The 57,671-nt window shown below is 46.1% G+C and carries 52 protein-coding genes (1 of these 52 running past the window's edge); 18 read left to right on the top strand and 34 right to left on the bottom strand.

Going from position 1 to position 57,671, the window contains the following annotated elements:
• Window positions 1-1,136, bottom strand: the 5' portion of a protein-coding gene (locus tag F0228_RS19210) for a YifB family Mg chelatase-like AAA ATPase (protein ID WP_061033961.1). Its footprint begins 388 nt before the window's first position; only the first 1,136 of its 1,524 coding nucleotides appear in the window; its start codon is at window positions 1,134-1,136; its stop codon lies off the left edge, out of view.
• A gap of 472 nt (window positions 1,137-1,608) precedes the next feature.
• Between F0228_RS19210 and ilvG the strand changes: the two genes are divergently transcribed.
• The 5 genes from ilvG to ilvA are packed head-to-tail and all read left to right on the top strand — an operon-like array spanning window position 1,609 to window position 7,930.
• Window positions 1,609-3,255, top strand: coding sequence for an acetolactate synthase 2 catalytic subunit (gene ilvG / locus F0228_RS19205; RefSeq protein WP_116869882.1), 1,647 nt, complete (start codon window positions 1,609-1,611; stop codon window positions 3,253-3,255).
• 1 nt (window position 3,256) lies between these two features.
• Window positions 3,257-3,541: an acetolactate synthase 2 small subunit gene (ilvM, locus tag F0228_RS19200; RefSeq protein WP_004739310.1), complete on the top strand. Its 285-nt coding sequence runs from the start codon at window positions 3,257-3,259 to the stop codon at window positions 3,539-3,541.
• 12 nt (window positions 3,542-3,553) lie between these two features.
• On the top strand, window positions 3,554-4,507 hold the full coding sequence (locus F0228_RS19195) for a branched-chain amino acid transaminase (RefSeq protein ID WP_061033959.1): 954 nt from the start codon (window positions 3,554-3,556) through the stop codon (window positions 4,505-4,507).
• A 33-nt stretch (window positions 4,508-4,540) separates the two neighbouring features.
• Entirely contained in the window at window positions 4,541-6,382 is a 1,842-nt protein-coding gene (gene ilvD / locus F0228_RS19190) for a dihydroxy-acid dehydratase (RefSeq protein WP_171731210.1), read from the top strand.
• A gap of 3 nt (window positions 6,383-6,385) precedes the next feature.
• Window positions 6,386-7,930, top strand: a complete 1,545-nt coding sequence (ilvA, locus tag F0228_RS19185) for a threonine ammonia-lyase, biosynthetic (protein ID WP_102426595.1) — start codon at window positions 6,386-6,388, stop codon at window positions 7,928-7,930.
• 71 nt (window positions 7,931-8,001) lie between these two features.
• Here ilvA and punR read toward each other — a convergent pair whose 3' ends face one another.
• On the bottom strand, window positions 8,002-8,916 hold the full coding sequence (gene punR / locus F0228_RS19180; protein WP_008221371.1) for a DNA-binding transcriptional activator PunR: 915 nt from the start codon (window positions 8,914-8,916) through the stop codon (window positions 8,002-8,004).
• A gap of 163 nt (window positions 8,917-9,079) precedes the next feature.
• Between punR and punC the strand changes: the two genes are divergently transcribed.
• Window positions 9,080-10,291, top strand: a complete 1,212-nt coding sequence (gene punC / locus F0228_RS19175) for a purine nucleoside transporter PunC (protein WP_171731209.1) — start codon at window positions 9,080-9,082, stop codon at window positions 10,289-10,291.
• 74 nt (window positions 10,292-10,365) lie between these two features.
• On the opposite strand, the gene F0228_RS19170 is transcribed toward punC, so the two are convergent.
• The 24 genes from F0228_RS19170 to F0228_RS19055 form a co-directional block, all read right to left on the bottom strand.
• Window positions 10,366-11,985 (bottom strand): sensor domain-containing diguanylate cyclase, encoded by a 1,620-nt coding sequence (locus F0228_RS19170; protein ID WP_171762653.1) that lies wholly within the window; start codon window positions 11,983-11,985, stop codon window positions 10,366-10,368.
• A 221-nt stretch (window positions 11,986-12,206) separates the two neighbouring features.
• Window positions 12,207-13,565, bottom strand: a complete 1,359-nt coding sequence (glmU, locus tag F0228_RS19165) for a bifunctional UDP-N-acetylglucosamine diphosphorylase/glucosamine-1-phosphate N-acetyltransferase GlmU (protein WP_008221377.1) — start codon at window positions 13,563-13,565, stop codon at window positions 12,207-12,209.
• A 182-nt stretch (window positions 13,566-13,747) separates the two neighbouring features.
• Window positions 13,748-14,170 (bottom strand): F0F1 ATP synthase subunit epsilon, encoded by a 423-nt coding sequence (locus F0228_RS19160; protein WP_004739296.1) that lies wholly within the window; start codon window positions 14,168-14,170, stop codon window positions 13,748-13,750.
• A gap of 18 nt (window positions 14,171-14,188) precedes the next feature.
• Window positions 14,189-15,592: a F0F1 ATP synthase subunit beta gene (gene atpD, locus F0228_RS19155; RefSeq protein WP_008221380.1), complete on the bottom strand. Its 1,404-nt coding sequence runs from the start codon at window positions 15,590-15,592 to the stop codon at window positions 14,189-14,191.
• A gap of 51 nt (window positions 15,593-15,643) precedes the next feature.
• The gene (gene atpG / locus F0228_RS19150; protein WP_008221382.1) at window positions 15,644-16,510 is read right to left on the bottom strand and encodes a F0F1 ATP synthase subunit gamma; all 867 of its coding nucleotides are present in this window, start codon (window positions 16,508-16,510) and stop codon (window positions 15,644-15,646) included.
• A gap of 48 nt (window positions 16,511-16,558) precedes the next feature.
• Window positions 16,559-18,100 (bottom strand): F0F1 ATP synthase subunit alpha, encoded by a 1,542-nt coding sequence (gene atpA, locus F0228_RS19145; protein ID WP_008221384.1) that lies wholly within the window; start codon window positions 18,098-18,100, stop codon window positions 16,559-16,561.
• A gap of 13 nt (window positions 18,101-18,113) precedes the next feature.
• The gene (atpH, locus tag F0228_RS19140) at window positions 18,114-18,647 is read right to left on the bottom strand and encodes a F0F1 ATP synthase subunit delta (RefSeq protein ID WP_004739291.1); all 534 of its coding nucleotides are present in this window, start codon (window positions 18,645-18,647) and stop codon (window positions 18,114-18,116) included.
• Window positions 18,648-18,662: 15 nt separating this feature from the next.
• Window positions 18,663-19,133 carry a F0F1 ATP synthase subunit B gene (gene atpF, locus F0228_RS19135; protein ID WP_032498590.1) on the bottom strand — a complete coding sequence of 157 codons (471 nt, stop codon included), beginning with the start codon at window positions 19,131-19,133 and terminating at the stop codon, window positions 18,663-18,665.
• 59 nt (window positions 19,134-19,192) lie between these two features.
• Window positions 19,193-19,450, bottom strand: a complete 258-nt coding sequence (atpE, locus tag F0228_RS19130; protein WP_004411110.1) for a F0F1 ATP synthase subunit C — start codon at window positions 19,448-19,450, stop codon at window positions 19,193-19,195.
• A 51-nt stretch (window positions 19,451-19,501) separates the two neighbouring features.
• Window positions 19,502-20,299 (bottom strand): F0F1 ATP synthase subunit A, encoded by a 798-nt coding sequence (gene atpB, locus F0228_RS19125; protein ID WP_004739289.1) that lies wholly within the window; start codon window positions 20,297-20,299, stop codon window positions 19,502-19,504.
• Window positions 20,300-20,307: 8 nt separating this feature from the next.
• Window positions 20,308-20,697, bottom strand: a complete 390-nt coding sequence (locus F0228_RS19120; protein WP_008221392.1) for a F0F1 ATP synthase subunit I — start codon at window positions 20,695-20,697, stop codon at window positions 20,308-20,310.
• Between the two features lie 191 nt (window positions 20,698-20,888).
• Window positions 20,889-21,770, bottom strand: coding sequence for a ParB/RepB/Spo0J family partition protein (locus tag F0228_RS19115; RefSeq protein ID WP_061033953.1), 882 nt, complete (start codon window positions 21,768-21,770; stop codon window positions 20,889-20,891).
• Between the two features lie 23 nt (window positions 21,771-21,793).
• Window positions 21,794-22,567 carry a ParA family protein gene (locus F0228_RS19110; protein ID WP_026084427.1) on the bottom strand — a complete coding sequence of 258 codons (774 nt, stop codon included), beginning with the start codon at window positions 22,565-22,567 and terminating at the stop codon, window positions 21,794-21,796.
• A 14-nt stretch (window positions 22,568-22,581) separates the two neighbouring features.
• Complete coding sequence (gene rsmG, locus F0228_RS19105) at window positions 22,582-23,214, bottom strand: 16S rRNA (guanine(527)-N(7))-methyltransferase RsmG (RefSeq protein ID WP_004739283.1); 633 nt, start codon at window positions 23,212-23,214, stop codon at window positions 22,582-22,584.
• A complete protein-coding gene (gene mnmG / locus F0228_RS19100) occupies window positions 23,214-25,109 on the bottom strand; it encodes a tRNA uridine-5-carboxymethylaminomethyl(34) synthesis enzyme MnmG (protein WP_171731208.1) in 1,896 nt (631 codons plus the stop codon). The genes rsmG and mnmG overlap by 1 nt, the downstream gene beginning before the upstream one ends.
• Before the next feature lie 482 nt (window positions 25,110-25,591).
• Window positions 25,592-26,026, bottom strand: coding sequence for an FMN-binding protein MioC (gene mioC, locus F0228_RS19095; protein WP_171731207.1), 435 nt, complete (start codon window positions 26,024-26,026; stop codon window positions 25,592-25,594).
• A 49-nt stretch (window positions 26,027-26,075) separates the two neighbouring features.
• On the bottom strand, window positions 26,076-27,437 hold the full coding sequence (gene mnmE, locus F0228_RS19090; RefSeq protein ID WP_061033980.1) for a tRNA uridine-5-carboxymethylaminomethyl(34) synthesis GTPase MnmE: 1,362 nt from the start codon (window positions 27,435-27,437) through the stop codon (window positions 26,076-26,078).
• 129 nt (window positions 27,438-27,566) lie between these two features.
• Window positions 27,567-29,189 (bottom strand): membrane protein insertase YidC, encoded by a 1,623-nt coding sequence (gene yidC, locus F0228_RS19085; RefSeq protein ID WP_171731206.1) that lies wholly within the window; start codon window positions 29,187-29,189, stop codon window positions 27,567-27,569.
• Window positions 29,190-29,191: 2 nt separating this feature from the next.
• Window positions 29,192-29,449, bottom strand: coding sequence for a membrane protein insertion efficiency factor YidD (gene yidD, locus F0228_RS19080; RefSeq protein WP_004735802.1), 258 nt, complete (start codon window positions 29,447-29,449; stop codon window positions 29,192-29,194).
• Window positions 29,416-29,739, bottom strand: coding sequence for a ribonuclease P protein component (gene rnpA / locus F0228_RS19075; protein WP_017055478.1), 324 nt, complete (start codon window positions 29,737-29,739; stop codon window positions 29,416-29,418). Before rnpA ends, yidD begins: the two co-directional genes overlap by 34 nt.
• Before the next feature lie 45 nt (window positions 29,740-29,784).
• Entirely contained in the window at window positions 29,785-29,919 is a 135-nt protein-coding gene (rpmH, locus tag F0228_RS19070) for a 50S ribosomal protein L34 (RefSeq protein WP_004735800.1), read from the bottom strand.
• 206 nt (window positions 29,920-30,125) lie between these two features.
• Window positions 30,126-30,863, bottom strand: coding sequence for an amino acid ABC transporter ATP-binding protein (locus F0228_RS19065; RefSeq protein ID WP_061033949.1), 738 nt, complete (start codon window positions 30,861-30,863; stop codon window positions 30,126-30,128).
• Window positions 30,860-31,531: an amino acid ABC transporter permease gene (locus F0228_RS19060; RefSeq protein WP_004739268.1), complete on the bottom strand. Its 672-nt coding sequence runs from the start codon at window positions 31,529-31,531 to the stop codon at window positions 30,860-30,862. The genes F0228_RS19065 and F0228_RS19060 overlap by 4 nt, the downstream gene beginning before the upstream one ends.
• A gap of 117 nt (window positions 31,532-31,648) precedes the next feature.
• Window positions 31,649-32,398, bottom strand: coding sequence for an amino acid ABC transporter substrate-binding protein (locus F0228_RS19055; protein ID WP_008224665.1), 750 nt, complete (start codon window positions 32,396-32,398; stop codon window positions 31,649-31,651).
• A gap of 310 nt (window positions 32,399-32,708) precedes the next feature.
• Between F0228_RS19055 and dnaA the strand changes: the two genes are divergently transcribed.
• The 5 genes from dnaA (at window position 32,709) to F0228_RS19030 (ending at window position 39,771) form a co-directional block, all read left to right on the top strand.
• The gene (gene dnaA / locus F0228_RS19050; protein WP_004739264.1) at window positions 32,709-34,136 is read left to right on the top strand and encodes a chromosomal replication initiator protein DnaA; all 1,428 of its coding nucleotides are present in this window, start codon (window positions 32,709-32,711) and stop codon (window positions 34,134-34,136) included.
• Window positions 34,137-34,217: 81 nt separating this feature from the next.
• Window positions 34,218-35,318: a DNA polymerase III subunit beta gene (dnaN, locus tag F0228_RS19045; RefSeq protein WP_116869869.1), complete on the top strand. Its 1,101-nt coding sequence runs from the start codon at window positions 34,218-34,220 to the stop codon at window positions 35,316-35,318.
• A gap of 37 nt (window positions 35,319-35,355) precedes the next feature.
• Window positions 35,356-36,435 (top strand): DNA replication/repair protein RecF, encoded by a 1,080-nt coding sequence (recF, locus tag F0228_RS19040; RefSeq protein ID WP_061033946.1) that lies wholly within the window; start codon window positions 35,356-35,358, stop codon window positions 36,433-36,435.
• Between the two features lie 17 nt (window positions 36,436-36,452).
• The gene (gene gyrB, locus F0228_RS19035) at window positions 36,453-38,870 is read left to right on the top strand and encodes a DNA topoisomerase (ATP-hydrolyzing) subunit B (RefSeq protein ID WP_061033945.1); all 2,418 of its coding nucleotides are present in this window, start codon (window positions 36,453-36,455) and stop codon (window positions 38,868-38,870) included.
• Between the two features lie 466 nt (window positions 38,871-39,336).
• Window positions 39,337-39,771: an Hsp20 family protein gene (locus F0228_RS19030; RefSeq protein WP_171731205.1), complete on the top strand. Its 435-nt coding sequence runs from the start codon at window positions 39,337-39,339 to the stop codon at window positions 39,769-39,771.
• A gap of 253 nt (window positions 39,772-40,024) precedes the next feature.
• Here the strand turns inward: F0228_RS19030 and F0228_RS19025 are convergent, their stop codons facing one another.
• The 4 genes from F0228_RS19025 to glyQ form a co-directional block, all read right to left on the bottom strand.
• On the bottom strand, window positions 40,025-41,278 hold the full coding sequence (locus F0228_RS19025) for a valine--pyruvate transaminase (protein ID WP_061033943.1): 1,254 nt from the start codon (window positions 41,276-41,278) through the stop codon (window positions 40,025-40,027).
• 254 nt (window positions 41,279-41,532) lie between these two features.
• Entirely contained in the window at window positions 41,533-43,620 is a 2,088-nt protein-coding gene (locus F0228_RS19020; RefSeq protein ID WP_171762651.1) for an alpha-amylase, read from the bottom strand.
• A 202-nt stretch (window positions 43,621-43,822) separates the two neighbouring features.
• Window positions 43,823-45,889 carry a glycine--tRNA ligase subunit beta gene (glyS, locus tag F0228_RS19015; RefSeq protein ID WP_171762650.1) on the bottom strand — a complete coding sequence of 689 codons (2,067 nt, stop codon included), beginning with the start codon at window positions 45,887-45,889 and terminating at the stop codon, window positions 43,823-43,825.
• A 2-nt stretch (window positions 45,890-45,891) separates the two neighbouring features.
• Complete coding sequence (gene glyQ / locus F0228_RS19010; protein ID WP_008223226.1) at window positions 45,892-46,812, bottom strand: glycine--tRNA ligase subunit alpha; 921 nt, start codon at window positions 46,810-46,812, stop codon at window positions 45,892-45,894.
• Window positions 46,813-47,232: 420 nt separating this feature from the next.
• Here glyQ and F0228_RS19005 point away from each other — a divergent pair, with 420 nt between their 5' ends.
• Both F0228_RS19005 and F0228_RS19000 read left to right on the top strand, forming a co-directional pair.
• On the top strand, window positions 47,233-47,790 hold the full coding sequence (locus tag F0228_RS19005; RefSeq protein WP_004739245.1) for a TMEM165/GDT1 family protein: 558 nt from the start codon (window positions 47,233-47,235) through the stop codon (window positions 47,788-47,790).
• A gap of 147 nt (window positions 47,791-47,937) precedes the next feature.
• Window positions 47,938-48,192 (top strand): hypothetical protein, encoded by a 255-nt coding sequence (locus tag F0228_RS19000; RefSeq protein WP_008223224.1) that lies wholly within the window; start codon window positions 47,938-47,940, stop codon window positions 48,190-48,192.
• Window positions 48,193-48,275: 83 nt separating this feature from the next.
• Here F0228_RS19000 and tusA read toward each other — a convergent pair whose 3' ends face one another.
• Window positions 48,276-48,527, bottom strand: coding sequence for a sulfurtransferase TusA (gene tusA / locus F0228_RS18995; RefSeq protein WP_004739242.1), 252 nt, complete (start codon window positions 48,525-48,527; stop codon window positions 48,276-48,278).
• Window positions 48,528-48,676: 149 nt separating this feature from the next.
• On the opposite strand from tusA, the gene F0228_RS18990 reads away from it, so the two are divergent.
• Together F0228_RS18990 and F0228_RS18985 are read left to right on the top strand one after the other, a co-directional pair.
• A complete protein-coding gene (locus F0228_RS18990) occupies window positions 48,677-48,862 on the top strand; it encodes a hypothetical protein (RefSeq protein WP_004739241.1) in 186 nt (61 codons plus the stop codon).
• A gap of 153 nt (window positions 48,863-49,015) precedes the next feature.
• Window positions 49,016-49,957 carry a LysR family transcriptional regulator gene (locus F0228_RS18985; RefSeq protein WP_061033940.1) on the top strand — a complete coding sequence of 314 codons (942 nt, stop codon included), beginning with the start codon at window positions 49,016-49,018 and terminating at the stop codon, window positions 49,955-49,957.
• An 82-nt stretch (window positions 49,958-50,039) separates the two neighbouring features.
• Here F0228_RS18985 and F0228_RS18980 read toward each other — a convergent pair whose 3' ends face one another.
• The 3 genes from F0228_RS18980 to fadB all read right to left on the bottom strand — a co-directional run bounded on the left by F0228_RS18980 (window position 50,040) and on the right by fadB (window position 54,625).
• Window positions 50,040-51,020, bottom strand: coding sequence for an MDR family oxidoreductase (locus tag F0228_RS18980; protein WP_061033939.1), 981 nt, complete (start codon window positions 51,018-51,020; stop codon window positions 50,040-50,042).
• 243 nt (window positions 51,021-51,263) lie between these two features.
• Window positions 51,264-52,427, bottom strand: a complete 1,164-nt coding sequence (gene fadA / locus F0228_RS18975) for an acetyl-CoA C-acyltransferase FadA (RefSeq protein WP_061033938.1) — start codon at window positions 52,425-52,427, stop codon at window positions 51,264-51,266.
• Between the two features lie 26 nt (window positions 52,428-52,453).
• Window positions 52,454-54,625 carry a fatty acid oxidation complex subunit alpha FadB gene (gene fadB, locus F0228_RS18970; RefSeq protein WP_061033937.1) on the bottom strand — a complete coding sequence of 724 codons (2,172 nt, stop codon included), beginning with the start codon at window positions 54,623-54,625 and terminating at the stop codon, window positions 52,454-52,456.
• A 227-nt stretch (window positions 54,626-54,852) separates the two neighbouring features.
• On the opposite strand from fadB, the gene F0228_RS18965 reads away from it, so the two are divergent.
• Genes F0228_RS18965 through hemG form a run of 3 tightly spaced genes read left to right on the top strand, consistent with a single transcriptional unit; the run spans window position 54,853 to window position 57,506 of the window.
• The gene (locus tag F0228_RS18965) at window positions 54,853-55,476 is read left to right on the top strand and encodes a YigZ family protein (protein ID WP_061033936.1); all 624 of its coding nucleotides are present in this window, start codon (window positions 54,853-54,855) and stop codon (window positions 55,474-55,476) included.
• A gap of 34 nt (window positions 55,477-55,510) precedes the next feature.
• Complete coding sequence (locus F0228_RS18960; protein ID WP_008223210.1) at window positions 55,511-56,968, top strand: TrkH family potassium uptake protein; 1,458 nt, start codon at window positions 55,511-55,513, stop codon at window positions 56,966-56,968.
• A gap of 10 nt (window positions 56,969-56,978) precedes the next feature.
• Window positions 56,979-57,506 (top strand): menaquinone-dependent protoporphyrinogen IX dehydrogenase, encoded by a 528-nt coding sequence (gene hemG / locus F0228_RS18955; protein ID WP_061033935.1) that lies wholly within the window; start codon window positions 56,979-56,981, stop codon window positions 57,504-57,506.
• The last annotated feature ends 165 nt before the right edge of the window (window positions 57,507-57,671 follow it).

Raw genomic sequence — 57,671 nt, 5'->3', positions numbered from 1 at the left:
CGATCAAGCAACGGACCTGATAGCCGATTGAGGTAGCGCAATATAATCTGCGGGTTAGCGCGTGCTTGATTACCCTCATAGTAACCAGTCGGGCTAGGGTTCAATGCTCCGATTAATTGGAAGCGCGCAGGAAAGCGAGTTTTGCCTGCCACCCGAGAGATAATGATTTCACCCGACTCCAGTGGTTCGCGCAATGAATCGAGAACCTTACGCTCAAACTCGGGCATCTCATCAAGAAACAGTAGGCCATTGTGCGCCAAAGAGATCTCGCCGGGCCGAGGTACAGAGCCACCACCTACCAGTGCCGCCATTGAACTCGAATGATGTGGAGCACGAAAAGGACGTTGCTTCCAGTTGTACTGATTAATCTCTTGTTGAGTCAAAGAAGCGACCGATGCCGTTTCCATCGCTTCGTCATCACTCATGTCAGGTAACAAATCACGCAGACGAGACGCCAACATGGTCTTGCCCGTTCCGGGAGGCCCGAGAAAAAGTAAGTTATGGTTACCCGCCGCTGCTATCTCCAATGCTCGCTTACCTTGTTGTTGACCAATGATGTCTTGCAAGTCGCGAAGCTCAGATACATCGACTTGATGTTGCTCAGTGCGATACAACCCCAATTGAGCCTGGCCACACATATCCGCACAAACTTCTAACAGGGTTTGAGCCGATTTATGCGCCCCTTTACCAACTAATGCTGCCTGATCACCATTGTGATGCGGTACCACCAAGCAACGCTCAACGCTGTCCGCAGCCAGTGTCGCTGGCAGAACCCCTTTCACTGAACGCAACTCTCCAGACAATGCCAACTCACCAATAAATTCATGCTGCGCTATTTTTGATGTGGGTAACTGATCAGAGGCGACCAAAATCCCAAGCGCGATTGGCAAATCAAAACGACCTCCCTCTTTGGGCAAGTCAGCAGGAGCAAGGTTGACCGTGATTCTTTTCGATGGAAACTCAAAGCGAGAATTGATGATGGCACTTCTGACTCTATCCTTGGACTCTTTAACCGTTGTCTCAGGTAAGCCCACCAGCGTGAAACCGGGCATTCCGTTACTAATATGCACCTCAACCGTCACTTCTGGCGCTTCTACCCCCACACTAGCCCGGCTATGAATTATCGCGAGTCCCATAAGTTTCCTTTCTCTTTGATTTAAAAGTATTCGCTCTGGATATTCGTTGCGCACCAAAGCAATAAGATTGTTATATAGCTTGGTGGAATGGTGTTTTAATGTGAAAAAAGAATGACATTTTCCTTGTCATGCGACAGATTTGTGTGATAACACTAGAGATGTAGACATTTACTGAACAGAATAAACAAGAAAACTCGAATTATATGAACTTCAACGCTCGCATTTACGCACTGATTAACCTGATTATCGTAGTCATTATTGAGACTGCGCGGGGGCGAGTGGGAAAAAAGTAACCACGAATTAGAAAAAACCCCCGCACTGACAAGTCCGGGGGTTTTTTCTAATTTACAGATTCGAATTTTATATTTTTGAACATTTTCGGCTTTGCCGATTTACAGGAAGAATGGGAGCACAAGATGTGCAGAGACAAAGGAAAAAGTTACCAAAATAAAGGTAATACGGGAGAATTCCGATGAAAGGCGCAGAACTAGTTGTATCCGCACTAAAGCAGCAAGGAATTGAGACCGTATTTGGCTACCCAGGCGGTGCCATCATGCCAATCTACGATGCACTTTATGACGGCGGAGTTGAGCACATCTTATGTCGCCATGAGCAAGGCGCGGCCATGGCTGCGATCGGTATGGCTCGTGCAACACAAGATGTGGCAGTATGTATGGCAACCTCAGGTCCAGGTGCTACTAACTTAGTAACAGGCCTAGCCGATGCCTTTATGGACTCTATTCCACTGGTCGCTATCACAGGTCAGGTAGCAAGTTCCCACATCGGTACCGATGCATTCCAAGAGATGGATGTGATTGGTATGTCTCTATCATGTACTAAACACAGCTACCTAGTTACCGACATTGAAGAGCTAGCTCCAACACTAGCCGAAGCATTTGTGGTAGCGAAATCTGGCCGACCTGGCCCAGTTATCGTTGATATCGCCAAAGATGTTCAACTGGCTGAAGCTCCGGTAAACACTCTTCCTGAATTTACTCCTCCTGCAATTCCGGTAGCAACGACTGATGCTATTGAGCAGGCGCAGCACTTCTTATCTCAAGCTACCCGCCCTGTTTTATACGTAGGTGGTGGCGTTCAATTAGCAAAAGCGACCGATGCCGTTCGCGAGTTTTTGCGCCTTAACCCAATGCCAGCAGTAAGCACATTGAAAGGCTTAGGCACTATTGAGCGTGACGACCCGCACTACCTTGGTATGCTTGGTATGCACGGCACGAAAGCCGCTAACCTAGTGGTTCAAGAGAGTGACTTACTGATCGTAGTTGGTGCTCGTTTTGATGACCGAGTAACCGGCAAGCTTGATACCTTTGCACCACACGCGAAAGTTATCCATATCGATATCGATGCGGCTGAGTTCAGTAAACTGCGTCTTGCCGATGCGCCAATTCGTGGCGACATCAACAAGATCATGCCTCAACTTGAATTGAGCCAAGACATCTCCTCTTGGGTTCATCACTCAGAAGGCCTACGTAGCTCATTCAAGTGGCGCTATGACCACCCAGGCGATCTGATCTTTGCTCCACTGCTGTTAAAGCAACTGTCAGACATGATGCCTGCAAGCTCTATCGTTTCAACCGATGTGGGCCAACACCAAATGTGGGCTGCACAGCATATTCAACCTCGCGATCCACAAAACTTCATCACCTCTGCTGGTCTAGGCACTATGGGCTTTGGTTTACCAGCCGCGATGGGTGCTTCGGTTGGCCGTCCTGATGACCAATCTATTCTTATCTCTGGTGATGGCTCGTTCATGATGAACGTGCAAGAGCTGGGTACGCTAAAACGCCGCCAAATCCCAGTGAAGATGGTACTGCTAAACAACTCTCGCTTGGGCATGGTTCGCCAATGGCAATCGCTGTTCTTTGATGGTCGCCACAGTGAAACCATCTTAGATGACAACCCTGACTTCGTGATGTTAGCGAAAGCCTTCGATATCCCGGGCAAGACCATTACTCGTAAAGAAGAAGTAGAGCCCGCTCTAAAAGAGATGCTAGAGAGCAAGACGGCTTACCTACTTCATGTTCTTATCGATGAAGAAGAGAACGTATGGCCACTAGTACCGCCAGGTGCTTCAAACAGTGATATGTTGGAGAACACATAACATGAAAAGATACCTATTAGACATCAAAGCCGATGATAAGCCAGTACTACTAGAGCGTGTTCTTCGTGTTATTCGTCACCGTGGCTTTATCGTTAAACAAGTAGCCGGCACTCAGAACCATGAAAGCAAGATCGCTAGCGTTGAAATCATTGTCGACAGTGAGCGTCCGATTTCCTTCTTGGTCAATCAAATCGAAAAACTGTGGGATGTACGTACCGTTGACGTTATCTCTATCAGTCGTAATGAATTGCCAAACAATAACTTACAACAAAAGATAAGTGCATAAGGAACCGCAAACATGACAGCAAAAACGGCAGACTATATTTGGTTTAACGGTGAAATGGTTCCTTGGGCAGAGGCGAACGTTCACGTCTTAACCCACGCTATGCACTACGGTACTTCAGTGTTTGAAGGTGTTCGTTGCTACAACACACCAAAAGGGCCGGTCATCTTCCGTCACCCAGAACACGCAAAGCGCCTAAAAGATTCAGCAAAAATCTACCGCTTCCCGATTCCTTACACTGAGGAAGAGATTATGGAAGCGACTCGCGAAACACTACGTCAAAACAAACTAGAGTCAGCCTACATCCGCCCTCTAGGCTTTGTTGGTAACGTAGGTTTGGGCGTATGTCCTCCAGAAAATACTGAGATGGACCTTATCATCGCCGCTTTCCCTTGGGGCTCTTACCTAGGTGAAGAAGCGCTAGAAAATGGCGTAGATGCGATGATCTCAAGCTGGAACCGTGCAGCTCCAAACACCATCCCAACGGCAGCAAAAGCGGGTGGTAACTACCTATCTTCTCTACTGGTTGGTGGTGAAGCACGTCGTCATGGTTACGATGAAGGTATCGCTCTCAGTGTCGATGGTTACCTTTCAGAAGGTGCAGGTGAGAACATCTTTGTAGTACGCAATGGCGTGCTATCCACACCACCAGCGACCAGTGCGATTCTACCGGGCATCACGCGTGATTCGATCATGACGCTAGCAAAGGACATGGGTTATGAAATCCGTGAAGAGAACATTGCTCGTGAAGCGCTATACCTTGCCGACGAAGTCTTCATGACAGGTACAGCAGCGGAAATTGTTCCGGTTCGCAGCGTAGACAAAATTACAGTAGGTGAAGGCAAACGCGGTCCTATCACTGAAAAAGTTCAAGCGGCTTACTTTGGTCTCTTCAATGGTACCACTGAAGATAAGTGGGGCTGGCTAGACTATGTTTACCCAGAAAACCAAACTTCAGACAATCAGTAAGCAACAGCCAAATATTTTATAAGGATTTAAGCAATGCCAATCTATCGTTCAGCAACGACTACCCACGGACGCAACATGGCTGGTGCGCGCGCTTTATGGCGTGCAACTGGCGTTAAAGATGATGATTTCGGTAAGCCAATCATCGCAGTTGTAAACTCTTTCACTCAATTCGTACCAGGCCACGTTCACCTTAAAGATATGGGTCAATTGGTTGCAGGTGAAATCGAGAAAGCGGGCGGTATCGCTAAAGAATTCAACACCATCGCAGTTGATGATGGTATCGCAATGGGTCACGGCGGCATGCTGTACTCACTGCCATCACGTGAGCTTATCGCAGACTCTGTAGAGTACATGGTTAACGCTCACTGTGCGGACGCGATGGTATGTATCTCGAACTGTGACAAAATCACTCCGGGAATGATGATGGCAGCTATGCGCCTAAACATCCCAGTGATCTTTGTATCAGGCGGCCCAATGGAAGCAGGTAAAACCAAGCTTTCCGATCAAATCATCAAGCTAGACCTTGTTGATGCAATGATCCAGGGTGCCGATCCAACAATTTCAGACGAGCAAAGTGAGCAAGTAGAGCGCTCTGCGTGTCCAACATGTGGTTCATGTTCAGGTATGTTCACAGCTAACTCAATGAACTGTCTAACTGAAGCACTTGGTCTATCTCAGCCTGGTAACGGCTCTATGCTAGCAACGCACGCTGACCGTGAAGAGCTGTTCATCAATGCCGGTAAGCGTATCGTTGACCTGACTAAGCGTTACTACGAGCAAGACGATGAATCAGCACTGCCTCGCAATATCGCGAACCGCGCAGCCTTTGAAAATGCAATGGCTCTAGATATTGCAATGGGTGGTTCGAGTAACACCGTTCTTCACCTATTGGCAGCAGCTCAAGAGGGTGAAGTCGACTTTGATATGGGTGATATCGACGAGATGTCTCGCCGTGTTCCACACCTATGTAAAGTAGCTCCTTCAACACCGAAATATCACATGGAAGACGTTCACCGCGCAGGTGGTGTAATGGCTATCCTTGGTGAACTAGACCGTGCAGGCCTACTGAACAACCAAACTCGCACTGTGCTTGGTCTAAGCATGCAAGAGCAGCTTGCTCAATACGACATCATGCAGACAGAAGACGAAGCGGTACTTAAATTCTTCCGTGCTGGCCCTGCGGGCATTCGCACGACTAAAGCCTTCTCGCAAGATTGTCGTTGGGATCGCCTTGATGACGACCGTAAAGAAGGTTGTATCCGTACTAAAGAGAATGCATTCAGCCAAGAAGGTGGCCTAGCGGTACTTTCAGGTAACATCGCCGTTGACGGTTGTATCGTTAAGACAGCTGGCGTTGATGAAGAGAACCTGAAATTCCAAGGCCCAGCGATCGTATTTGAAAGCCAAGACACCGCCGTAGAAGGTATCTTAGGTGGCAAAGTAAAAGCGGGTGAAGTGGTTGTTATCCGTTACGAAGGTCCTAAAGGTGGCCCGGGCATGCAAGAGATGCTTTACCCGACGACTTACCTAAAATCTATGGGCTTAGGTAAGTCTTGTGCACTACTAACCGATGGTCGCTTCTCTGGTGGTACATCGGGTCTGTCTATCGGTCACGCTTCTCCAGAAGCAGCAAGTGGCGGTGTGATTGGTCTAGTCAATACTGGCGACATCATCACTATCGATATCCCTAGTCGCTCGATCACACTTGACGTGCCTGAAGCTGAACTAGAAGCGCGTCGTGTTAAGCAAGACGCACTAGGCTGGAAACCAGCAGACCGTCAGCGTGAAGTGTCGTTCGCACTGAAAGCTTACGCAAGCATGGCAACCAGTGCCGACAAAGGCGCGGTGCGTGATAAGTCGAAGCTTGAGGGCTAATCTATGAGTGATGACACGGTCAGTCCCCAAAAACAAACTGGCGCAGATTATCTGCGTCAGATCCTGAGAGCGCCAGTTTACGAAGCCGCAATCGTGACACCTCTTCAAGAGATGCCTCGCTTAAGTGCTCGCATTGGTAATCAGGTTCAGCTAAAGCGTGAAGACCGTCAGCCGGTCCACTCGTTCAAGCTACGTGGTGCCTACAACATGGTATCAAGCCTTTCAGAGCAACAGAAAGCCGCAGGTGTGATTGCAGCATCGGCAGGTAACCATGCTCAAGGTATGGCGCTGTCCGGTTCTAAGCTTGGTATTCAAACCACGATTGTGATGCCAAAAACCACACCAGACATCAAGGTTGATGCGGTACGTGGCTTTGGCGGTAACGTAGTTCTACACGGCAGCAACTTTGATGAAGCTAAAGCTGAAGCAGAACGCCTTTCCGCTGAACATGGCTACACCTTTGTGCCTCCTTTCGATCACCCATTAGTGATCGCCGGACAGGGCACCATGGGTATGGAAATGCTTCAGCAAAATGGTCACATGGATTACATCTTTGTGCCTGTCGGTGGTGGTGGTTTGGCTGCGGGTGTTGCCGTGCTAGTTAAGCAATTGATGCCAGAAATAAAAGTCATCGCGGTTGAACCTGAAGATTCATCTTGCTTGAAAGCAGCACTGGATGCCGGTGAGCCAGTAGTACTGGATCAAGTCAGCATGTTTGCCGATGGCGTTGCGGTTAAGCGCATTGGTGAAGAGACATTCCGTCTGTGTCAGCAGTACATCGATGGTCACATAGCCGTATCTAGCGATGAGATCTGCTCTGCGGTCAAAGACATCTTTGAAGACACTCGTGCGATTGCCGAGCCTTCTGGTGCGCTTGCTCTGGCTGGTTTAAAGAAGTTTGCAGAGCAGAACCAACTGCAAGGCAAACAACTGGCAACGGTACTTTCTGGTGCTAATACCAACTTCCATGGTCTGCGTTATGTGTCTGAACGTTGCGAGCTGGGTGAGAAACGAGAAGGTCTACTTGCGGTTACTATTCCAGAGCGACAAGGTGCCTTCCTAGAGTTCTGTAATATCATTGGCGGCCGTGCTGTGACTGAGTTTAACTACCGTCATAACGATGACAGCCTAGCGAACATCTTCGTCGGTGTACGTCTCAATGGTGGACAAGAAGAACTCGATCACATCATCAACGACCTGCGTGAAGGTGGCTATCCAGTCGTCGATCTGTCTGATGATGAGATGGCAAAACTGCACATTCGTTACATGATTGGTGGCAAACCATCAAAACCATTGAAAGAGCGCTTGTACAGCTTTGAGTTTCCAGAATATCCAGGTGCATTGATTAAGTTCCTTGATACATTGGGCACCCATTGGAATATCAGCCTGTTCAACTACCGTAACCACGGCGCTGATTACGGCCGTGTATTGTGTGGATTCGAACTGGATGATGATGATTTGGCTCAGTTCTCTACTCACCTCAGAGAGCTTGGTTACCAGTGTAAAGATGAAACCGATAACCCTTCTTACAAGTTCTTCTTGTCATAAGAGAGAGTTACCGAAACAAAAGAGCGAGTTTTCACTCGCTCTTTTTGATCTTACCAACAAAGATCTTTCAACTAGATCGCTTTGCGATGATCCAGCCAATCACGGTGAAGTTGTTCACTGGATCCTAAATAATTGACCATCCACTCGATCAACTTATGGTTATCGTCTTTTCGCCACACCAAGCAACACTGACTCAACGGGCTTGGTTCTGGCAAGATTTTCTCCACCAGCAAACCTTGTTCGATAATCGGCGCGGCAATATGCCTCGGCATGTACCCCACTCCAACGCCGTTCTTGAGGCATTCAATAGCGCTATACCAGTTAGGTAACAGCAAACGCCTTTGATTGGTGTAGTGTCCAGTATGACGCTTAGGCAGCACGCTTGAGGTATCATCCAAGCAGATGGCTGGATATTGGCTCACGAACTCTTCATTAAGGTTCTGTTCGCGCACACACGGGTGGCTTGGCGACATCACAAACGCCCAATCTAATTGCCCCATGTCTTTGACTTCAAAATCGCCACCAACTGGCACAGCTGACGTGGCGCCAATCACGATATCCGCCCTGCCCTGTGCAATCGCTTCCCATGAACCGTTGAATACCTCCATGTTGATCTGAAGTTCGGCAAATTCAAAGGTTTGATAGAACTCTTCAATCATCGGCTTCATCTTGTCGAGCTTCACCACATTGTCGAGCGTGAGACGCAAAGTTTTCTTCCAACCACGGGCTGCTCGACGAGTCTGGGCACTGACCTCTTCCATTTGCCTCAGTAGTGCACGCGCCTCTTCAATGAACAATTCACCTGCCGGAGTGAGCTCGACCTTTCTAGGTAAACGCCTGAAAAGTAGTACATCTAGTTCTTGTTCGACCTGTCTAACACCATAGCTGATCGCCGAGGGCACTTTGTGCAACTGCTCCGCCGCAGCAGTAAAGCTACCTAAACGCGCTACCGTGTCGAGCATTTCTAAAGAGGATTTAGAGAACATAAGCCTTCAAATTTTTTGATTGATAACCACATATTTTAGCGTTTTATTTTATCAGATCCGAAAAATAGAATGTCAGCATAAATAAACAGGGACTTTCACCTCTGTATATCAAACAATTTTTTTGATGATAAAAACATCACTACTTTTAGCGTAATGGCATCTTATGAATATTTCTAAATTTCAATTGGTCTACCTTGCAGTACTTTCAATGCTAGGTTTTATCGCGACTGATATGTACCTTCCTGCATTTAAGGCGATGGAGATCGATTTCGCAACCGGTCCTGAACAGATCGCCCTATCTCTTACTGTATTCCTTGGTGGTATGGCTATGGGTCAACTGCTTTGGGGATTAGCGAGCGATAAATACGGTCACCGTAACACGCTGGCGGTTGGTCTTTTGATTTTCACTGCCGCTTCGTTCGGTTTGGCATTCAGTACTGAAGTTTGGCACCTACTGACGCTGCGCTTCATTCAAGCGATTGGCGTATGTGCACCAGCGGTAATCTGGCAAGCGATGGTTATCAAGCGCTACTCTGAGAGCAGCAGCCAACAAATTTTTGCAACCATCATGCCTTTGGTGGCACTGTCTCCAGCGCTGGCACCTCAACTTGGTGTGTTGCTGGCAGATAACTTTGGCTGGCACAGCATCTTCGTAACATTAACCCTAATGGGTGCGCTGCTAGTGGCAACCACTATGGCTCAGCCAAAAGAAGCACCAGAAGTAAAACAAACATCAGTGAAAACTGATATCAAAATGCTGCTTAAATCGAAGCCTTACGTGGGTAACGTATTGATGTTTGCATCGGCTTCTGCAGCGTTCTTTGCTTACCTAACGGGTATGCCTGAGATCATGGCGCAATTAGGCTACGAAGCAAAAGACATTGGTCTGAGCTTCATCCCACAGACGATCGCATTCATGGCAGGTGGTTACTTCGGTAAGCAAGCCGTGAAGAAATATGGCGATGGTGTGGTGCTAAGAAATCTGATCGGTTTGTTCAGCGTTGCTGCAATGCTTATCTTTATCGCATCACAGTGGGAACTGACATCAATCTGGCCTCTACTTGCACCCTTCTGTCTGATTGCAGTAGCAAATGGCGCACTTTACCCAATCGTAGTAAACCGTGCTCTATCAAGTGCAAAACAAAGCCCAGCAACAGCGGCTGGTCTACAGAATAGCTTACAAATCAGCATCAGCGGCCTTTCAAGCGCATTGGTAGCAGCAATGGCGAGCCAAGCATTAAGTGCGACAGGCATCGCGGTTGTGATTTGTTTGGGCGCATTGTGGATTGGTTACATCGTTTCAAACAAAGAGCTTTCAGAACACTTCGCTGCGCCGGATAACTCTCGCGTTGTAGCAGAAGAGAAACAAGACTAGTTTCTAGTTTAATAAAAACTAAAAAGAGCGAGGTAACTCGCTCTTTTTACATCTGAATTTTGTACTCACTAGAGTTAATGCGTAGCCGCTTCTCCATCAACAACTTCTAACGCAGGCGCCTTATGGCGGCTGTATTCATCATAATTAACCACTCGACTGCGTCCCATGTCTTTCGCCATGTACAGCGCGTTGTCCGCCATCTTCACCAGAGATTCGGTATCGGAGGCAGGCTTAGGATACGTAGCAACACCGATCGATACACCCAACTGACCTAAAGAAAGTCCTTTGTGTTCTAGGTGCATAGAACGAACTGCATCACACAAGGTTTGTCCGAACTCGGTCGCTTGCTGCATAGTGTAATGTGGAAGCAGCACCGCCAACTCTTCACCACCTAAGCGACAAGCTATCTCATCTTCACTGACACTTTGTTTGAGTAGCGCGCTAATCTCTTTCAACACGAAATCACCTGCATCATGACCAAAGTTATCATTGAAGCGTTTGAAGTGATCCAAATCGAGCATCAGCAAAGACAGTGGCTGCTCGCTGGTGGCTGAGTTCATTGAGTGCTCTTCCAACTTCTGCTCGAAGAAGCGACGGTTGAATAGTCCTGTCAGTGGATCGCTCAATGCTTGTGAGCGAAGCTTCTCTTGCAGGCTCAAGTTAGCCAGCGCCAAGCCTAGGTGTTCTGACACACTGAAAGCCAATTGCTCGGTGATGGGGTCAATCTCGATATGACCTTGACCGAAATAGAGGTGCATGATGCCTATGGTATTGCCATGCGCGGTCAATGGGATACAAAGGGTTTGATTGTTTTCCATCTCGTGCATGTGCCCACAAGTTAACGAATGGAAGTCATCATTTGATTGATGTGCTCGCCCCTTACGCAGTGACCAACACTCTTCAGGTGCAAAGCTCGTACTTCCGGGCCAAGCGTCTCCCCAATCTAGCTGGGTAATTAATTGATTTCGTGATGCTCGCATCAGTGAAACGCTGCCGTTCACCTTACCAAGAATTCGCGGCAAGATATCTGAAACGATCTGCTGAGCTTCCACCATGTTATTACACGCTGCAAGCATGTTGGCCAAACGGTGCATCAACTCAATCTCATGGGTTCTTTGGCGAATACGCTCATCTTGCTTCTTCTGCTCTTCTTCAACCTTGTGCACGATCTGACGGTTACTCACATACGAAGTGCCAATCAAAAAGCTCAAGCTCAATACAACCATCCCGATCAGAATACCCATTAGTTGGAAGTTCATCTGCTTAAGTTGATGCATTGGTGAAGAGATTACGATAACGAAACTGCTACCGTTCATCGACTCTTTATGCGAGTAATAGATACGATCAACGGAGGTAACGGTACTAAAGCGCACGTCACTACCAAGGCCGTTTTTTAAAGCTTGTTGAAACTCAGGACGATTGCTGTGGTTCTCAACACTCGCCAATGCATGATCAGAAAGGTCTGTATCACCAATCACCACACCATCAGGCGTAATAACCTGGATTCTCAATCGCGTACTGGCTTGAGTAAGATTGCCAATGTAATCATCCACATCCACTCCAGCAGTAAATAGGCTACTATCTTCACGGATCTCATAAACAACGTCAGACATCAATGAGACGAGATGGTTACGTTCGTTCTCTACCACTAACTTTTCCAAAGTGATGTAAAAACCATACAGGCCCACCAGCATTGAAAAAGATAAAATAATGATCGGCAAAGTTTGCCACTTTTTATCGACGAGCTTCATCTTGCGCACACTTTCAATTTACAGAACAACAACCCGATTATTAACAATCGTCCTACAAAATACAATTAGGAAATAGATTATTTTTTTGTCAGTCAGTGATGACAAAAAAGCCAGCAACGTAAGTTGCTGGCTTTCACAAGAATCAAACTTTAGGTGTTAGAAGATTACTTCTTCTTTGGGCGCTGCCAGTCCGCAATTTTGCGCTCTTTAGCACGGCTGATAACCAGTTCGTTCTCAGAAACGTCACGTGTTACCGTAGAACCAGCACCCACTGTCGCACCATTACCGATAGTAACAGGCGCGATTAATTGGCTATCAGAGCCAACGAATACGTCATCGCCAATGATGGTCTTAAACTTATTCGCACCATCGTAGTTACAAGTAATGGCACCTGCACCCACGTTAACACGCTGACCAATCTCTGCGTCACCTAAGTAAGTAAGGTGGTTCGCTTTAGAGCCTTCACCAAGACGAGTGTTCTTCACTTCAACAAAGTTACCAACATGCGAATCATTGCGCATGTCAGCGCCTGGACGTAGGCGAGTAAATGGACCAACTGTGCAGTCTTCACCAACAGTCGCACCTTCAATTACGCTGTATGGGCGAATAACGGTGTTGTCATCAATTTCGCAGTCTTTTAGTACACAGCCAGTACCGATAACCACGTTATCACCAATGCTTACACTGCCTTCAATAATAACGTTGGTGTCGATCTCAACGTCCATACCACATTGTAGTTCGCCACGTAGATCAAAGCGACTAGGGTCGCGTAGCATAACGCCCTGCTTCAATAGTTTGTCAGCTTGTTCTGCTTGGTAAGCACGCTCTAAACGAGCAAGTTGAGAGCGATCGTTCACGCCTTCAACTTCAATTGGGCTTACAGGGTGTACCGCTTCTACCGCACGACCTTCATCGTGAGCTGCAGCAATCACGTCAGTTAGATAGTATTCACCTTGCGCGTTGTCATTGCTTAGACCTGACAACCAACGCTTCAGATCGCCACCTGTCGCAACCATCACGCCGGTGTTGATCTCTTTGATAAGCTTCTGCTCATCCGTTGCATCTTTTTGTTCAACGATCGCCACTACTGGACCATTGCGACGAATGATACGGCCGTAACCCATTGGGTTATCCAGCACAACCGTGAGTAGTGCGATGCCACCATTTGGTTGAGCGTCTAATAGGTTTTCAATGGTTTCAGGCGAGATAAGCGGAACATCACCGTAAAGCACCAGGACTTTCTCATCATCAGCAAAGTGCGCTGATGCCTGATCAACCGCGTGGCCTGTACCTAACTGCTCTGCTTGCAGTGCCCAATTTACCGATTCCTCAGCCAAAGTAGCCTTCATCTGATCACCACCATGACCATAAACCAAGTGGATATTTTGAGCGCCTAGACCATTACAGGTATCGATCACATGCTTCACCATTGGTTTGCCCGCAAGAGTGTGCAGAACCTTTGGTGTGTTTGAGTACATGCGAGTACCTTTGCCCGCTGCAAGAATTACCGCGCTAAACTTCATTGTAAACCTATCCGACGTAATTTTTATTAAGCTGATATTGTAACCGTTTTGAGGCAAAAACTTAAATCGTAATAACCATTTAAACGTTAGGTATACGTATAGAGAGCGTTTATGAGAGCGCAAAAAACAAAAAGGCGACCCTTAGGTCGCCTTTAGCTCAGAACCAATAATCTTATAAAAGATTAGCGGCGCTGTTTTGTCAGTTCGATAACTCGTAACTGAGCAATGGCTTTAGCCAGTTCACCGGCCGCTTGTGCGAAGTCTATGTCGCCATGCTGATTTTGGATATTCTCCACAGCCTTGCGCTTAGCTTCTTCCGCCTTTGCTGCGTCTAGTTCTTCACCACGGATAGCTGTATCAGCCAGTACAGTCGCTGTACCAGGCTGAACTTCTACCATACCACCAGAAACATAAATGATTTCTTCGTGGCCGTGCTGCTTAACAATACGCACCATACCAGGCTTGATAGCGGTCAGCAGTGGAGTATGACCATGGAAAATACCAAGTTCACCCTCACTACCGGTCACCTGAAACGTCTCAACAAGACCAGAGAAAAGCTTTTTCTCTGCACTTACTACGTCTAGGTGAAAGGTTATTGCTGCCATATCGCCTCCTAGTTAGCCTTATAGCTTCTTAGCATTCTCAATAGCTTCGTCGATAGTACCGCAGTACATAAACGCTTGCTCTGGAATGTCATCGTATTCACCAGATAGTAGACCTTGGAAGCCACGTAGAGTCTCTTTTAGAGGTACGTAAACACCTGGGTCACCAGTAAATACTTCCGCTACGTGGTAAGGCTGAGTAAGGAACTTCTCAATCTTACGAGCACGAGATACTACCTGCTTATCTTCTTCAGATAGCTCGTCCATACCTAGGATAGCAATGATATCTTTCAGCTCTTTATAGCGCTGAAGTGTAGACTGAACGCCACGAGCGATGTCGTAGTGCTCTTGTCCAACTACCAATGGATCCAGTTGGCGAGATGTAGAATCTAGCGGGTCGATCGCTGGGTATAGACCCATAGCTGCGATGTTACGGTTAAGTACAACCGTTGCATCCAAGTGCGCGAACGTTGTTGCTGGAGACGGGTCAGTCAAGTCATCCGCAGGTACGTATACCGCCTGTACAGACGTGATAGAACCTTGCTTAGTTGACGTAATACGCTCTTGTAGAACACCCATTTCTTCTGCAAGAGTAGGTTGGTAACCTACCGCAGAAGGCATACGGCCTAGAAGTGCTGATACCTCAGTACCTGCAAGCGTGTAACGGTAGATGTTATCTACGAATAGTAGAACGTCACGACCTTCGTCACGGAAACGCTCAGCCATTGTTAGACCAGTCAGTGCAACACGTAGACGGTTACCTGGTGGCTCGTTCATCTGACCGTAAACCATCGCTACTTTAGATTCTTCAGGGTTTTCAACGTTTACAACGCCTGCTTCCTGCATTTCAAAGTAGAAATCGTTACCTTCACGAGTACGCTCACCTACACCTGCAAATACAGATAGGCCAGAGTGTTGAAGTGCGATGTTGTTGATAAGTTCCATCATGTTAACGGTCTTACCTACACCTGCACCACCGAATAGACCGATTTTACCACCCTTAGCGAATGGACAAACCAAGTCGATTACCTTAACACCCGTCTCTAGAAGAGCTGTCTCGTTAGACTGTTCTTCGTAGCTTGGAGCTTCACGGTGAATTGCGTAGTGCTCTTCTGCACCGATTTCACCACACTCATCAATCGCGTCACCTAGAACGTTCATGATACGACCTAAGGTCTTAGTACCTACTGGTACTGAGATTGGAGCGCCAGTATTTTCAACTGTCAAACCACGACGTAAACCATCAGAGCTACCCATTACGATTGCGCGAACTACGCCACCGCCAAGTTGTTGCTGAACTTCAAGAACTAGACGCTCTTTCACTTCATTAACATTCAGAGCATCGTATACACGAGGTACTTCGCCCTGTGGGAACTCTACGTCGACTACCGCACCGATGATCTGTACGATCTTACCTGTAGCCATCGTTAATCCTCTAACTATTTAGTTTTACCTAAGCTTAAAACGAATAAGCGATTAAACCGCTGCTGCGCCTGAAACGATTTCAGAAAGTTCTTGTGTAATAGCCGCTTGACGCGCCTTGTTGTACACAAGCTCTAAATCATCGATTAGGTCGCTAGCGTTGTCGGTTGCAGCTTTCATTGCAATCATTCGAGCCGCTTGCTCACAAGCAAGGTTCTCTACCACACCTTGGTACACTTGAGATTCGACGTAACGAACCAATAGTGCATCTAGTAGTGGTTTTGGCTCAGGCTCATAAATGTAGTCCCAAGCATGATCGCGCTGCATATCTTCGCTATCTGATTTAGGCAAAGGAAGTAATTGATCGATCGTTGGTTCTTGTACCATAGTGTTTTCAAACTTGTTGAACACTACGAACAGGCGATCCAATTCACCTTCATCATATTTCTTTAGCATTACGCTTACAGAGCCGATTAAGTCTTCAAGGCTTGGGCTATCGCCTAGGCCAGAAACTTGAGCTGCTACTTTCGCGCCGCTGTTGTTGAAAAATGCTGTTGCTTTTGAACCGATAATTGCCAGTTCAACGTCAGCACCTTTCTCAGACCAATCTTTCATGTCGTTCATGGCTTTCTTGAACAAGTTAATGTTCAAACCACCACAAAGACCACGGTCTGTAGAAACGATGATGTAACCAACACGTTTGGCTTCACGTTCCTCAAGATAAGGATGCTTATACTCAAGGCTACCGTTAGCCAAATGACCGATCACTTTACGCATTGTTTCTGCATATGGACGAGTAGCTTCCATTGCGTCTTGAGAACGACGCATTTTTGAAGCTGCTACCATTTCCATTGCTTTCGTAATCTTCTGTGTGCTTTTAACACTACCGATTTTATTACGTATCTCTTTTGCGCCGGCCATCGTTACTCTCCGTTAATGGTATGAGGTGACCCGAAGGCCACCCACCAATTACCAGGTCTGGGTTGCTTTGAAATCGTCAACAAGCTTCTTCAGCTCAGCTTCGATATCATTGTTGTAAGCACCCGTTGTGTCGATCTGTGTAGCTAGATCGCCATATTGACCGCGAGCAAACGATAGTAAAGCAGCTTCAAAGTCTAGAAGCTTAGCAAGCTCTACGTCTTGAAGGTAACCACGCTCTGCAGCGAAGATTACAAGTGCTTGGTCAAATACAGACATAGGAGCGTATTGCTTCTGCTTCATTAGCTCTGTAACTTTTTGACCATGGTCTAGCTGCTTCTTAGTCGCTTCATCAAGGTCAGACGAGAACTGTGCGAATGCCGCAAGTTCACGGTACTGTGCTAGAGCTGTACGGATACCGCCAGATAGCTTCTTGATGATTTTAGTCTGCGCTGAACCACCTACACGAGATACTGAGATACCTGGGTCAACAGCTGGACGTACGCCCGCGTTGAATAGCTCAGTTTGTAGGAAGATCTGACCATCGGTAATCGAGATTACGTTCGTCGGTACGAATGCAGATACGTCACCAGCTTGCGTTTCGATGATAGGAAGAGCAGTTAAAGAACCAGTCTTGCCTTTCACTTCACCGTTAGTGAATGTTTCTACGTAGTGTTCGCTTACACGAGCAGCACGCTCTAGTAGACGAGAGTGAAGGTAGAAAACATCACCTGGGAACGCTTCACGACCTGGTGGACGCTTAAGTAGTAGCGAGATCTGACGGTAAGCTACTGCTTGCTTAGATAGATCATCATAAACAATCAGTGCATCTTCACCGCGATCACGGAAGTATTCACCCATCGCACAACCTGCGTATGGCGCTAGGTATTGTAGCGCTGCAGATTCAGAAGCTGATGCAACAACAACGATAGTGTTAGCTAGCGCGCCGTGCTCTTCTAGTTTGCGAACTACGTTAGCGATAGTCGATGCTTTCTGACCGATTGCTACGTAGATAGAGAAAATACCTGAATCTTTTTGGTTAATAATCGCATCGATCGCCATCGCTGTTTTACCAGTTTGACGGTCACCGATTACTAGTTCACGTTGACCACGACCGATTGGGATCATTGAGTCAACAGACTTGTAACCAGTTTGTACAGGTTGATCTACCGATTTACGGTCGATTACACCTGGTGCAATTACTTCTACAGGCGAAGTCAGTTTCGCTTCGATAGGACCTTTGCCATCAATTGGCTCACCTAGTGTGTTTACAACACGACCAAGTAGTTCTGGACCTACTGGCACTTCAAGAATGCGGCCAGTACCTGTAACTTTCATGCCTTCCTGTAGGTCAGCATATGGGCCCATTACAACAGCACCAACCGAATCACGGTTCAAGTTAAGTGCTAGCGCGTAACGGCCACCCGGTAGTTCAATCATTTCACCTTGCATCACGTCCGCTAGGCCGTGAATGCTAAGGATGCCATCGCTTACCGAAACGATAGTACCTTCATTGCGAGCTTCACTAACAACGTCGAAAGATTCAATACGTTGTTTAATTAGATCGCTAATTTCAGTGGAATTAAGTTGCATGCTCCAATCCCCATTAAGACTGCAATGCATCGCTCAGGCGGTCTAGTCGACCACGCGCTGAGTTATCGATGACTAGGTCTCCGGCTCGAATAATAACTCCGCTAAGCAGAGTCTCATCTATACTGCAATTCAGCTGTACTTTGCGCGCTAGGCGCTGTTCCAATTTGCTGCTGATATCTGCGCGTTGTTCTTCAGAAAGTTCAACCGCTGAAGTTACTTCAACGTCGATCTCTTTCTCGTGCTCTTGTTTGAGCAATAAGAACTCTTTGCAAACATCAGGAAAAGCCATTAAGCGGCCATTCTCTGCCATCACTTTAATCAAGTTCTGGCCGAATTCATCAAATTGTTCGCCACAAACTGCAATGAATACTTCCGCTAATTTTTCAGCAGTTAGAGAACTGCTTAGTAGATTGTGGATATCATTGTTTTGTGCCACTTCGGCAGCAAAAGAGAGCATTTGACTCCATTGGTCAAGCTCACCTTTCTCTACCGCAAAGTCAAAAGCTGCTTTAGCATAGGGGCGTGCGATTGTTGTCAAATCAGACATATACAGCCCCTTGCTTTAAAGTTTTGCAGTAATGTTGTCAAGAAGGTCTTTGTGTACGTCTTTATCGATCGTACGCTCAAGGATCTTCTCAGCACCAGCTATAGCCAGAGTTGCGACTTGTTTGCGCAGGTCATCACGGGCACGTGTGCGCTCAGCTTCAAGTTCTGCTTCCGCTTGCGCTAAGATTTTCTGGCGTTCTGCCTGAGCTTCTTCGCGAGCTTCATCAATAATTTGAGCTTTACGTTTGTTTGCCTGTTCAATAACCTCAGTTGCAGTGCGCTTTGCTTCTTTCATTTGCTCAGAAGCGTTGGCTTGTGCCAGGTTCAAGTCTTTAGCAGCGCGCTCAGCGGCTACTAGACCGTCAGCAATTTTCTTCTGACGCTCTTCAATTGCTTGCATGATTGGTGGCCATACATATTTCATGCAGAACCAAACAAACAGTGAAAAAGCAATTGCTTGACCTAGCAGAGTTGCGTTCATATTCACAACAGCTACCCCTCGTTAAGAATCAACTACAAAAATTTAATTAACTATTGAAGAGTTAATTAGCCTGCTAGTTGACCAACAAATGGGTTAGCAAACGTGAATAGTAGTGCGATTACGATACCGATCATTGGAACAGCATCCAGTAGACCAGCGATGATGAACATCTTAACTTGTAGCATAGGAGCCATTTCAGGTTGACGCGCAGCGCCTTCTAGGAATTTACCACCAAGAATAGCAAAACCAATTGCAGTACCTACGGCACAAAGACCAACAATAATAGCAACAGCGATTGCTGAAAAACTTAGTACAGTTTCCATTTACGTTCTCCGATTAACATTAATAGTTAGAATAAAGCTTAAAAATTTTTTTTAGTGATCACTATCTTCATGAGCCATTGATAAGTAAACAATTGTCAACATCATGAAAACAAATGCTTGAATCAAAATAACCAAGATATGGAAGATAGCCCAAGGTAGTGCACCTACCCATTGTAAGTACCACGGTAGCATTGCCGCGATAAGAATAAACACCACCTCACCCGCAAACATATTACCAAATAAACGCATACCTAGAGATAGTGGCTTCGCCAGAAGCGAAATTACCTCAAGTACCAAGTTAAATGGAATCATGATTGGGTGATTAAATGGATGCAGTGCCAATTCTTTAGCAAATCCGCCCAAGCCTTTTACTTTGATGCTGTAGTAGATCATCAGAGCAAAAACACCTAGAGCCATTGCCATAGTTATATTTACATCAGCTGTAGGAACCACTTTCAAGTAAGGGATGCCTAACCAATGCTCTGCAGGATATGGTAAGAAATCGATTGGCACTAAGTCCATCAAGTTCATTAAAATAATCCAGCAGAATATAGTCAGTGCTAATGGGGCAATCAGCGGGTTGCGGCCATGGAAAGTTTCCTTAACGTTGTCGCCAACGAATTCCACTACCATTTCTACAAAACACTGAAGCTTACCAGGTACACCTACTGTTGCTTTCTTAGCGACTGAGCGAAAAACCCAAAGGAATAACATCCCTGTCAACACCGAAAAAAACAGACTGTCTATATGTACGTTCCAGAAACTTGTCTCCTCTACAAAACCTAACTTAGCTAAAGATAGATTCTGTAAGTGGTGTTCAATGTATCCGGATGCTGTTGCCGCAGCCATAACTCGTCCTATTTCTTATTGTTAATGAAAAGCACTGGCGCAAAGATATTAATACCAAGAACCAGTAAATAGGTCAGTTTGAGGGGGATTAACTCCACCTGCATATACATGTAGACAATAGAGAATAGTAGAACTGTGATTAGGATTTTTAGCGCTTCGCCAGCATAGAACGACGCCGCAACTAACTTAGTCGCACGAGCTCCACAAAATAGGAAAGCACACACACAAAAAACTACATTCGCGATGACAAAAATGCCGCCACCGATTAATGCAGCAAAACCCCAGTCAGGATTAACAGCTAAACCTAACCCTATCGCCACTAATATAACCGCGCTAAGCTCGATCAATAACATTTGCTTTGCAAGCACTCGTCCTGGTCTTGCTAACGCCGCTACCATGTATTCGTTCCTCTTTAAGCCCACTTTACCACTCGCTCAAAAGCGTGCTGAGAAATTGGCGAAAATTATACGTTCAGCCAAATTGATTGCAATAAGAACGCTGCAATCATTTACATTTTTGCATACAAACCGACAACTTTTGTACGAAATTACTTGTTTATTACATAATTGACCTAAATCAATTATCTCATTTAGTACTCTAATTTAGCAATAAGTTGCTCTAATTTGTGAGGCTCATCAAGAGTAATCGTCACTTTTGACTTACCGCTAACAGAACGAGTAACTGAAACGTTTGCTTGCAATTTTTCCGTGAGTCTTCGTGAAAGTTCGATAGCTTCTGTGTCTTCAGGCTTCGATTCTGGTTCAACGTCTGGTTTTAAACACTTTTTAACAAGTTGTTCAGTTTGACGCACGGTCATGTTTTTGGTCGCCGCAGTGTTCGCTGCCTCAACCTGGGTATCACCTTCAAGCGCAAGCAGTGCTCGAGCATGCCCCATTTCCAGTTGTTTGTTGGAAACTAAACCTTTTACTTCATTTTCGAGCTGATTTAGACGTAATAAGTTACTAACCGTTGCTCTCGATTTACCAATCACATCAGCAACTTGCTGATGCGTCAGTTCAAATTCATTCTGTAAGCGCTCTAGCGCTTGTGCTTCTTCGATAACATTCAGGTCTTCACGCTGAATATTCTCGATTAACGCCATCGCAATCGCGGCTTTGTCTTCCACTCGCTTGATAAGACATGGCACTTGCTTAAGGCCCGCTTGACGAGCCGCTCTCCAACGACGCTCACCCGCAATAATCTCATACTGATCTTGCGCTAATGGACGTACAACGATTGGCTGGATGATGCCTTGAGATTGAATTGAAGCCGCCAGCTCTTCTAGCGCTTCTGGCGCAATATCTTTACGCGGTTGATATACCCCTGGTTTCAAGCAACCAACAGCCAACTCAGTGAGCTCTCCATCAGCCGATAACGCCTGACTATGAGAAGCAACTTGCTGTTTTTCACGAGCCAACGAGCTAGTTGCAAGCAGTGCATCTAACCCTTTTCCTAAACCACGCTTAGACATTGAGCGAATTCCTTTGATTAGACCTATACTGGGACTTCTTCACGACGCAACATTTCGCCTGCGAGAGCAAGATATGCTTTGGCACCAGCGGAATATTTGTCGTAGTACATTGCAGGCTTGCCGTGACTCGGCGCTTCAGCTAAACGTACATTTCGAGGGATCACAGTTCGGTAAACCTTGCTACCGAAGTGCTTTTTGAGTTGATCAGATACTTCGTTCGATAAGCGGTTACGCGGATCATACATAGTACGCAGAAGACCTTCGATCTTCAGGTTCTCGTTAACGACCGCTGCGAGCTTACTGATGGTATCCATCAACGCAGTCAAACCTTCAAGTGCAAAGTATTCACATTGCATTGGAACTAACACGGAATCGGCTGCAGCCATCGCGTTAATTGTAAGAAGGTTTAGAGAAGGTGGGCAATCAATAAAGATGAAATCATAATTATCGCGAATGGATGCGAGTGCATTCTTAAGGCGAACTTCACGCGCAAACACTTCCATCAGCTTGATTTCTGCCGCAGTAACATCACCGTTAGCGGCGATGAGGTCATAATTGCCAGATGTACTTCGACAAACTACCTCATCAAATGGGGTGTCTTCAACCAACAAATCGTAAGCAGTTGCTTCAACCTGATATTTGTCGACACCGCTCGCCATAGTGGCATTACCTTGAGGATCGAGGTCAACAACCAATATCTTGCGCTTTGTCGCCGCCATTGATGCTGCTAAGTTAATGCAAGTTGTTGTTTTTCCTACGCCGCCCTTCTGGTTGGCAATTGCTACGATTCTACCCACTATGGCCTCGCTGATTATCCCTGACGCGATAAAGTTACTAGATGACGCTCTCCATCAAGCTCTGGTACTCGCAAAGCTTTGATGTCTGTCACTGAACACCATTCAGGTAACAGGTCGATTTCATCTCTAGGATGTTGTCCCTTAAGAGCCAAAAATACACCGGATTGCTCTTTAGGTAAATGGTGACACCACTCTACCATGTCTGTCATTGACGCAAATGCGCGACTGAGCACTGCATCAAACTTTTCTTCAGGTTGAAACTCTTCAACACGGCTTTGGACCGGCACGACGTTGTCGATTCCCAACTCGTGAACCACCTGCTTAATAAAACGAATACGCTTACCTAAGCTATCTAGCAAGTAAAACTCGCAGTCTGGATTCATGATTGAGAGCGGAATCCCAGGTAAGCCAGGTCCGGTTCCCACATCGATAAAGCGCTTACCCTGTAAGTGAGTGCTAACAATGATGCTATCTAAGATATGTTTCACCATCATTTCTAATGGGTCACGAACCGAAGTCAGATTGTAAGCCTTGTTCCATTTGTTGAGTAACTCAACATAGCCAACTAGCTGGCTACGTTGTTTTTCAGATACTTCTAGGTCAGTCTGGCCAATCAGGTGATCCAGTTTTTCGCGTAATACGCTCATTATGCTTCCTCACCCTTTTTCAACAGGCCGTGTTTTTTCAAGTAAACCAGTAGGATTGAAATTGCCGCAGGTGTAATACCCGAAATACGAGAAGCAATACCAATTGAATCCGGTTTAGCGTTAGTTAGTTTTAGAACTACTTCGTTAGAAAGCCCTTTTACCTGGCTGTAATCAATATCAGCAGGCAGTTTGGTGTTTTCATGACGCAGTGATTTTTCAATTTCGTCTTGTTGACGCTGAATGTAGCCTTCGTACTTCACTTGGATCTCAACTTGCTCAGCCGCTTGTTGATCTTCCAGTGCTGGAGAAAAACGATCCAGAGCCGTCAGCTGTGAATAAGTCATTTCTGGACGACGCAGAAGATCTTCGCCGCTCGCTTCACGAGACATTGGTGTTTTTAGGATCTGGTTCAGCGCGCCAATATCTTCAGATTTTGGATTAATCCAAGTCTCTTTCAGACGCTGACGCTCTTTCTCCATGTTGTCCATCTTCTCGTTGAATCGAGCCCAACGCGCATCATCAACCAAACCAAGTTCACGAGATTTTTCTGTCAGACGGATATCGGCGTTGTCTTCACGAAGCAACAGACGGTATTCCGCACGAGACGTAAACATACGGTACGGTTCTTTGGTGCCCATAGTTGATAGGTCATCGATAAGAACGCCCATGTAAGCTTGGTCACGACGTGGGCTCCAGCCCTCTTTGCCTTGAGTGAATAAGCTTGCGTTTAAGCCAGCCATGAGACCTTGTGCTGCCGCTTCTTCATAACCGGTAGTACCGTTAATTTGACCAGCAAAGAACAAGCCTTTAATAAACTTAGTTTCGTAAGTCAGTTTTAGGTCGCGAGGATCAAAGAAATCATACTCAATTGCGTAGCCAGGACGCACGATGTGAGCATTTTCGAACCCCTTCATTGAGCGAACTATTTGAACCTGTACATCAAAAGGCAGACTAGTAGAGATACCATTCGGGTATAACTCATGTGTCGTTAGGCCTTCAGGTTCAATAAAAATTTGGTGGCTGTTTTTATCAGCAAAACGCATCACTTTGTCTTCAATCGAAGGACAGTAGCGAGGACCAATACCCTCAATCACGCCAGCGTACATCGGGCTGCGGTCAAGGTTGGCACGAATCACATCGTGCGTATTTTCATTGGTATGCGTGATGTAACATGGGATTTGGCGCGGCTGTTGTGCTCGGCTGCCCATGAATGAGAAAACCGGTGTTGGGTTATCACCGTGCTGAACCTCAAGTTCAGAAAAATCAACACTGCGCGCATCGATACGAGGAGGTGTACCTGTTTTCAGGCGATCAACTCGAAATGGAAGATCACGAAGTCGGTCAGCCAAAGCGATCGATGGTGGATCGCCAGCACGACCACCAGAAGAGCTTTCCATACCAATATGGATCTTACCGCCGAGGAATGTCCCTACCGTCAGTACCACAGCATCGGCACGGAACTTAAGGCCCATTTGAGTGACCACACCGACCACTTGATCCTGTTCAACGATCAGGTCATCAACCGATTGCTGGAACAAGGTTAGGTTTGGCGTGTTTTCAAGGACATTACGAACAAAGGCTTTGTAGAGTGCACGGTCTGCTTGAGCGCGAGTTGCACGAACCGCAGGGCCTTTTGATGCGTTTAATGTTCTGAATTGAATACCTGCATGATCAATAGCTTGCGCCATTAAACCACCCATAGCATCGACCTCTTTTACCAAGTGGCCCTTACCAATACCACCGATAGCTGGGTTGCAGGACATTTGTCCCAATGTATCGATATTGTGAGTAAGTAATAACGTACTTTGACCAGTACGTGCAGATGCGAGTGCGGCTTCCGTTCCTGCATGGCCACCACCAACAACGATGACGTCAAATTTTTCGTGATAAAGCATGAACCGACCTCAGGTATTCAAACGTTTTCTAGACTGATAAAAAGGAGCGATATTCTACCTGTTTTCATAGCTTGAGAAAACGTTTTTGGAATTTTTCGAATAAGCTGTTTTTAATTAATATAGATAAGATCTTTAAAGAGATCTTTTATTGGATCTATTATTAGGATCGAAGGTGGCTGTGGATAAGTCGAAAATAATCAACGAGATCATGGATCTTTTTTGGATCAAATGATGTGATCTAACTTTGATCAGGATGAGGATTAGCTGGGATCAAAATGGCTACTTATTCACAGGGGGAAATAGGCATAAAACTTATTATTTGGATAACTATAGGTTAATCACCGAATATGTATGATCTTATCCACAGCAGATCTTGAAAATAAATGGTTATTTTTCGGCTTTTACTCAAAAAAGTTATTCACAATCTCGATATTCAGGCATAAAAAAAGCGGCAAAAGCCGCTTTTTGAGGAGAAGAGGGGGTTAAAGCTGGTCGCTATGATCGTTAAACCACTCTTCTGCAGCGTCTTCGGGTACCGGAGTCTCCAATACATCGATGGTAAAACAGTCAGAAATCGCCTGTCCGCCAAGTTTTGTTAATAACTCATGAGCGGCTTGGCCTGCTGCGCAGAAGGTATCGTAACTTGAATCACCTATGGCTATCACAGCAAAGCGAACCTTATCGAGTTGAGGTGCGTGCTCTGTCAGATGGGCAATGAATGGCTTGATATTATCAGGGAATTCACCCGCACCATGGGTCGAGGTCACTACTAACCAGAAGCCTTGCTGAGGAATATCATTGTATTCAGGCTGGTTGTGCAGCGTTATCTCATGGCCTTGTTCTTCTAGAAGATCATTAAGGTGATCGCCAACGTATTCGGCGCCGCCTAAGGTGCTACCTGTAATAATGTGGATCATTAAGCTGTCCTTACTAAGAAAAAGGCCAGCATTCGCTGGCCTTTATAGGTTATTTACCGATACAGAAAGAAGAGAAGATACGACCTAAAAGATCGTCTGAGCTGAACTCACCTGTAATCTCGTTGAGGTGCTGTTGAGTGATACGAAGCTCTTCCGCTAAGATCTCCCCAGCCATGTAGCCTTCAAGTTGTTGCTGGCCAATATCCAAGTGCTCAGATGCGCGTTCTAGGGCGTCTAAGTGGCGACGACGCGCCATAAAGCCACCTTCATGACCACCAGCAAAGCCCATACACTCTTTTAGATGGCTGCGCAGTGCATCGACACCTTGGCCTGTTTTCGCTGATAGGCGGATTAGGGTTGGATCGTTCACATGGCAAATACCCAGCTCTTCATTGGTTTGATCCGCTTTGTTGCGAATCACCGTCATACCGATGTTATTTGGTAAACGATCAACGAAATCAGGCCAGATATCTTTCGGGTCAGTAGCATCGGTCGTGGTGCCATCCACCATAAATAGAACTCGGTCTGCTTGAGCAATTTCTTCCCAAGCTCGTTCAATACCGATTTTTTCGACTTCATCGGAAGCATCACGCAGGCCCGCGGTATCAATAATGTGCAGTGGCATACCATCAATATGGATGTGTTCACGTAGTACATCACGCGTGGTGCCAGCAATATCAGTCACGATCGCCGATTCTTTGCCTGACAGGGCGTTCAGTAGGCTAGATTTACCGGCATTTGGGCGACCAGCAATCACCACCTTCATGCCTTCACGCATGATGGCACCCTGATTGGCTTCTTGGCGTACCGCCTCTAGGTTATCGATGATAGCCTGTAAGTCAGCACTTACTTTACCGTCAGCCAGAAAGTCGATTTCTTCTTCAGGGAAGTCTATCGCCGCTTCAACATAGATGCGCAGGTGAATCAGCGAATCCACTAGGGTGTTAATACGTTTTGAGAACTCACCCTGAAGAGATTGCAGTGCCGATTTGGCCGCTTCTTCTGAGCTTGCATCAATCAAGTCAGCAATCGCTTCGGCTTGGGTTAAGTCCATCTTGTCGTTCAAGAACGCACGCTCTGAGAACTCACCAGGACGAGCTGCACGCACGCCTGAGATGCCTAGGATGCGCTTGATGAGCATGTCCATAACCACTGGGCCGCCGTGACCTTGCAGCTCTAGAACGTCTTCGCCGGTAAAAGAGTGCGGGTTAGGGAAGTAGAGCGCGATACCTTGGTCGAGCTCGATGCCATCGGCAGATTTAAAAGGTAAGTACTCAGCGTAGCGAGGCTTAAGTGTTTTTCCCGTTACTTCTAGGGCAACCTGAGTCGCTAATGGACCGGAAACGCGGATAATACCGACGCCACCACGGCCGGGCGCGGTCGCTTGAGCAACAATCGTATCTGTAGTCATAGTTGTGCCTGCTAGCATGTGAACGCCAAAAAGGGCATTCACGATTAATCAATTAGCTGAATTGTAATCAGCTAAAAACAAAAAGGCGACCTTTTGGTCGCCTTTCTTTAGCTCTTTCTGTTATCGAACTTACTTAGAATGTAAGCCTTTCTTTTCCAGCGCGCGGTAGATAAGCGTTTGCTGAATCAGAGTTACGATGTTCGATACTAGCCAGTAAAGAACCAGACCTGAAGGGAAGAACAGGAAGAAGAATGTGAACATAACCGGCATAAAGGTCATGATCTTCTGCTGCATTGGATCCGTTACAGTCGTCGGGCTCATCTTCTGGATTAGGAACATTGAAGCCCCCATCAGAAGTGGCAAGATGTAGTATGGGTCTTGCGCTGAAAGGTCAGTAATCCAACCGAAGAACGGTGAGTGACGCAGTTCAACAGACTCCATTAGTGCCCAGTATAGCGAAATGAAGATAGGCATTTGCAGAAGGATAGGTAAACAGCCACCTAGTGGGTTTACTTTCTCTTTCTTGTAAAGCTCCATCATTTCTTGGCTCATGCGTTGACGGTCGTCGCCAATACGCTCACGCATTGCTGTCAGCTTAGGCTGAAGCATACGCATTTTCGCCATAGACGTGTACTGAGCTTTCGTTAGTGGGTACATAGCACCACGAACGATGAAAGTTAGGATGATAATTGCTACACCCCAGTTCGATACGAAGCCTTGAATGAACGAAAGCAGAGTATGAAGTGGTTTAGCAATGAACCATAGCCAGCCGTAATCTACTACCAAGTCTAGGTTTGGTGCAGTTGCTGCCATTTGGTCTTGAAGTTTTGGACCAACCCAAAGCGTTGCTTTAAAGCTCGCTTCGTCACCGCTAGCGATAGTTTTGTTCGGCATACGAACACCGATGTCGCCTAGGTTACCAATTACACGAGTGTAAAGGTTGCTGCCTGCTTCGTCGCGTGGAATCCAAGCACTTGCAAAGTAGTGTTGAATCATCGCTGCCCAACCTTGACCGTTTGCTAGGTTAAGAGATAGGTTGCGATCTTGCATATCGTCGAAGCTGTATTTCTTGTAACGCGTATCTTCCGTAGAGTAAGCACCACCACGGTAAGTTGGCATTGTTAGGCTACCGCCGTCATCCATAACGTTTTGACGTAGGTGAGCGTACATACCGAATGTCGCGTTGTTGCCAGAGTTGTTGACTACATCGTATTCAACGTCAATCGCGTAGCTGCCGCGCTTAAGGATGAATGTTTTTGTGTAATCTAGACCGTTCGCTTGGTAAGTCATTGGGATGCGTAGTTCATCCTGACCGTCAGCCAGCGTAAAGCTGTCTGCTGAAACCGTGTAGCTAGGGCGGTTAGTGCTGCTAAGGTCGATACCTTGAGGACCAACTAGACCGCTTTGCGCGATAAATTGGTGACCTGGTTCATTCTTAAGAAGAACAAAGCTCTCTTCAGAATCAAACTCAGCTGAGTAATCATTTAGGTTTGCTGTCACAACATCACCACCAACCGTATCAATTGACAGAGTCAGTACATCAGTGGTTACTGTGATAGTTTTTGCAGAAGAAGCAACTTGACCAGGAGCCGGGTCTAGATCATCTGCATAAGATGGCGCTGGTAGGGTGCTGCCAGATTGTGCCTGCTCAACCGCTTGAGGAGCTGGGTTCTTAGCTACATTCCATTGTTGGAAAAGTAGGAAAGAAACCAAAGCCAATGCGATTAACAGGATATTACGTTGAGAATCCATCGTTATTTATCTCTGTCTTGTTTTTGGACTGGTGGAACGGGGTCAAAGCCCCCTTCGTTCAAAGGATGGCATTTTAATAGACGTTTGCCTGATAACCAACACCCTTTTACAAAACCGTGAGCTTTCAACGCTTCTATCGCATATAAAGAGCAGGTTGGAGTAAATCGGCAGCGTGGGCCGATGAGTGGACTAATAAACCATCTATAAAAATAGATGGGTATTAGCGCTATCCACGCGAAGGGCGAGACAGGCGAAGCCATAATTTGTCGAGTAGCTTGAACATTTCTTCATTGCTTAAATCTTGCGCGCTCTTCTTAGCGATTACAACAAAATCTTTGTTAGGAAGTTTGTGCTGAGTGTTACGAAAGCTTTCACGAGTAAGACGCTTGAATCGATTACGACCCACGGCTGTTTTAATCTGTTTTTTCGGAACGGCTAATCCAAGACGAGGATTTGAAAGAGAGTTATTTCGAGCAATGATGGTGAAATGAGGAGAGCCAGCTCGATGAGCTTGCTTGAAGACATTTTGATAATGTTCGGGAGTTAACAAGCGTAACTCCCGACCGAAGGCTAGCTTATTCAAAATAATCAAAGATTACTTAGAAAGACGCTTACGGCCTTTTGCACGACGTGCATTGATTGTTGCGCGACCGTTCTTAGTAGCCATGCGAGCACGGAAACCGTGAGTACGCTTACGCTTTAGAACTGTAGGTTGAAAAGTGCGTTTCATTGTAATTACCTTACTGATCAGTAGTTTTAGGTTTTTGTTAAACCCGGCGTGGGCATTTTTTCTTTTCTTTATATAAGAAAGGAAAACCGACGCCTCTCAACAAAGAGGCGGAATTGTAATCACTGTCACAAAAAGTGTCAATGATTGGGTTAACTAAAATTCCGGTCGGGGGATTATACGTAGAATAACTAAAATCACAAGGATCCTTAGTCGATCCCAACCTTATTTAGGAATTTTTTTAATTTAGGATCTTGTGGATTACCAAAAATATCCTGTGGAGATCCCTGCTCGACAATATGGCCGTCAGCCATGAAGATCACTCGGTCTGCGACCTCTCTCGCGAACTGCATTTCATGGGTAACCACCAGCATGGTTTGATGCTGATTAGCCAATTTTTTCATTAGGTTAAGTACTTCGCCAACCCACTCAGGATCCAGCGCTGAAGTCGGCTCATCAAACAGTAAAAGCTCAGGTTGAAGTGCCATGGCACGACCAATACCGACACGTTGCTGCTGACCGCCAGAAAGCGCAGCTGGGTAGCTGTCTGCTTTGTCGCCTAGGCCGATATCATCGAGTATTTGTTGTGCTTTTTCATGCGCTTGCTGCTTCTTCCAGCCACGCACAGTAATTAAGCCTTCAGCAATGTTTTGCTTGGCGGTTTGATGAGCAAACAGGGCGTAGTTCTGGAAGACAAAGCCGGTCTTACGTCGCAGTGCTAGCACTTCTGCTTTTGTGTGCTTCTGGGCATCGACTTTGATGTCATCAATAGAGATCGTGCCTTGGTCGGCTTGCTCAAGAAAGTTCACACAACGCAGTAGCGTAGACTTACCAGTACCGCTTGAACCTATGATGACAATGATCTCACCTTGCTTGATTTCTAGGTCGATCCCTTTAAGAACTTCGGTGTCACCAAAGTGCTTGTGGATATTTTGTAATTTGATCATCGTACGTACGCCTTATTCAGTTTCACTTCGGCCCAGATTTGAATACGAGTGAGGATAACCACCACGCCCCAGTAAATCAGCGCCACTGCCAAGAAAGCCTCGAAGAAACGGAAGCTTGAAGACGCCTCCATCTGAGCCTTAGCCATAATCTCAGCCACACCTAGCGTGAAGGCGAGTGAGGTTGATTTGATCATATCGATGAAGTAATTCATCAGAGAAGGCAGAGCAACGCGGGTCGCTTGTGGCAAGATCACTCGACGCATCGCTTGGCTAGTCGTCATACCCACCGAAAGGCTCGCTTCCATCTGGCTGCGATCAATACCGATAATCGCGGCGCGAATACTCTCTGCCATGTAAGCGGCAAAGTGCAGGGTTAAACCAATGACGGCAGCGCTGAATGCATCTAAGCCAACCATCCACGGGAATACCTGAGGTAAGCCGTAATAAAGGAGGAATAGCTGAACCAGCAGTGGGGTGCCACGGAAGAAGCTAATGTAAAGCTGGCTGAGTTGGTCGAGTACTGGGATTTTGAACACACGAATGTTTGCCAGTATCACAGACAGGATCAGAGCAAAGAACAAGCCCCAAATCGCCATCTCCATGGTGGTGCCGAGATACTTTAACAGTATCGGCAGCAGCTCTAGCATGTAGTTAAAATCAAATCCCATAATCTATCTCGTATTTTTATTGGAAGTGTCGTTATATCAAGCGTTTTAATCAGTGATACAAAAGCAAAAAGCCCACCGCCGTGTAAGCAGTGGGCCTCGTATGGAGAGAGTGAGTGATTACTTCTGAGTAATGTCCGCACCAAACCATTTCTGAGAGATACTTTCTAGCGTACCATCTGCGCGCATTGCTGCTAATGCTTCGTTTACTTCTGCTTGCAGTTTCTTACCGTTATCGTTGTCTACGAAAGGCCAAGCATTTTCAATGGTTTCGAATGGCTGACCTGCTAGTTGTAATGGTAGACCAGTCTTCTTGATAAGCTCTAGTGCTGATAGGCGATCCATGACGAATGCATCGGCACGACCAAGAGCGACATCATGCTCAATACCAGTGTCGTAGGTCTTTACGTTGATCTTGCCATCTTTGTCGTAGCTGCGTAGCAGTTGCTCAAAGTTCGAGCCTAGGTTGACTGCAACAGTCTTGCCTGCAAGGTCTTCGATGCCTTTAATGCTGTCATTACCCTTACGAACGGTAATTTGTGCGCCATCTACTACGTATGGGTCTGCGAATAGGTATTTCGCTTTACGTGCATCCGTCATTGTAATTTGGTTAGAAATGGTATCGATTCGACCAGTTTCAAGAAGACCAAACAGACCAGAGAAGTTCGCTGTTACGTATTCAACCTTGTAGTCGTTACGTTTACCGATCTCATCCCATAAATCCACTTCAAAACCTTGTAGTTGGTCTTGCTTAACGAAAGTAAATGGGAAGTAGCGACCAGACATGCCGACTTTTACTTCAGTCGCAGCTTGAACAGTAGCAGCAGAGAGTGCGATAGCCGCAATTGCAGCCTTAATCCAGTTATTCATTTGGTAACTCCTTATATTTATGGGATTGGATGTTACTGGGAAAATGCTCGATAGAATAAATAACCAGATGTTATTAACCATAACTAGATCGCATTCTCATTTTGGGGATAACTAGCAAGGATCCGGGCATAAGTGGATCGTTGTGTGAGTAAATTAGGGGCAAGATGTGCGGATCCACCCATTAATTATAAATTTATTGTGAATAACTTGGATCTTATTCACTGGATCTGTGATCAATTGCTGGTGATCTGACTTATCAACAGGTAAAATTAGCAGTCATTTCATATTACTTAAATAGAGTGGGGGCACCGTGTCATCTTCGCTTTGGTTGCAGTGTTTGCAACAGCTTCAAGAAGAGTTACCAGCTACAGAATTCAGTATGTGGGTTCGTCCGTTACAAGCGGAGCTCAATGACAATACTCTAACTCTATTTGCACCGAACCGTTTCGTACTCGATTGGGTTCGTGATAAGTACTTAAATAGCATTAACCGTCTGCTGCAAGAATATTGCGGCAACGATATCCCGCATCTGCATTTTGAAGTAGGCAGCAAACGTGTATCGGCACCTAAGCCGGCAGCACCTGCATCTGCTCCAGCGCCAACTCGTACTGCTGCGGATGTAGCGGCAGAGTCTTCGGCGCCTGCACAGCTGCAAGCTCGTAAGCCAGTTCACAACACATGGCGCGATGAAGAGCCAGTGGATGTGGATATCAACCACCGTTCAAACGTCAACCCTAAACACAAGTTCAATAACTTCGTTGAGGGTAAGTCGAACCAACTTGGTTTGGCAGCAGCACGTCAGGTGGCGGATAACCCAGGCGCGGCATACAACCCACTATTTCTATACGGTGGCACCGGCCTAGGTAAAACTCACTTGTTGCACGCGGTAGGTAATGCCATTGTTGATGGTAAGCCGAATGCAAAAGTGGTGTACATGCACTCTGAGCGTTTTGTTCAGGATATGGTTAAAGCGCTACAAAATAACGCGATCGAAGAATTCAAACGCTACTACCGTAGTGTTGATGCATTGCTTATCGATGACATCCAATTCTTCGCTAATAAAGAGCGTTCTCAAGAAGAGTTCTTCCATACCTTTAATGCGCTGCTTGAAGGCAACCAACAGATCATCTTAACGTCTGACCGTTATCCAAAAGAGATCAACGGCGTAGAAGATCGTCTTAAATCTCGTTTCGGTTGGGGTTTGACGGTTGCGATCGAGCCACCAGAGCTTGAGACGCGTGTTGCGATCTTAATGAAGAAAGCAGAAGACCATCAAATTCATCTTGCGGATGAGGTGGCATTCTTTATTGCTAAGCGTCTGCGTTCTAACGTTCGTGAGCTAGAAGGCGCACTGAACCGTGTAATCGCGAATGCGAACTTCACTGGCCGCCCGATCACGATCGATTTCGTACGCGAAGCGCTACGTGATCTACTGGCTCTGCAAGAGAAGCTGGTTACTATCGATAATATTCAGAAGACCGTTGCTGAGTACTACAAAATCAAAGTGGCTGATCTGCTGTCTAAGCGTCGTTCTCGTTCTGTTGCTCGCCCACGTCAACTGGCGATGGCACTAGCAAAAGAGCTGACTAACCACAGCTTGCCTGAGATCGGTGATGCATTTGGTGGCCGTGACCACACCACGGTACTGCACGCTTGCCGTAAGATTGCTCAGCTGCGTGAAGAGAGCCACGACATTAAAGAAGATTATTCGAACTTGATTCGTACCCTTTCTTCTTAATACACAGTATTCTTAACCTTAATAAGCAGAATCTTGGTCACGTACATATGCTGCGTGCCATTTAGACCGTAAGAGCAAGATATGAAATTTACCATTGAACGTAGTCATCTGATTAAGCCATTACAACAAGTGTCTGGCGCGCTAGGTGGCAGGCCAACGCTTCCAATTCTAGGAAACCTACTGATTAAGGTAGAAGATAACGTGTTGTCGATGACAGCAACGGATCTAGAAGTTGAACTGATCAGCCGTGTAACGCTTGAAGGTGATTTCGAAGCGGGCAGCATCACAGTACCTTCTCGTAAATTCCTAGATATCTGCCGTGGTTTACCTGATAACTCAGTGATCACTGTGTTATTGGATGGTGACCGTGTTCAAGTACGCTCTGGTCGTAGCCGTTTCTCATTGGCAACCTTGCCTGCGGCCGATTTCCCTAATATTGAAGACTGGAGCAGTGAAGTTGAAGTGTCTGTGACACAGGCTGAACTGCGTGGTCTTATCGAAAAAACTCAATTCTCAATGGCGAACCAAGACGTTCGTTACTACCTCAACGGTATGTTGTTTGAGATTGAAGGCTCTACATTACGCAGTGTGGCGACCGATGGTCACCGTATGGCGGTATCTCAGGCTCAGCTTGGTGCGGATTTCGCACAGAAGCAGATCATTGTGCCTCGTAAAGGCGTGCAAGAGCTGGTGAAGCTATTGGATGCGCCTGAACAACCGGTAACACTGCAGATTGGTAACTCAAACGTGCGTGCTGAAGTGAACAACTATGTCTTCACTTCGAAGCTGGTTGATGGTCGTTTCCCAGATTATCGCCGCGTAATGCCGCAAAACACCACCAAAACGCTAGAAGCGGGTTGTGATGAACTGCGTTCAGCGTTCTCTCGAGCTGCGATTCTATCGAATGAAAAATTCCGTGGTGTTCGCGTTAACCTTGCAGATAGCGAGATGCGCATTACTGCTAACAACCCAGAGCAAGAAGAAGCCGAAGAGATGCTGGACGTGACCTTTGAGGGTGATGCACTAGAGATCGGCTTTAACGTAAGCTATGTACTTGATGTTCTCAATACACTGCGCTGTGAGCAAGTTCGTATCTCAATGTCAGACGCGAACGCGAGTGCCTTGATTGAAAATGCACAAGATGACAGCGCAATGTACGTTGTTATGCCAATCCGTCTGTAGAGTTGGTGCCATCGTTAATGATTAATGTGATGACGCTATGCCACTCTCTCGTCTAATCGTTAAGCAGTTTAGAAATATTGAAGCCTGTGACATTCAACCGTCATCAGGCTTTAACTTTCTTATAGGGCCTAACGGAAGCGGTAAAACCAGTGTTCTTGAAGCGGTATATCTGCTCGGCCACGGTCGCTCATTTAAGAGTTCCCTAACGGGACGTATCATACAAAATGAGTGTAGCGAACTGTTTGTGCACGGCCGTTTTATGACCTCGGATCAATTTGAGCTGCCAATTGGCATTAATAAGCAGCGCGATGGCACAACAGAGGTTAAAATAAGCGGTCAAACTGGGCAAAAACTCGCGCAGTTAGCGCAAGTCTTACCTTTGCAGTTGATTCACCCTGAAGGGTTTGATTTACTGACAGATGGACCTAAGCATCGCCGCGCATTCATTGATTGGGGAGTCTTCCACAGTGAGTCGGGTTTCTATGATGCATGGGGCAGGGTTAAGCGCCTCAATAAGCAGCGAAACGCCTTATTGAAAACGGCAACCCACTATCGAGAGCTGAGCTACTGGGACCAAGAACTGGCCCGTTTAGCGGAAAGCATCAGTGAGTGGCGTGCCACCTACGTTGATCAGCTTAAAGAAGTCGCCGAAGAGATCTGTGCGACCTTCCTACCTGAGTTTGAGATAAAGATTAACTACTATCGCGGCTGGGACAAAGACACCCCATACGCCGAGATATTAGAGAAGAATTTTGAGAGGGATCAGCAGCTTGGTTACACCTTTAGTGGGCCAAACAAAGCGGATCTGAAGATAAAAGTGAACGGCACTCCAGTGGAAGATGTCTTGTCACGAGGTCAATTGAAGTTGATGGTGTGTGCGTTGCGAGTTGCACAAGGGCAACACCTCACTCAAATGACAGGTAAGCAGTGCATCTATTTAATAGATGACTTCGCTTCCGAATTAGATAGCCAACGCCGCGCACGTCTTGCTGAGTGTTTAAAGGCGACCGAGGCTCAAGTTTTTGTAAGCTCTATTACCGCTGATCAGATTGCAGATATGCATGATGAAAATAGCAGGATGTTTCATGTGGAACATGGCAAAATAGAGCAAGGATAATTAGTCAGAGAGTAACTATGTCAGATAATTACGATTCATCGAGTATTAAGGTACTGAAGGGTCTGGATGCGGTTCGTAAGCGTCCTGGAATGTACATTGGCGACACGGATGATGGTACCGGTCTGCACCACATGGTCTTCGAGGTAGTAGATAACTCTATTGATGAAGCGCTTGCTGGTCACTGTAATGACATCATTGTTACTATCCATGAAGACAATTCAGTATCGGTACGCGATGACGGCCGTGGTATTCCAACTGAAATTCACCCAGAAGAGAACGTGTCTGCTGCTGAAGTAATCATGACGGTTCTTCACGCTGGTGGTAAGTTCGATGATAACTCATACAAGGTATCAGGTGGCTTGCACGGTGTAGGTGTTTCAGTAGTAAACGCACTGTCTAAGCAGGTTACTCTTACTATCCACCGCGGTGGTAAAATCCATACTCAAACGTACCACCATGGTGAGCCTCAAGCGCCACTAGCTGTGATTGGTGATACGGACCAAACGGGTACAGAAATCCGTTTCTGGCCAAGTGAAGAGACATTCTCAAATGTACTTTTCCACTACGATATTCTAGCTAAACGTCTACGTGAACTGTCGTTCCTAAACTCAGGCGTTTCTATCAAGCTGATTGATGAGCGTGAAGAAGATAAATCGGATCACTTCATGTTTGAAGGTGGTATTCAGGCGTTCGTTGATCACCTAAACACCAACAAAACACCGATCATCCAAAAAATCTTCCACTTCGACCACGAACGTGAAGACGGCATTACTGTTGAAGTAGCAATGCAATGGAACGATGGTTACCAAGAGAACATCTACTGTTTCACAAACAACATTCCTCAACGTGATGGTGGTACTCACCTTGCTGGTTTCCGTGCTGCGCTGACGCGTACTCTGAACAGCTTCATGGATAAGGAAGGCTTCTCTAAGAAAGCGAAGACAGCAACATCAGGTGATGATGCTCGTGAAGGCCTAACTGCGGTTATCTCGGTAAAAGTGCCAGATCCTAAGTTCTCTAGCCAAACTAAAGACAAGCTGGTTTCTTCTGAAGTGAAATCTGCCGTTGAACAAGCGATGGGTGAAAAACTGTCTGAGTTCCTTATCGAGAACCCAACAGAAGCGAAAACCGTTTGTACTAAAATTATCGATGCAGCACGAGCTCGTGATGCAGCGCGTAAAGCACGTGAAATGACGCGTCGTAAAGGTGCTTTAGACCTAGCTGGCCTACCAGGCAAGCTTGCAGACTGTCAGGAAAAAGACCCTGCACTGTCTGAACTATACATAGTGGAGGGTGACTCGGCAGGCGGCTCCGCAAAACAAGGCCGTAACCGTAAGAATCAAGCGATTCTTCCACTAAAAGGTAAGATCCTAAACGTAGAGAAAGCACGTTTCGACAAGATGCTTTCTTCACAAGAAGTAGCAACGCTGATCACAGCTCTTGGCTGTGGTATTGGCCGCGACGAATACAACCCAGATAAGCTGCGTTACCACAACATCATCATCATGACCGATGCCGATGTCGATGGTTCGCACATTCGTACGCTACTGTTGACCTTCTTCTACCGTCAAATGCCAGAGCTTATTGAGCGTGGTTACATCTACATCGCTCAGCCACCGCTTTACAAAGTGAAGAAAGGTAAGCAAGAGCAGTACATCAAAGATGAAGATGCAATGAACCAATACCAAGTGGCATTGGCTCTAGACAACGCAGCGCTACACGTAAACCCTGATGCACCAGCATTGGCAGGTGAAGCACTAGAGAAGCTAGTTCAGCAATACAACTCTGGTATCAAGCTGGTGGAGCGTATGAGCCGCCGTTACCCACATGCTCTAATGCATGAAATGATCTACATGCCTCGTCTAACTGCAGAGCAGTGTCATGATGAGTCAGCAGTAGAAGCATGGGGCAAGCAGCTAGTAGAACAACTGAACGCGAAAGAGGTTGGTGCAAGCCAGTACTCTCTAGAAGTTGAGAAGCATGAAGAGCTAGGTCTAAGCCTACCTAAGATTGTGGTTCGTACTCACGGCGTGACACACGAACATGCATTAAGCGTTGAACTGTTCAACTCGAAAGAGTACGGCAAGCTAGCAAGTCTAGCAGAAGCGTTAGATGGCCTGATCGAAGAAGGCGCTTACATCAAGCGTGGTGAGCGTACTCAAGCAGTATCAAGCTTCGTTGAAGCGCTGAACTGGTTGATTAAAGAGTCTCGTCGTGGTCTAAGCCTACAACGATACAAAGGTCTAGGTGAGATGAACCCAGATCAGCTTTGGGAAACCACAATGGACCCAGAGACACGTCGTATGATGCAAGTAACGATTGAAGATGCAGTCGGCGCAGACCAACTGTTCACCACACTAATGGGTGACCAAGTTGAACCTCGTCGTAACTTCATCGAAGAGAACGCATTGAAGGTTGCTAACTTGGATGTGTAGATTGTCCTAAAAAACAATCTGAAAATTTTAAAAGACTGCCAGAAATGGCGGTCTTTTTTATTGCCGATATTTTAATTATCTTTCAATAAGTTGGCTCGTCATCCTCAAGAGGGAGGAACGACCGAGTTGGGGATCTCTAGAAGCGCGTAGAAAAATTTTTAGCTCGATCCCTTGAAACTATTTTGCTCAATCCATATATCTATTTGTGAAGAGGATGACTGTCTTGCTCTACAAGAGAAGAAACAGAACCTTCATTACCGCTGACTAAGTATCGCTCAACAGAGGATAACTTTAGCAGCACACAACTTAAAAATTGATTCACTGTCATGTCCCAGTGTTGTCGCCAACAGAGGTGAAACCCGAGGAATGCGAATTGAATCTCTTAGCTGTTTACTTGGTCTCATACACAGGTTCGATCTAAGTAAAATTCGCAGCTAAGACTATTGCTTACTAGAAGGATAGCATTATGAGAACTGTAGATTTCACTCCACTTTACCGCAACGCAATCGGCTTCGATCGTCTATTCAACATGATGGAAGCGAACACATCGAAGAACACTTCTGGCGGTTACCCTCCATACAACATCGAGCAAAAAGACGAGAACAACTACCGTATCACTATGGCTGTTGCTGGTTTTGCTGATAACCAATTAGACCTGACTCAGAAAGAGAACATGCTAATTGTTAAAGGTGAGCGTAAACCTGAAGCAGAAAAAACCTATGTGTATCAAGGTATCGCAGAGCGTGATTTCGAGCGTAAATTCCAACTTGCAGACTACGTAAAAGTAGTAGGAGCAAGCATGGAAAATGGTCTTCTTCACATCGACCTAGAACGCGAAATCCCAGAAGCGATGAAACCACGTAAGATTGCTATCAATGGTAATGGTCTAATCGAAGGCTAATCCCCGTCATACTTGAAGCTACAGCGTTGTTGACGTCGTAAATTCCCCCTAATCACATAGGTTCCCTATGCTCATAGGGCTGAATTTTCTAGTCGCCTAGCTGAACCCCCAATTATTTAGGGTATTCAAGTGACAAAAAATATCGGGAAGTAAAAGTGAAAGAGCACCAGTACCTTGAAGAAGGTCGGTGCTCTTTTTTGTTTATCCTATCATCGTCATTCCATAGAGGGAGGAACGACCGAGTAGGGAATCTCTATTTGCTTTCGCTGTAAGCCTTTTTCACTTCTTCAGCAATAATCGCAATACCTTTTTGCATTGCTTCATCGTCTTGTACGTAGTTCATACGTAGGCACTGATGAGCATGATCCCACTCATCTTCTTGGCCGATAAAGAAGTATTCACCCGGAACAATCAGCACGCCGCGAGCTTTTAATCTGTCGTACAGTTCCATGGTGGTGATTGGCAGTTCATCAAACCATAGCCACAAGAAGATAGCGCCTTCAGGTTTGTGAATACGGAAACGTGGGTCATCAATCGCTTCTTGTAGCAGTTCGACAGCGCGCAAAGACTTCTCTTTATAGAAAGGTTTAATCACTTCGCTGCTTAAACGCAATAGATCACCTTTTTCAATCATGTGATTGGCAATCGCTGGCCCAACACTGTTTGGCGCTAAGCTTATGATGCCATTCATGTTGGTTAGTGCTTGAGTGACTTCTTCGCTCGCAATCACGATACCGCAGCGCACTCCTGGCAAACCAAGCTTAGAAAGGCTCATGCACAGAATCGTGTTTTCATTCCAGAATGGTTCGACATCTTCAAAGATGATGTTTGGAAATGGTAGGCCGTAAGCGTTGTCGATCAGCAGTGGGATGTTGTTCTCACGCGCGAGTTTATCCAACTTACGTACTTCTTCGTCGGTCAGTACGTTACCCGTCGGGTTGGTTGGGCGAGACGCACAGATAGCCGCGACTGAGTCATCAACCTTAAGTTGTTCAAAATCGACATGGTATTTGAACTGGCGGTTTTCTAGCAGTTCGATCTCTGGGTGGTAAGAGATAAAGATATCGTCATCAATCCCCGCATCGCCGTAGCCGATGTATTCCGGTGCGATTGGCAGTAGGATTTTCTTATGTGAGCCATCTGGCTGTTGGCCTGCTAGCAGGTTGAAAAGGTAAAAGAAGCCACTTTGACTGCCGTTAGTTAGGCTGATGTTCTTTTCGCTGATGTCCCAGCCATAGGTCTCTTTTAGCATAGCCGCTAAAGATTTAATAAAGCTGTCTTTGCCCTGCGGGCCATCGTAGTTGGCGAGGGCGGCGATGAGTTCTCCACTGGCGAGCATATCTGCACTGGCTTGGTTAAAGTAATCGAGCATGGCTGGGATAGCAGCTGGGTTGCCACCACCAAGCATGATTGCGCCAGGAGTGCGCAGGCCATCATTCAAATCATCCATTAAACGAGTGATTCCAGAGTAACGATTAAACTTTTCACCAAACTTAGAGAACTGCATTACTTATTTTACCTAATTCATTGTGATTGCTTGTTATGTGTCATTAAGGCAGACCTTATGTCTGCCATCAGTGTAATCCTTGAACATACCGCAATGTTTTTGCGACGCATAGCGCCAAATGCTCTAACACGTAAAAAACTTCTATAAAGTTTGGCTAATGAGTAACTGCTTGCTTATTGCACTGGTTTTTGCGATCAAAAAGGAGAAGCCGAAGCTTCTCCTTGAGTTTCTACTGTTTTATGCCTACGAACGCTTTATTTCGAACCGGTATACACAACCAACACCTTGTCATCTTGGTATTGACGTTCGAAGGCGTAATATCCCTTGCTGTTGCGGATGATGTGCTTACCTTGCGCGACAGCAGGGTGGCGTTGGCGGAATTGTCCGAGTGCTTGCCAGTGCTTTAATAACTCGGCACGCTCTCCGGTGATTTGCTCCCAAGGCATGTCTGAGCGAGTGCCTTGCATTGGGTCTGATCCTGTTGGTCCAAAGTCACGGGCTATTTCATCTCCGTAATAGATCTGCACTGCACCCGGAGCCAGCATTAACGCATTCGCGGCTTTGGTTTGTTTGGCAAAGTCATTGCCGTGCTGCGTCCAGAATAGTGAGGTGTCGTGAGAGGATAAGTAACTCAACACGTTGAACTCGCTGTCACTGTTGATCTTCTCTGCATAGCGAAGGTAGTCAGCATCGAGATCGGATAGGCATTTAAGCGCTTTAGGGGCGATATCGCTCTGGAATTCAAAGTTGATGATCGAATCAAATCCGTTAGCGAAGTAATCTGACTTCACCACGCTGTGTGCCCATACTTCGCCGGTCATCCAGAAGGGTAGGTCATCTAGAGCTTTGTCTGGGTTGTTCTGTTTCCATTCAGCCAGTGCTTGGTTAGTGCTCTTTTTCAGTTCTGCCCACGCTTCCAGTTCAACGTGCTTGGCGGTATCGACTCTAAAGCCATCCACGCCGTATTCACGTACCCAGTCTGAAAGCCAAGTGATGAGGTGGTCACGAGGTGTTTTGAGTTCATTAGTCGCGCTGGTGGATTTGTTGCGATAGAAATTCGGTAGTCCTGTTGTTTCTTTCGATTCTGTTTTGAAATCAGGCAAGTGCGCTAATGACATGGTCAGATTGTTGTAACCTGGAGAGTCGTAAGCACCGATATCGCTGCGTAGCCAGGCTTTGCCCCACCATTTTTCCCACGCTTCTTTGTCGCCGTAAGAGATGTAGTTGTTGAAGTAGTGCCAGTTCTGACCTTTAGCAGGTTGCCAATCTGTCCAGTTCTCACCCAGCGTTTTTGTTGCTTCTTCATCACTCAGGTTGAGCTTACCAAAGTCGAACTCCTGCATATCGGCAAGGGTAGCGTAGCCTGTGTGGTTCATGACTATGTCCCAGATGACACGAATACCTTTGCTGTGCGCGGTATCGATGAAGGTTTTTAGCTCGTCTTCGGTACCCATGTTTTTATCAAGTTTGGTCCAATCTTGATGGTAGTAACCATGGTAGCCATAGTGTTTGAAATCACCACGGTCACCACCGCCAACCCAACCATGTATCTGCTCTAAAGGAGATGTAATCCAGATAGCATTAGCACCCAGTGATTCAATGTAGTCGAGTTTTTCGGTTAAGCCTGCTAGGTCACCGCCGTGGAAGGTGCCGATTTCATTTTGTCCATCTTGGCTACGGCCGTAACTACTGTCGTTGTCAGGGTTGCCGTTGTGGAAACGGTCTGTCATCACGAAGTAAACCGTAGCGTTATCCCAGCTAAAATCTGCTTTGGTTTCAGGCTCTACCTTTTCTAGCAACAAAACACCTTGGCTATTTTCTGCTGGCTGCATGGTGACACTGCCGTTAGTGACTGTTGTTTGTATTCCGGAAAGGGCATCTCTGATCAAGGTGCCATCGTCAAAGGTTTGAGCAACATTGATGGTCGTCGGTGCGCCACTAGGTACTGGGCAGGCAAAGCTTTGGAGTTGTTGCTGTTTTGGCTTTATTTGAACCGTTAACTCATTAGTTTGCGGGTTGAGCGTAAACTGGTAGGTATTCGCGCGAAAGACCTTAATGGCGAGCTCAGATTTCTCGGCGCAATCGTCTAGGCGAAGGGGCTTATTGAATTTGATGCGACTCTCTTCCGCCAGTGCATAGTTGGTGCCACAGGTGTTTTTACTGTCGCTGATGGAGAAGGTATAGCTACCTTTAGCGAGTTCCTGTTCTGCGATCACAGTGCCTTTGCCTGTTGATTTGAATACCGCGGTGTCGTTATCAATCGTCAGTAATAGGCTGTTGTCGCTGGTTTGACTGCATGCGCTGAGTGCAAGCATTGAAAGTGCGAGTACTGTTTTTTTCATTGTTCCCTTCCCCTGAATAAACAGGTCAGTTATAGCAAACAATGCCCTCTACAGTCTGAGTGCTGATTCATTCAGTTAATCAATAACACCTCTACAAACAAATGCTTGGTTCACAAAAACAAAAAGGGAAGCTTTCGCTTCCCTTTGGGTATTTACCTTTCGTTGCTCAGAGTATCGCTTTGAACAGCTTCCTCACTTACACTTACTTTTGCAGTAGAGAGATATCAGCAATCTGTAGGAACAGGTTACGTAGGTTATTCAGTAGCGTTAGACGGTTCTTCTTAAGCGCTTCGTCATCAGCCATAACCATTACGTTATCGAAGAACGCATCAACAGGCTCACGTAGAGCTGCTAGCTTGCTTAGGGCTTCTTGGTAGTTACCTGTAGCGAATGCTGGCTCTAGTGCTTCTGTCATTACGGCAACGTTTTCAGCCAGTGCTTTCTCTGCATCTTCTTGAAGAAGGGCTAGATCGATATCAGCTGCTAGCTCACCATCGAATTTCGCAAGGATGTTACCTACACGTTTGTTCGCTGCTGCTAGTGCTTCTGCCGCTTCTAGTTCACGGAAGTGAGAAACCGCTTTAACACGTTGGTCAAAGTCAGCTGGCTTAGTTGGACGGTTAGCTAGTACTGCCTGGATGATATCCACGCTGAAGCCAGCATCTTGGTACCATGCACGGAAACGACCTAGCATGAAGTCGATAACGTCAGCTTCTACGTTGTCGTTGGTTAAATTGTCGCCTAGTAGTTCTTTCGCTTTTGCGATCAGATCCGTTAGGTCTAGGTTGTAGCCGTTTTCAACGATAATACGTAGCACACCTAGTGATGCACGACGTAGAGCGAATGGGTCAGAACCTTTTGGAGCTTGGCCAATACCGAAGATACCTACGATAGTGTCTAGCTTGTCTGCCATTGCTACTGCAGAAGAAATACCAGTGCTTGGTAGGTCATCACCCGCGAAACGAGGCATGTATTGCTCGTAAAGTGCTAGTGCAACTTGCTCGTCTTCACCATCGTGAGTCGCGTAGTGCATACCCATTACACCTTGAGTATCCGTGAATTCGAATACCATAGAGGTCATTAGGTCACACTTAGCCAGTAGGCCTGCGCGCTTAGATTTCTCAACGTCAGCATCGATCTGCTCAGCGATGTAGCCAGCAAGCTCTGTGATGCGGTCTGTTTTGTCTTTGATAGTACCAAGTTGCTTTTGGAAGATAGCTTGGTCTAGTTCTGGAAGACGGTCGATCAGAGGACGCTTACGGTCTGTGTTGAAGAAGAACTCTGCATCAGCAAGACGTGGACGTACCACTTTCTCGTTACCTTCGATAACGTGGCGAGGCTCTTTAGACTCGATGTTCGATACGAAGATAAAGTTAGGAAGTAGCTTCTTGTTTTCATCGTAAACAGGGAAGTATTTTTGGTCACCTTTCATGGTGTAAACCAAGGCTTCAGAAGGCACCTTTAGGAACTCTTCTTCAAACTTCGCTGTTAGTACTACTGGCCATTCAACCAGAGACGTTACTTCTTCTACTAGATCATCTTCTAGCTCAGTGATACCACCGACAGCAGCACCTGCTTTTTCAGCATCAGCAAGGATGATTGCTTTACGCGCTTCGTAATCTGCCATTACTTTACCGCGCTCTTCTAGGATCGCTGGGTATTGCTCTGCAGAATCGATAGTGAACTCTTGCTCACCCATGAAGCGGTGACCACGGATAGTGCGGCCAGATGCTACGCCTAGGATCTCACCTTCGATAAGGTCAGCGCCCATCAGCATAGTCAGTGTTTTAACCGGACGGATGAACTGAGTCGTCTTGTTACCCCAGCGCATCGGCTTAGCGATAGGCAGGTTACCTAGTGCTTTAGCCGCTAGATCAACAACGATTTCAGACGTTGCTTGGCCTTTTACTTCTTGTTTGAAAAGAAGCCATTCGCCTTTGTCTGTTACTAGACGGTCAGCTTGTTCAACCGTGATGCCGTTACCACGAGCCCAACCTTGAGCCGCTTTTGTTGCGTTGCCGTCAGCATCGAATGCGACAGAAACTGCTGGGCCACGTTTTTCAACAACTTTGTCTTCTTGGCCTTCAGCCAGTGCTGCTACTTTAAGAGCAAGACGACGAGGTGCTGCGTACCATTTCACGCCTTCGTGCGCTAGGTTTGCGCCTTTTAGCTCAGCTTCGAAGTTTGCCGCGAATGCTTCTGCTAGAGTGCGAAGTTGCGTTGGTGGTAGCTCTTCAGTACCTAGTTCAATTAGAAATTCTTTAGCCATGATTACTTCTCCTCATCCTTCTTGCACATTGGGAAGCCAAGCGCTTCACGTGATGCGTAGTATGCTTCAGCAACTGATTTAGTTAGGTTGCGAATACGAAGGATGTAACGTTGACGCTCTGTTACAGAGATAGCTTTGCGCGCATCAAGGATGTTGAATGCGTGGCCTGCTTTTAGAATGCGCTCGTAAGCTGGAAGCGGAAGTGGCTTCTCAAGCTCAAGTAGCTCTTTACACTCTTTTTCACACTGGTCGAAGAAACCGAATAGGAAATCTACGTCTGCGTGTTCGAAGTTGTATGTTGATTGCTCAACTTCGTTTTGGTGGAAGATGTCACCGTAAGTCACGTTAGAGCCGTCTGGTGCTACGTTCCATACTAGGTCGTAAACTGAGTCTACTTCCTGGATGTACATTGCTAGACGCTCGATACCGTAAGTGATCTCGCCCGTTACAGGCTTACACTCAAGGCCGCCAACCTGTTGGAAGTAAGTGAACTGAGTTACTTCCATGCCGTTTAGCCATACTTCCCAACCAAGACCCCATGCACCTAGTGTTGGGTTTTCCCAGTTATCTTCAACGAAGCGAATGTCGTGAACGAGTGGGTCAACACCAAGAACCTCTAGTGAGCCTAGGTACAACTCTTGGATATTGTCTGGCGATGGTTTCAGCGCTACTTGGAATTGGTAGTAGTGCTGCAGACGGTTAGGGTTTTCACCGTAACGGCCATCGGTCGGACGACGAGAAGGTTGAACGTAAGCTGTAGACATTGGCTCTGGGCCAAGTGCTCGTAGACATGTCATTGGGTGAGAGGTGCCTGCACCTACTTCCATATCTAGAGGTTGAACAATGGTACAACCGTTTTGAGCCCAGTAATCCTGCAGCGCGAGGATCATTCCCTGGAAGGTTTTGATATCGTATTTTTGCATAGTCAGGTTCGCGCGATTCTTTTAAATGAATGAGAAAAATAACCTCTGAGTATACCGAGATATTCGTAAAGCGAGTAGGGGTAATCTTGTTTAATTAGTGGTCTAAAATGTCGTTTAATGGATTTTTTTGCCTTTAATGTTTGTTTTTCGGTGCAAGTAGATATTTTGATAAGTTTGACACTTGTTTTTGACTACGTGGGTGATTAGAATCTCGCGGTCTTTGGGGAGTAGCTTACTTGTTCATATCCTAGTGAATGAGTTCGTTCGTCAACATAATTGATGCAAAATCATCATGGCGTTCGAGGCAACCACCACCTTGGTGGCGCTTAGCAAGACCTTAGACAAGCATCGTGAACCGGGATGGGGCGCGAGGTTTGTCTTTGGTTAAATATAATAATCTCCATCCCAAATGAGCATGTCGTGAGCGTTTTAGCAATTTCAATTACAACTGTCGCCTTAGCCGAGATCGGTGATAAGACCCAGTTGCTATCCCTTTTATTAGCCAGTCGATATCGAAAACCGATACCTATCATTGCAGCCATCTTCTTTGCCACCATAGCCAATCATGCTCTTGCAGCATGGCTCGGTGTGGTCGTCGCCGATTACTTATCGCCAGAAGTTTTAAAATGGGTTCTGGTGGTCAGCTTTATTGCAATGGCGGGCTGGATTCTGATTCCCGATAAGCTCGATGATGACGAACAAATTTCAAACCGTGGTCCTTTTGTCGCCAGCTTCATTGCGTTTTTTATCGCTGAAATTGGTGATAAGACTCAGATTGCGACTTCTATTCTAGGGGCACAATACGCCGATGCTTTGGCGTGGGTGATTCTTGGTACTACTATCGGTATGTTGTTGGCGAATGTGCCGGTTGTGATCATCGGTAAGTTGTCGGCAGATAAGATGCCACTCGATCTGATTCGTAAGATCACAGCCCTGTTATTTGTTGGTTTGGCTATCGCTGCTGCGTTTTACTCATGAGTGTTTTGAGTCTTATTATACTCAACCAGTGGAGTAATGTGTTGTAGGTCATACTCTTACAGTATTGTGGGGTTTATCGAGCGAATGGACATATAACTGTCATACTTGTCATGATATTTTAATCTTGTGAGTTAAGAACACGAGGGCATGATTATGTTGACGCGTTATATGGGTATTACTCCACAAAGCCAAAGCTATCTATTTACCTTTGGTCTTGCACTTACACTATTAGGCATGGTGCTGACGGACATGTGGCTACCAATGGTCGCCGGCGCTATGATCATGACAGGACTTGCGGTAGAGGCTTGGATTCGAGTCGCGCATATTATTCCGATGCGTAAAGACATCCGAGCGTTACAACAACAGCTTGATTATCTGCAAACCAAGTCTAGAGATGAATAAACAAAAAGCCGCTGGTACTCTGAGTTCTGCTTGAGAACATAAGGTACCAGCGGCTTTTTTGATGTTTGATTCTCGGTGGGGCGTTAAGCCTCCAATCCCTTTTTGATCAAATACTGGTATGGCAGCGTTTCTGTCTCTTGGCCTACCAACTGGTGATCCATGAATCGACAAAAGCTCGGGATATCTCGAGTGGTCGAAGGATCGTCAGCTTTTACCAGTAACACATCGCCATCCTGCATGTTTCTAATTGTCTTCCTGACCATCATTACTGGCTCTGGGCAACGCAGGCCTTCAGCTTCTAAAGTATGGGTTGCCAGTTCAGGTTTGAATGTCATGGTTTGTATCTCTATATCTATCTAACGTGTGAATAATACGTCTGCAGAAAAAATATGCAATAAGTGCTTGGCAAACAGAATCATTTCCTATAACTTAGTTAACAAGTTGATAACAACTCGAAACAAAGGCAACTAGCTAAGGAGTGGCGATGTTGACAGGATTAGATAGATTAACAATTTATTCGGTTCTCTGTTTTATTTCTTTTTGTGCGTTAGTTTTACGCTCATCGACAGAGACCTCACTGATGCCTATTTTTGGCATAGTAGCAACGATTATTGGTATTTGGGTTGAGATGCGCCGTTGGCAGGGTGTAGCCGAAGAGCAAGAGCACTAACCTAAGTACAGCAAACAAATTCCGATACGACATTCCGACACTATCCCCAAATTTTCTTGGGCTTCCCCGCGTAATTGCGGGATTTTTTTTATCTAAAGCATGCTATAAACAAGTTAGTGAACAATGATCATTGTATTCAGCTAGGTAAGTGGCGTGGAATTAGAAGACATCTATCGTAGAGACCTTAATTTATTGGTCGCTTTAAAGGTATTGATTGAAGAGGGTAGCGTTAGCCAGGCCGCGCTTCGTCTTAACTTGAGTCAGTCGGCAACCAGCCGAGTACTCGGGCGCTTAAGAGACCTGCTCAACGATCCTCTGTTTACTCGTCAGGGCCAACACCTTATTCCGACCAAAAAAGCGCTCGAGATCAGCCAGCGAATTGATCAGCCTTTGGAATCATTCCGTCAACTCCTTAGCCCTAGTGATTTCGACCCTTACTATTGCAGTGAACGCTTTCTAATTGCGACCACTGATTATGCGATGCAAACCATTTTGCCGTATGCACTGCCGAAGATTTATGAGCAAGCACCGAATATCTCTTTAGAATTCGCCCCGCTGCAGCATGAACATTTATTTAAGCAGCTTAGTACCGAGCGCGTCGATATGGCGATCTGTCGACCAAGTGGCAGTGTTGCGCCACTTCATCAAGAGGTCCTTGGCCCTGTGGGTGTGTCGTGCTTACTCTCTAAAAATCACCCCTTGGCAGACAACTCGTTGAGCCTTGAAGATTATGTCTCTTTGCCTCATGCGATGATTGCGATCAGTGATGGTGTAAAGGCTTTATTGGACAATGCTTTAGCCAATCAACAACCCAGAAAAATGGTACTGCGTGCTTATCATCTTGAAGCGGCATTGGCGATTGTCGATAGAATGCCGTTAGTGATTACGGTACCTGCTGATTTGGCATACTTGGTTGCAGAGCGTTATGACTTAGTCGTTAAGCCGCTGCCATTCGAGTTTATGCCATTTGATTACTCGTTGATTTGGCATTCACGCTGCGACTCTTCTGCATCACAACAATGGTTGAGAAGAGTAGTCAAAGAAGAGTGTGGTGAGTTAATTCAAAAGCGGATTGCCGATGTCGGCTTGGGTTAGAGTAAATAGCAGATAGCAAAAAGGGCTGATCACATGTTCAGCCCTTTTATTTTATTACGTGTTGCTTTTAGAGTGCGAGCGATTACAGCTTGATAACTACACGGCCTGTAATTTGACCATTAGTGATGTCTTCTGCCGCTTGAATCGCGTCATCTAGAGATACTTCTTTTGTCGCGCTGTTGTAGAAAGACTCAGGTAGTAATTCAGCCAGTTGTTCCCACGCTTTAATGCGTTTTTCACGAGGGCACATAACAGAATCAACACCTTGCAGGCGAACGTTACGTAGAATGAATGGCATTACCGTTGTTGGTAAGTCAAAGCCACCTGCTAGACCACAGATTGCAACCGCACCGTTGTAATCAATTTGTGCCAATACTTTCGCAAGTACTTTGCTGCCTACAGTGTCGATAGCACCAGCCCACATTTGTTTCTCAAGTGGTTTCGCTGGCTCTTCTAGTTCAGCACGCTCAACAATGCGAGTTGCACCTAGTGATTTTAGTAGCTCACCATTCTCTGAAGCACGACCTGTTACTGCTGCTACTTTGTAGCCTAGCTGGTTTAGTAGAGTGATAGATACGCTACCTACACCGCCACTTGCGCCAGTCACTAGGATTTCACCGTCTTCAGGTTTGATACCTGCATCGACAATAGCTTGAACACAAAGCATAGCAGTGAAGCCTGCTGTACCAATCGCCATTACTTTCTTAGCGTCTAAGCCTTTAGGCATTGGTACTAACCAGTCACCGTTTAGGCTTGCTTTCTCAGCCATGCCACCCCAGTGACCTTCACCAACACCCCAACCAGTTAGAACCACTTCGTCGCCTGCTTTGTAGCGAGGGTCATCAGATTGTGAAACTACACCAGAAAGGTCGATACCAGGAACCATAGGGAAGTTGCGAACAATGCGCCCTTTACCTGTAATCGCCAAACCATCTTTGTAGTTCAAAGAAGAGTAGCTTACATCGATCTTCACGTTACCTTCTGGTAATTGAGACTCTTCAATTTGAGAAACTGATGCGATAGTTTTTTTGTCTTCTTGGTTTAGTACAAGTGCTTTAAACATGATCTGCTCCATGGGAGAAATATTAGGAAACTGAAGTAACTTTAGTTGAATCGTTGTAGAAAAAATAATGAAACATCAACATTGAATCTATGCGTTTTATGCATAGATGTCGTTGGCTACTTTCCTCCTGATTGAGTTTGCTGAACGAACCTATCGTTTGTCTGATAGCTAGAAATAAAAAGTGCAGCTATATAAAGATAGCTGCACTTAAGATTATCCGACAAATATTACCGTCGATGAGTGCTATGGGCGTTCAAATACCGTTGCAATACCTTGGCCTAAACCAATACACATGGTTGCTAATCCGTATTTCACGTCTTGCGCTTCCATTAGGTTGATTAGGGTTGTAGAGATACGAGAGCCTGAACAGCCTAGAGGGTGACCTAGTGCAATGGCACCGCCATTAAGGTTCACTTTTTCGTCAACCACATCCAGTAGACCAAGGTCCTTAGCACAAGGTAGAGATTGTGCCGCAAATGCTTCGTTCAGCTCAATCACACCCATGTCTTCAATTGTTAAACCTGCACGCTTAAGCGCTTTTTGAGTTGCAGGCACTGGGCCGTAACCCATGATTGAAGGATCGCAGCCTGCGATAGCCATAGACTTAACGCGAGCACGAATCTTAAGACCCAGTGCGTTAGCTTTTTCTTCACTCATGATAAGCATTGCCGATGCACCATCAGATAGAGCTGATGAAGTACCTGCAGTTACTGTACCGTTGGCAGGGTCAAATACAGGGCGCAGCTGAGATAGGCCTTCAACCGTGGTTTCTGGGCGAATCACTTCATCGTAATCTAGAGTAAACAGTGAACCGTCAGCAGCGTGACCTTCTGTCGGTAGAATTTCGTTTTTAAAACGACCTTCAACCGTTGCTGCTTGTGCACGAGCGTGTGAACGTGCAGCGAATGCATCTTGGTCTTCACGGCTAATGCCATGCAGCTTACCAAGCATTTCAGCGGTTAGGCCCATCATACCTGCAGCTTTTGCTACGTTCTTTGACATGCCAGGGTGGAAATCAACACCGTGTGTCATTGGTACGTGGCCCATGTGTTCCACACCACCGATTAGGCAAATTTCCGCATCACCAACCATGATTGAGCGAGTTGCATCATGCAGAGCTTGCATAGATGAACCACACAAACGGTTAACTGTGACGGCACCAATCTCAATTGGTAAACCAGCCAGTAGCGCAGCGTTACGTGCAACGTTGAAGCCTTGCTCTAATGTTTGCTGTACACAGCCCCAGTAGATATCTTCGATCTCTGAAGGGTTAACTTCTGGATTACGCTCTAAAATACCCTTCATTAAATGTGCAGACAGATCTTCAGCGCGAGTGTGACGGTAAGCTCCACCTTTGGAACGTCCCATTGGGGTGCGAAGGCAATCAACAACAACTACATTATTCATTTTGCTATTCCTTTTCCAAATGTGGGTTACAGAGAACTTGCTTGTTGAGCGTCGTAAAAGCTTTCGCCTTTCGCAGCCATATCAAGCAATAGTTGAGGAACTTGGTACATTGCACCTAAGTCTTGGTAGCCCTTCGCCATTTCTACGAAGTTACCAATACCCACACTGTCTAAGTAACGGAATACGCCGCCTCGGAATGGAGGGAAGCCTAAACCGTAAACCAGTGCCATATCCGCTTCTTGCGGTGTCGCGATGATGCCTTCTTCTAAACAAAGAACGACTTCGTTGATCATTGGAATCATCACACGTTGGATAATTGTTTGGTCATCAAAATCTTGTGGTGCTTGGCATACGTCAGCCAAGATAGGAAGAATGTCTTCAGAGAAGGTCTTCTTCGGGCGACCACGCTTGTCTACGCTGTATGTGTAGAAACCGCTACCGTTTTTCTGACCGTATTTTTCAGCAACGTAAAGTGCATCAATCGCATCACGACCTTCTTTGCCCATACGCTCTGGGAAACCTTGCGCCATCACAGCTTGTGCGTGGTGTGCTGTGTCTAGGCCTACAACGTCTAGTAAGTAAGCCGGACCCATTGGCCAACCAAACTTGCGCTCCATTACTTTATCGATCTTAGTGAAATCAGCACCGTCACGTAGCAACATGCTGAAACCGCCAAAGTAAGGGAAAAGTACACGGTTAACGAAGAAGCCTGGGCAATCATTTACAACGATAGGGGATTTGCCCATCTTCGCTGCGTAAGCCACAACGCGATTAATCGTCTCTTCTGAAGTGTGCTCGCCACGGATGATCTCAACCAAAGGCATGCGGTGCACTGGGTTAAAGAAGTGCATACCACAGAAGTTTTCTGGGCGTTTCAGAGATTTCGCTAGCAGGTTGATAGGAATTGTAGAAGTATTTGAGGTCAGTACAGTGTCTTCACCGACTAGGCCTTCCACTTCGCTCAGTACCGCTGCTTTTACTTTTGGATTCTCCACCACGGCTTCTACAACAACGTCTGATTGCTCAACACCAGCGTAATGCAAGCTTGGAGTAATCGAAGACAGGATACCTGCCATCTTGAAGCCATCTAAGCGACCGCGAGATAGACGCTTATTCAATAGCTTCGACGCTTCGTTCATACCAAGATCAAGCGATGCTTGTGCGATGTCTTTCATCATCACTGGCACGCCTTTCAGTGCAGATTGGTAAGCAATGCCGCCACCCATGATGCCTGCACCTAGTACAGCAGCACGTTGAGTGTCTTTGTTTGCTGACTTACCTGCTTTTTTAGCAAGACCTTTGATGTATTGGTCATTTAGGAACAGACCAACCAGTGCTTTCGCTTCTTCAGATTTCGCTAGCTTGATGAAGTGTTTACGTTCGATATCGAGTGCTGCATCACGATCGCTGCGTGCTGCTTCTTCAATCGCAATCACAGAAGTAATCGGAGCTGGGTAGTGAGGGCCAGCTTTTTGAGCAACGAGGCCTTTCGCCATGGTAAAGCTCATCATCGCTTCGAGTTTGCTTAGCGATAATGCTGATGTTTTCTGTTTGCGGCGTAATTGCCAGTCTAGTTTTTCATTGGCAGCCAGAGAAACGGTATTGATTGCCGACTCTAGCAGTTGGTCTGTTTCTACAATCGCGTCTAACAAGCCAATTTTTAGTGCTTCATCAGCTCGGCAAGCTTTGCCTTGAGTGATGACTTCCATTGCACTGTCAGCACCGATAACGCGAGGCAGGCGCACACAACCACCAAAGCCAGGCATGATGCCAAGTTTGGTTTCAGGTAAGCCAATGCTGGTGGTCTTGTCACCGATACGGAAGTCAGTTGCCAATACACATTCACAACCGCCGCCTAGGGCATGGCCGCGCATCATTGAAAGAGTTGGAACAGGAAGGTCTTCTAGCTTGCTGAAGATGGAGTTTGCAAATCTTAACCATTCATCAAGTTCTGATTCTGGCTTGGCAAATAGACCAAGAAATTCAGTGATGTCTGCGCCTACAATGAACGCGTCTTTGTTTGAAGTTAAGATTAAACCACGTAGTCCTGCGTGAGCTTTAAGAGCGTCTAACGCTTTGTCTAGTGATTCTAAAGTAGCAAGGTCGAGTTTGTTTACAGAGGCTGGAGCACAGAAGCTTAATTCTGCAATGCCATCTTGTAATTCCTTTACCTGTAGGGTGTTAGCTTGGTAAATCATTGTCTATCTCCATGACATACAATCCACGATTGTTTGAGAGAATCTTGTTGTCTTTCTATTATTGTAGAATACCTGGTAAGACCAGTTATCTTAGTCTGTACCTCTGCAAGATGAATTTCAATACATTTTTTAAACAATTGTTTAACATTGTGCGATAGCACAGATCCTCTAACCCTTATTATTCACGCGTGATACACTTCGCCGCTCTTATTAATTAAGTTAACGATATGAATGAACAGCCTTATTTAATACCGTCAGCTCCAGCTTTGTTTGAAGAAGAGATCAAGAAGAGCATCTTTATTACCCACCTTGCGCATACTCCAAGTGTAGGAGCCGCGAAGCAGTTCGTGGAGCAGGTAAAAAAAGAGCACGCTTCAGCGCGACATAATTGTTGGGGCTTTGTTGCTGGTCGACCTGAAGACTCAATGCTTTGGGGCTTTAGTGATGATGGAGAACCCTCCGGTACCGCGGGTAAGCCTATCTTGGCGCAATTGTCTGGATCTGGTGTGGGTGAATTAACGGCTGTCGTCACGCGTTACTCTGGTGGAATTAAGCTTGGAACTGGTGGTTTGGTTAAAGCTTATGGTGGCGGAGTGCAACAAGCTCTCAAGCTGCTTCAAACTATCGAGAAAAAAATAACCACAAAATTACGGCTAGAGTTAGACTATGGCTTTGTGCCAATCGCACAATCCATCATGGCTCAGCATCAGGCTGTTGAGGTCCAAGCGGATTATGGTGTGCAAGTTGAGCTTATTATTGAGATAGAGCTCCTGCAGGTAGATGCGTTTACCCAAACCATGATCAATAAAAGCGGTGCTAAGGCACTGGTAACGAAAGTCAAAGACAACTAGGAAGTGTGAAGCATTTCGCTTCGTTCAATAGCTCATGCAATTTCGCTCAATTATTCGAATCGTCGGATTATTATTAGCACTTTTTAGTGTATCAATGCTCGCACCTGCGTTAGTCGCTCTGATCTATCGAGATGGTGCGGGTGTGCCATTTGTAACGACTTTCTTTGTTCTGTTATTTTGTGGTGCGACGTGTTGGTTTCCAAACCGACGTTATAAGCATGAGTTAAAAGCGCGCGATGGCTTTTTGATTGTGGTTCTGTTTTGGACGGTAATCGGTAGTGCGGGTGCGTTGCCGTTTTTGATCGCTGATAACCCCAATGTTTCGGTAACCGATGCCTTCTTCGAATCCTTTTCTGCACTAACCACTACCGGTGCGACGGTGATTGTCGGCCTTGATGATTTACCTAAGGCGATCTTGTTTTATCGCCAGTTCCTGCAATGGTTCGGTGGTATGGGTATCATCGTATTGGCGGTAGCCATTCTTCCTGTTCTGGGTATCGGTGGTATGCAGTTGTACCGAGCTGAGATTCCAGGCCCGGTAAAAGACAGCAAAATGACTCCGCGTATCGCTGAAACGGCAAAAGCGCTGTGGTACATCTATCTCAGCCTAACCATTGCTTGTGCGGTGGCGTTTTGGCTAGCCGGTATGAGCTTCTTTGATGCAATCAGTCATAGCTTTTCTACTATTGCTATTGGTGGCTTCTCCACTCACGATGCAAGCATGGGCTATTTCAACAGCCCGGCTATTAACATGATTACCGTGGTGTTCCTGCTTATATCTGCATGTAATTACTCTCTTCATTTTGCTGCATTTGCTTCGGGTGGTGTGCATCCTAAGTATTATTGGAAAGATCCTGAGTTCCGCGCCTTTATCTTTATTCAGGCAGTACTGTTCTTGGTTTGTTTCTTATTACTGCTCAATCACCACTCTTATGATTCGTACTATGATGCTTTCGACCAAGCCTTGTTCCAAACCGTGTCTATCTCTACGACCGCGGGTTTTACAACGACGGGTTTCTCAGAGTGGCCATTGTTCTTACCCGTACTGCTTTTGTTCTCTTCTTTTATAGGGGGATGTGCAGGTTCTACGGGTGGTGGTATGAAAGTGATTCGAATCTTACTACTTACTCTGCAAGGTGCTCGTGAAATGAAGCGTCTTGTTCACCCACGGGCTGTCTATACCATCAAGGTTGGCGGTTCTGCACTACCACAACGTGTTGTAGATGCGGTCTGGGGCTTCTTCTCTGCATACGCATTAGTGTTTGTGGTTTGTATGCTGGCTCTTATTGCAACTGGTATGGACGAGTTGAGTGCTTTCTCTGCGGTAGCGGCGACATTAAATAACCTTGGCCCGGGCCTTGGTGAAGTCGCGGTGCACTTTGGCGATGTGAACGACAAAGCAAAATGGGTACTTATCGTATCTATGCTGTTTGGCCGATTAGAAATCTTCACCTTATTAATCTTATTGACCCCTACGTTTTGGCGTAGCTAAGGACAACATTGTGGCAAAAGCTCTATTTTTGTATTCAAGCCGTGAAGGGCAGACCAAGAAAATCTTGAACTATATAAAAGAAGAAATGAGTGAGTTCGAATGTGAGCTTCAAGATCTGCACACTATTGGCAAGGTGGACTTTGCTCAATACGACAGAGTGCTGATTGGCGCATCGATTCGTTATGGCCACCTTAATAAGAAGCTATATCAATTTATTGATGCCAACCTTACTCAGTTGCAATCAAGCAAGGTTGCGTTCTTCTGCGTGAACTTAACGGCGCGTAAAGAAGACCAAGGCAAAGATACACCAGAAGGCAGTGCTTATATTAAGAAGTTCCTTATCAAGTCTCCATGGCAGCCGACTTTAATCGGTGTATTTGCAGGTGCCCTCTATTACCCACGCTATAACTGGTTCGATAGAACCATGATCCGCTTTATTATGAATATGACAGGTGGTGAAACGGATACAACGAAGGAAGTTGAGTACACAAACTGGGAAAAAGTCTCTTTGTTCACTGAAAAACTGAAGAATATGTAAGAGAAAAGCCTACTTTTGAGGCGTTTTGAGTTCTTTTTAATCGAACGAATAAAAAAACGAAAAAAACTTAAAAAAGGGCTTGCCAGTGTGATCGAAATCTCTATAATGCCACCTCGCTGACACGGGATGGCTTCTTAGGAAACCAGAACGAATCAGTAAGCCAAG

Source organism: Vibrio sp. 99K-1, from assembly GCF_013114585.1.
GTDB classification, from domain to species: domain Bacteria; phylum Pseudomonadota; class Gammaproteobacteria; order Enterobacterales; family Vibrionaceae; genus Vibrio; species Vibrio chagasii_B.
Note: the sequence above shows the minus strand (reverse complement) of the source record. Positions and strands in the feature narration are given on the sequence as shown.

Excerpts from the sequence above, each read along its gene's own strand:
- ilvG (WP_116869882.1), top strand. The coding sequence starts at position 1,609 with ATGAAAGGCGCAGAACTAGTTGTATCCGCACTAAAGCAGCAAGGAATT.
- ilvM (WP_004739310.1), top strand. The coding sequence starts at position 3,257 with ATGAAAAGATACCTATTAGACATCAAAGCCGATGATAAGCCAGTACTA.
- F0228_RS19195 (WP_061033959.1), top strand. The coding sequence starts at position 3,554 with ATGACAGCAAAAACGGCAGACTATATTTGGTTTAACGGTGAAATGGTT.
- ilvD (WP_171731210.1), top strand. The coding sequence starts at position 4,541 with ATGCCAATCTATCGTTCAGCAACGACTACCCACGGACGCAACATGGCT.
- ilvA (WP_102426595.1), top strand. The coding sequence starts at position 6,386 with ATGAGTGATGACACGGTCAGTCCCCAAAAACAAACTGGCGCAGATTAT.
- punR (WP_008221371.1), bottom strand. The coding sequence starts at position 8,916 with ATGTTCTCTAAATCCTCTTTAGAAATGCTCGACACGGTAGCGCGTTTA.
- punC (WP_171731209.1), top strand. The coding sequence starts at position 9,080 with ATGAATATTTCTAAATTTCAATTGGTCTACCTTGCAGTACTTTCAATG.
- F0228_RS19170 (WP_171762653.1), bottom strand. The coding sequence starts at position 11,985 with ATGCTGGTGGGCCTGTATGGTTTTTACATCACTTTGGAAAAGTTAGTG.
- glmU (WP_008221377.1), bottom strand. The coding sequence starts at position 13,565 with ATGAAGTTTAGCGCGGTAATTCTTGCAGCGGGCAAAGGTACTCGCATG.
- F0228_RS19160 (WP_004739296.1), bottom strand. The coding sequence starts at position 14,170 with ATGGCAGCAATAACCTTTCACCTAGACGTAGTAAGTGCAGAGAAAAAG.
- atpD (WP_008221380.1), bottom strand. The coding sequence starts at position 15,592 with ATGGCTACAGGTAAGATCGTACAGATCATCGGTGCGGTAGTCGACGTA.
- atpG (WP_008221382.1), bottom strand. The coding sequence starts at position 16,510 with ATGGCCGGCGCAAAAGAGATACGTAATAAAATCGGTAGTGTTAAAAGC.
- atpA (WP_008221384.1), bottom strand. The coding sequence starts at position 18,100 with ATGCAACTTAATTCCACTGAAATTAGCGATCTAATTAAACAACGTATT.
- atpH (WP_004739291.1), bottom strand. The coding sequence starts at position 18,647 with ATGTCTGATTTGACAACAATCGCACGCCCCTATGCTAAAGCAGCTTTT.
- atpE (WP_004411110.1), bottom strand. The coding sequence starts at position 19,450 with ATGGAAACTGTACTAAGTTTTTCAGCAATCGCTGTTGCTATTATTGTT.
- atpB (WP_004739289.1), bottom strand. The coding sequence starts at position 20,299 with ATGGCTGCGGCAACAGCATCCGGATACATTGAACACCACTTACAGAAT.
- F0228_RS19120 (WP_008221392.1), bottom strand. The coding sequence starts at position 20,697 with ATGGTAGCGGCGTTAGCAAGACCAGGACGAGTGCTTGCAAAGCAAATG.
- F0228_RS19115 (WP_061033953.1), bottom strand. The coding sequence starts at position 21,770 with ATGTCTAAGCGTGGTTTAGGAAAAGGGTTAGATGCACTGCTTGCAACT.
- rsmG (WP_004739283.1), bottom strand. The coding sequence starts at position 23,214 with ATGAGCGTATTACGCGAAAAACTGGATCACCTGATTGGCCAGACTGAC.
- mnmG (WP_171731208.1), bottom strand. The coding sequence starts at position 25,109 with ATGCTTTATCACGAAAAATTTGACGTCATCGTTGTTGGTGGTGGCCAT.
- mioC (WP_171731207.1), bottom strand. The coding sequence starts at position 26,026 with ATGATCCACATTATTACAGGTAGCACCTTAGGCGGCGCCGAATACGTT.
- mnmE (WP_061033980.1), bottom strand. The coding sequence starts at position 27,437 with ATGACTACAGATACGATTGTTGCTCAAGCGACCGCGCCCGGCCGTGGT.
- yidC (WP_171731206.1), bottom strand. The coding sequence starts at position 29,189 with ATGGATTCTCAACGTAATATCCTGTTAATCGCATTGGCTTTGGTTTCT.
- yidD (WP_004735802.1), bottom strand. The coding sequence starts at position 29,449 with ATGGCTTCGCCTGTCTCGCCCTTCGCGTGGATAGCGCTAATACCCATC.
- rpmH (WP_004735800.1), bottom strand. The coding sequence starts at position 29,919 with ATGAAACGCACTTTTCAACCTACAGTTCTAAAGCGTAAGCGTACTCAC.
- F0228_RS19065 (WP_061033949.1), bottom strand. The coding sequence starts at position 30,863 with ATGATCAAATTACAAAATATCCACAAGCACTTTGGTGACACCGAAGTT.
- F0228_RS19060 (WP_004739268.1), bottom strand. The coding sequence starts at position 31,531 with ATGGGATTTGATTTTAACTACATGCTAGAGCTGCTGCCGATACTGTTA.
- F0228_RS19055 (WP_008224665.1), bottom strand. The coding sequence starts at position 32,398 with ATGAATAACTGGATTAAGGCTGCAATTGCGGCTATCGCACTCTCTGCT.
- dnaN (WP_116869869.1), top strand. The coding sequence starts at position 34,218 with ATGAAATTTACCATTGAACGTAGTCATCTGATTAAGCCATTACAACAA.
- recF (WP_061033946.1), top strand. The coding sequence starts at position 35,356 with ATGCCACTCTCTCGTCTAATCGTTAAGCAGTTTAGAAATATTGAAGCC.
- gyrB (WP_061033945.1), top strand. The coding sequence starts at position 36,453 with ATGTCAGATAATTACGATTCATCGAGTATTAAGGTACTGAAGGGTCTG.
- F0228_RS19030 (WP_171731205.1), top strand. The coding sequence starts at position 39,337 with ATGAGAACTGTAGATTTCACTCCACTTTACCGCAACGCAATCGGCTTC.
- F0228_RS19025 (WP_061033943.1), bottom strand. The coding sequence starts at position 41,278 with ATGCAGTTCTCTAAGTTTGGTGAAAAGTTTAATCGTTACTCTGGAATC.
- F0228_RS19020 (WP_171762651.1), bottom strand. The coding sequence starts at position 43,620 with ATGAAAAAAACAGTACTCGCACTTTCAATGCTTGCACTCAGCGCATGC.
- glyS (WP_171762650.1), bottom strand. The coding sequence starts at position 45,889 with ATGGCTAAAGAATTTCTAATTGAACTAGGTACTGAAGAGCTACCACCA.
- glyQ (WP_008223226.1), bottom strand. The coding sequence starts at position 46,812 with ATGCAAAAATACGATATCAAAACCTTCCAGGGAATGATCCTCGCGCTG.
- F0228_RS19000 (WP_008223224.1), top strand. The coding sequence starts at position 47,938 with ATGATTATGTTGACGCGTTATATGGGTATTACTCCACAAAGCCAAAGC.
- tusA (WP_004739242.1), bottom strand. The coding sequence starts at position 48,527 with ATGACATTCAAACCTGAACTGGCAACCCATACTTTAGAAGCTGAAGGC.
- F0228_RS18990 (WP_004739241.1), top strand. The coding sequence starts at position 48,677 with ATGTTGACAGGATTAGATAGATTAACAATTTATTCGGTTCTCTGTTTT.
- F0228_RS18980 (WP_061033939.1), bottom strand. The coding sequence starts at position 51,020 with ATGTTTAAAGCACTTGTACTAAACCAAGAAGACAAAAAAACTATCGCA.
- fadA (WP_061033938.1), bottom strand. The coding sequence starts at position 52,427 with ATGAATAATGTAGTTGTTGTTGATTGCCTTCGCACCCCAATGGGACGT.
- fadB (WP_061033937.1), bottom strand. The coding sequence starts at position 54,625 with ATGATTTACCAAGCTAACACCCTACAGGTAAAGGAATTACAAGATGGC.
- F0228_RS18965 (WP_061033936.1), top strand. The coding sequence starts at position 54,853 with ATGAATGAACAGCCTTATTTAATACCGTCAGCTCCAGCTTTGTTTGAA.
- F0228_RS18960 (WP_008223210.1), top strand. The coding sequence starts at position 55,511 with ATGCAATTTCGCTCAATTATTCGAATCGTCGGATTATTATTAGCACTT.